Origin of the sequence: Leptolyngbya subtilissima AS-A7 (assembly GCF_039962255.1) — a bacterium.
In the GTDB taxonomy this organism is placed as follows: Bacteria; Cyanobacteriota; Cyanobacteriia; order Phormidesmidales; family Phormidesmidaceae; genus Nodosilinea.
The window spans coordinates 169319-226989 of the sequence record NZ_JAMPKY010000006.1; the positions used below are offsets into that span (position 1 = coordinate 169319).

The 57671-nt window shown below is 56.9% G+C and carries 52 protein-coding genes (2 of these 52 running past the window's edge); 29 read left to right on the forward strand and 23 right to left on the reverse strand.

The window, feature by feature from the left end:
- Positions 1 to 1002, forward strand: partial view of a homocysteine biosynthesis protein gene (locus tag NC979_RS14530; protein ID WP_190515161.1) — the 3' portion only. The gene continues 183 nt to the left of window position 1, outside the view; 1002 of the gene's 1185 nt are visible here — the last part of the coding sequence; its start codon lies beyond the left edge, outside the window; its stop codon occupies positions 1000 to 1002.
- Between the two features lie 6 nt (positions 1003 to 1008).
- On the opposite strand, the gene NC979_RS14535 is transcribed toward NC979_RS14530, so the two are convergent.
- Complete coding sequence (locus NC979_RS14535; RefSeq protein ID WP_190515163.1) at positions 1009 to 2094, reverse strand: hypothetical protein; 1086 nt, start codon at positions 2092 to 2094, stop codon at positions 1009 to 1011.
- A gap of 451 nt (positions 2095 to 2545) precedes the next feature.
- On the opposite strand from NC979_RS14535, the gene NC979_RS14540 reads away from it, so the two are divergent.
- Positions 2546 to 3424, forward strand: a complete 879-nt coding sequence (locus NC979_RS14540) for a tetratricopeptide repeat protein (RefSeq protein ID WP_190515166.1) — start codon at positions 2546 to 2548, stop codon at positions 3422 to 3424.
- Here NC979_RS14540 and NC979_RS14545 read toward each other — a convergent pair.
- Positions 3421 to 3735 carry a hypothetical protein gene (locus NC979_RS14545; protein ID WP_073607132.1) on the reverse strand — a complete coding sequence of 105 codons (315 nt, stop codon included), beginning with the start codon at positions 3733 to 3735 and terminating at the stop codon, positions 3421 to 3423. The genes NC979_RS14540 and NC979_RS14545 overlap by 4 nt on opposite strands.
- Positions 3736 to 3868: 133 nt before the next feature.
- Between NC979_RS14545 and NC979_RS14550 the strand changes: the two genes are divergently transcribed.
- Positions 3869 to 4465, forward strand: a complete 597-nt coding sequence (locus NC979_RS14550) for a pseudouridine synthase (protein ID WP_190515168.1) — start codon at positions 3869 to 3871, stop codon at positions 4463 to 4465.
- A 378-nt stretch (positions 4466 to 4843) separates the two neighbouring features.
- Positions 4844 to 6601, forward strand: coding sequence for a serine/threonine phosphatase (locus tag NC979_RS14555; protein ID WP_190515171.1), 1758 nt, complete (start codon positions 4844 to 4846; stop codon positions 6599 to 6601).
- Positions 6602 to 6628: 27 nt separating this feature from the next.
- On the opposite strand, the gene NC979_RS14560 is transcribed toward NC979_RS14555, so the two are convergent.
- Positions 6629 to 6865, reverse strand: coding sequence for a DUF4327 family protein (locus NC979_RS14560; protein WP_190515173.1), 237 nt, complete (start codon positions 6863 to 6865; stop codon positions 6629 to 6631).
- Positions 6866 to 7208: 343 nt separating this feature from the next.
- On the opposite strand from NC979_RS14560, the gene thrS reads away from it, so the two are divergent.
- On the forward strand, positions 7209 to 9032 hold the full coding sequence (thrS, locus tag NC979_RS14565; RefSeq protein WP_199308661.1) for a threonine--tRNA ligase: 1824 nt from the start codon (positions 7209 to 7211) through the stop codon (positions 9030 to 9032).
- A gap of 2 nt (positions 9033 to 9034) precedes the next feature.
- Here the strand turns inward: thrS and NC979_RS14570 are convergent, their stop codons facing one another.
- Positions 9035 to 9475 (reverse strand): S-layer homology domain-containing protein, encoded by a 441-nt coding sequence (locus tag NC979_RS14570; RefSeq protein WP_190515178.1) that lies wholly within the window; start codon positions 9473 to 9475, stop codon positions 9035 to 9037.
- 131 nt (positions 9476 to 9606) lie between these two features.
- Here NC979_RS14570 and thrB point away from each other — a divergent pair, with 131 nt between their 5' ends.
- From thrB to NC979_RS14590, 4 genes are all read left to right on the forward strand, one after another.
- Complete coding sequence (gene thrB / locus NC979_RS14575) at positions 9607 to 10530, forward strand: homoserine kinase (protein WP_347403887.1); 924 nt, start codon at positions 9607 to 9609, stop codon at positions 10528 to 10530.
- A gap of 578 nt (positions 10531 to 11108) precedes the next feature.
- Entirely contained in the window at positions 11109 to 12719 is a 1611-nt protein-coding gene (locus NC979_RS14580; protein ID WP_190515183.1) for an NAD(P)H-quinone oxidoreductase subunit 4, read from the forward strand.
- A 257-nt stretch (positions 12720 to 12976) separates the two neighbouring features.
- Positions 12977 to 13129: a transposase gene (locus tag NC979_RS14585; RefSeq protein ID WP_190515185.1), complete on the forward strand. Its 153-nt coding sequence runs from the start codon at positions 12977 to 12979 to the stop codon at positions 13127 to 13129.
- A 48-nt stretch (positions 13130 to 13177) separates the two neighbouring features.
- Entirely contained in the window at positions 13178 to 13774 is a 597-nt protein-coding gene (locus NC979_RS14590; protein ID WP_190515188.1) for a sulfite oxidase-like oxidoreductase, read from the forward strand.
- Positions 13775 to 13776: 2 nt separating this feature from the next.
- Here the strand turns inward: NC979_RS14590 and NC979_RS14595 are convergent, their stop codons facing one another.
- Together NC979_RS14595 and NC979_RS14600 are read right to left on the reverse strand one after the other, a co-directional pair.
- Positions 13777 to 14079, reverse strand: coding sequence for a hypothetical protein (locus tag NC979_RS14595; protein WP_190515190.1), 303 nt, complete (start codon positions 14077 to 14079; stop codon positions 13777 to 13779).
- Between the two features lie 106 nt (positions 14080 to 14185).
- Positions 14186 to 15634, reverse strand: a complete 1449-nt coding sequence (locus NC979_RS14600; protein ID WP_347403888.1) for a LuxR C-terminal-related transcriptional regulator — start codon at positions 15632 to 15634, stop codon at positions 14186 to 14188.
- 769 nt (positions 15635 to 16403) lie between these two features.
- Between NC979_RS14600 and NC979_RS14605 the strand changes: the two genes are divergently transcribed.
- A complete protein-coding gene (locus NC979_RS14605; protein ID WP_190515195.1) occupies positions 16404 to 16637 on the forward strand; it encodes a PTPA-CTERM sorting domain-containing protein in 234 nt (77 codons plus the stop codon).
- Here NC979_RS14605 and NC979_RS14610 read toward each other — a convergent pair.
- The 4 genes from NC979_RS14610 to purE all read right to left on the reverse strand — a co-directional run bounded on the left by NC979_RS14610 (position 16634) and on the right by purE (position 22834).
- Positions 16634 to 17938, reverse strand: coding sequence for a GTPase family protein (locus tag NC979_RS14610; RefSeq protein WP_190515203.1), 1305 nt, complete (start codon positions 17936 to 17938; stop codon positions 16634 to 16636). The genes NC979_RS14605 and NC979_RS14610 overlap by 4 nt on opposite strands.
- Before the next feature lie 106 nt (positions 17939 to 18044).
- Complete coding sequence (locus tag NC979_RS14615) at positions 18045 to 20069, reverse strand: DICT sensory domain-containing protein (RefSeq protein WP_190515206.1); 2025 nt, start codon at positions 20067 to 20069, stop codon at positions 18045 to 18047.
- A 284-nt stretch (positions 20070 to 20353) separates the two neighbouring features.
- Positions 20354 to 21781: an ammonium transporter gene (locus NC979_RS14620; protein ID WP_431191069.1), complete on the reverse strand. Its 1428-nt coding sequence runs from the start codon at positions 21779 to 21781 to the stop codon at positions 20354 to 20356.
- A gap of 507 nt (positions 21782 to 22288) precedes the next feature.
- Positions 22289 to 22834: a 5-(carboxyamino)imidazole ribonucleotide mutase gene (gene purE / locus NC979_RS14625; protein ID WP_190515211.1), complete on the reverse strand. Its 546-nt coding sequence runs from the start codon at positions 22832 to 22834 to the stop codon at positions 22289 to 22291.
- A gap of 163 nt (positions 22835 to 22997) precedes the next feature.
- On the opposite strand from purE, the gene bchM reads away from it, so the two are divergent.
- The 3 genes from bchM (at position 22998) to NC979_RS14640 (ending at position 24467) form a co-directional block, all read left to right on the forward strand.
- The gene (gene bchM / locus NC979_RS14630; protein ID WP_190515213.1) at positions 22998 to 23684 is read left to right on the forward strand and encodes a magnesium protoporphyrin IX methyltransferase; all 687 of its coding nucleotides are present in this window, start codon (positions 22998 to 23000) and stop codon (positions 23682 to 23684) included.
- A gap of 30 nt (positions 23685 to 23714) precedes the next feature.
- A complete protein-coding gene (locus tag NC979_RS14635) occupies positions 23715 to 24107 on the forward strand; it encodes a DUF423 domain-containing protein (RefSeq protein WP_190515215.1) in 393 nt (130 codons plus the stop codon).
- A gap of 114 nt (positions 24108 to 24221) precedes the next feature.
- Positions 24222 to 24467 (forward strand): hypothetical protein, encoded by a 246-nt coding sequence (locus NC979_RS14640; protein WP_190515218.1) that lies wholly within the window; start codon positions 24222 to 24224, stop codon positions 24465 to 24467.
- Between the two features lie 52 nt (positions 24468 to 24519).
- Here the strand turns inward: NC979_RS14640 and NC979_RS14645 are convergent, their stop codons facing one another.
- Positions 24520 to 24756, reverse strand: a complete 237-nt coding sequence (locus NC979_RS14645; RefSeq protein ID WP_190515220.1) for a ferredoxin-thioredoxin reductase variable chain — start codon at positions 24754 to 24756, stop codon at positions 24520 to 24522.
- A 117-nt stretch (positions 24757 to 24873) separates the two neighbouring features.
- A complete protein-coding gene (locus NC979_RS14650) occupies positions 24874 to 25428 on the reverse strand; it encodes a hypothetical protein (protein ID WP_190515223.1) in 555 nt (184 codons plus the stop codon).
- A 28-nt stretch (positions 25429 to 25456) separates the two neighbouring features.
- Between NC979_RS14650 and NC979_RS14655 the strand changes: the two genes are divergently transcribed.
- Entirely contained in the window at positions 25457 to 26164 is a 708-nt protein-coding gene (locus NC979_RS14655; RefSeq protein ID WP_190515226.1) for a substrate-binding periplasmic protein, read from the forward strand.
- Here NC979_RS14655 and NC979_RS14660 read toward each other — a convergent pair.
- On the reverse strand, positions 26118 to 29933 hold the full coding sequence (locus tag NC979_RS14660; RefSeq protein WP_190515229.1) for a bifunctional diguanylate cyclase/phosphodiesterase: 3816 nt from the start codon (positions 29931 to 29933) through the stop codon (positions 26118 to 26120). The two genes, NC979_RS14655 and NC979_RS14660, sit on opposite strands and share 47 nt — an antisense overlap.
- A 262-nt stretch (positions 29934 to 30195) precedes the next feature.
- Positions 30196 to 30915 carry a lysozyme gene (locus tag NC979_RS14665; protein ID WP_190515231.1) on the reverse strand — a complete coding sequence of 240 codons (720 nt, stop codon included), beginning with the start codon at positions 30913 to 30915 and terminating at the stop codon, positions 30196 to 30198.
- 402 nt (positions 30916 to 31317) lie between these two features.
- Here NC979_RS14665 and NC979_RS14670 point away from each other — a divergent pair, with 402 nt between their 5' ends.
- Both NC979_RS14670 and NC979_RS14675 read left to right on the forward strand, forming a co-directional pair.
- Positions 31318 to 32637, forward strand: coding sequence for a M16 family metallopeptidase (locus NC979_RS14670; RefSeq protein ID WP_190515234.1), 1320 nt, complete (start codon positions 31318 to 31320; stop codon positions 32635 to 32637).
- Positions 32638 to 32648: 11 nt separating this feature from the next.
- Positions 32649 to 33512 (forward strand): fructosamine kinase family protein, encoded by an 864-nt coding sequence (locus tag NC979_RS14675; RefSeq protein WP_190515236.1) that lies wholly within the window; start codon positions 32649 to 32651, stop codon positions 33510 to 33512.
- A 41-nt stretch (positions 33513 to 33553) separates the two neighbouring features.
- Here the strand turns inward: NC979_RS14675 and NC979_RS14680 are convergent, their stop codons facing one another.
- From NC979_RS14680 to NC979_RS14690, 3 genes are all read right to left on the reverse strand, one after another.
- Complete coding sequence (locus NC979_RS14680) at positions 33554 to 33982, reverse strand: aspartyl protease family protein (RefSeq protein ID WP_190515239.1); 429 nt, start codon at positions 33980 to 33982, stop codon at positions 33554 to 33556.
- Complete coding sequence (locus NC979_RS14685; protein WP_190515242.1) at positions 33975 to 34193, reverse strand: hypothetical protein; 219 nt, start codon at positions 34191 to 34193, stop codon at positions 33975 to 33977. The genes NC979_RS14680 and NC979_RS14685 overlap by 8 nt, the downstream gene beginning before the upstream one ends.
- A 413-nt stretch (positions 34194 to 34606) precedes the next feature.
- Positions 34607 to 36991, reverse strand: coding sequence for a heavy metal translocating P-type ATPase (locus NC979_RS14690; RefSeq protein WP_190515244.1), 2385 nt, complete (start codon positions 36989 to 36991; stop codon positions 34607 to 34609).
- A 457-nt stretch (positions 36992 to 37448) separates the two neighbouring features.
- Here NC979_RS14690 and NC979_RS14695 point away from each other — a divergent pair, with 457 nt between their 5' ends.
- Positions 37449 to 39119 carry a glycerol-3-phosphate dehydrogenase/oxidase gene (locus NC979_RS14695; RefSeq protein ID WP_190515246.1) on the forward strand — a complete coding sequence of 557 codons (1671 nt, stop codon included), beginning with the start codon at positions 37449 to 37451 and terminating at the stop codon, positions 39117 to 39119.
- A gap of 107 nt (positions 39120 to 39226) precedes the next feature.
- Positions 39227 to 40216: an NAD(P)H-dependent glycerol-3-phosphate dehydrogenase gene (locus NC979_RS14700; protein WP_190515249.1), complete on the forward strand. Its 990-nt coding sequence runs from the start codon at positions 39227 to 39229 to the stop codon at positions 40214 to 40216.
- A gap of 166 nt (positions 40217 to 40382) precedes the next feature.
- Here NC979_RS14700 and NC979_RS14705 read toward each other — a convergent pair whose 3' ends face one another.
- A complete protein-coding gene (locus NC979_RS14705; protein ID WP_190515251.1) occupies positions 40383 to 41405 on the reverse strand; it encodes a hypothetical protein in 1023 nt (340 codons plus the stop codon).
- 986 nt (positions 41406 to 42391) lie between these two features.
- On the opposite strand from NC979_RS14705, the gene NC979_RS14710 reads away from it, so the two are divergent.
- The 3 genes from NC979_RS14710 to NC979_RS14720 all read left to right on the forward strand — a co-directional run bounded on the left by NC979_RS14710 (position 42392) and on the right by NC979_RS14720 (position 44773).
- Positions 42392 to 42949, forward strand: a complete 558-nt coding sequence (locus NC979_RS14710) for a rhodanese-like domain-containing protein (RefSeq protein ID WP_242023857.1) — start codon at positions 42392 to 42394, stop codon at positions 42947 to 42949.
- 321 nt (positions 42950 to 43270) lie between these two features.
- Entirely contained in the window at positions 43271 to 43762 is a 492-nt protein-coding gene (locus tag NC979_RS14715; protein WP_190515254.1) for an HAD-IA family hydrolase, read from the forward strand.
- Between the two features lie 291 nt (positions 43763 to 44053).
- Positions 44054 to 44773 carry a hypothetical protein gene (locus tag NC979_RS14720; protein ID WP_190515257.1) on the forward strand — a complete coding sequence of 240 codons (720 nt, stop codon included), beginning with the start codon at positions 44054 to 44056 and terminating at the stop codon, positions 44771 to 44773.
- Between the two features lie 316 nt (positions 44774 to 45089).
- Here NC979_RS14720 and NC979_RS14725 read toward each other — a convergent pair whose 3' ends face one another.
- Positions 45090 to 45647, reverse strand: a complete 558-nt coding sequence (locus NC979_RS14725; RefSeq protein ID WP_190515260.1) for a DUF2267 domain-containing protein — start codon at positions 45645 to 45647, stop codon at positions 45090 to 45092.
- Positions 45648 to 46030: 383 nt separating this feature from the next.
- Between NC979_RS14725 and NC979_RS14730 the strand changes: the two genes are divergently transcribed.
- Positions 46031 to 47350, forward strand: coding sequence for a hypothetical protein (locus NC979_RS14730; protein WP_242023858.1), 1320 nt, complete (start codon positions 46031 to 46033; stop codon positions 47348 to 47350).
- Here NC979_RS14730 and prmC read toward each other — a convergent pair.
- Positions 47347 to 48267 (reverse strand): peptide chain release factor N(5)-glutamine methyltransferase, encoded by a 921-nt coding sequence (gene prmC / locus NC979_RS14735; RefSeq protein WP_190515265.1) that lies wholly within the window; start codon positions 48265 to 48267, stop codon positions 47347 to 47349. The genes NC979_RS14730 and prmC overlap by 4 nt on opposite strands.
- Positions 48268 to 48438: 171 nt before the next feature.
- Entirely contained in the window at positions 48439 to 50100 is a 1662-nt protein-coding gene (locus tag NC979_RS14740) for a D-Ala-D-Ala carboxypeptidase family metallohydrolase (RefSeq protein WP_190515267.1), read from the reverse strand.
- A 54-nt stretch (positions 50101 to 50154) separates the two neighbouring features.
- On the opposite strand from NC979_RS14740, the gene NC979_RS14745 reads away from it, so the two are divergent.
- From NC979_RS14745 to NC979_RS14775, 7 genes are all read left to right on the forward strand, one after another.
- Positions 50155 to 50922 (forward strand): HAD family hydrolase, encoded by a 768-nt coding sequence (locus tag NC979_RS14745; RefSeq protein WP_190515271.1) that lies wholly within the window; start codon positions 50155 to 50157, stop codon positions 50920 to 50922.
- 623 nt (positions 50923 to 51545) lie between these two features.
- Complete coding sequence (pntA, locus tag NC979_RS14750; protein ID WP_190515273.1) at positions 51546 to 53159, forward strand: Re/Si-specific NAD(P)(+) transhydrogenase subunit alpha; 1614 nt, start codon at positions 51546 to 51548, stop codon at positions 53157 to 53159.
- A 142-nt stretch (positions 53160 to 53301) separates the two neighbouring features.
- Entirely contained in the window at positions 53302 to 54720 is a 1419-nt protein-coding gene (locus tag NC979_RS14755; RefSeq protein ID WP_190515276.1) for an NAD(P)(+) transhydrogenase (Re/Si-specific) subunit beta, read from the forward strand.
- Positions 54721 to 54873: 153 nt separating this feature from the next.
- Positions 54874 to 55629, forward strand: a complete 756-nt coding sequence (locus NC979_RS14760) for a hypothetical protein (RefSeq protein ID WP_190515278.1) — start codon at positions 54874 to 54876, stop codon at positions 55627 to 55629.
- A 196-nt stretch (positions 55630 to 55825) separates the two neighbouring features.
- Positions 55826 to 56680, forward strand: coding sequence for a formyltetrahydrofolate deformylase (gene purU, locus NC979_RS14765; RefSeq protein WP_190515281.1), 855 nt, complete (start codon positions 55826 to 55828; stop codon positions 56678 to 56680).
- Positions 56681 to 56855: 175 nt separating this feature from the next.
- Positions 56856 to 56966, forward strand: a complete 111-nt coding sequence (locus NC979_RS25375; protein ID WP_431191072.1) for a DUF4160 domain-containing protein — start codon at positions 56856 to 56858, stop codon at positions 56964 to 56966.
- A gap of 9 nt (positions 56967 to 56975) precedes the next feature.
- Entirely contained in the window at positions 56976 to 57272 is a 297-nt protein-coding gene (locus tag NC979_RS14775; protein ID WP_190515284.1) for a DUF2442 domain-containing protein, read from the forward strand.
- A 19-nt stretch (positions 57273 to 57291) separates the two neighbouring features.
- Here NC979_RS14775 and NC979_RS14780 read toward each other — a convergent pair whose 3' ends face one another.
- Both NC979_RS14780 and dxr read right to left on the reverse strand, forming a co-directional pair.
- Entirely contained in the window at positions 57292 to 57492 is a 201-nt protein-coding gene (locus NC979_RS14780) for a hypothetical protein (protein WP_190515287.1), read from the reverse strand.
- 10 nt (positions 57493 to 57502) lie between these two features.
- On the reverse strand, positions 57503 to 57671 hold the end of the coding sequence (gene dxr / locus NC979_RS14785) for a 1-deoxy-D-xylulose-5-phosphate reductoisomerase (RefSeq protein ID WP_190515289.1). 1025 nt of this gene lie beyond the right edge of the window; only the last 169 of its 1194 coding nucleotides appear in the window; its start codon lies off the right edge, out of view — the gene reads right to left on this strand; its stop codon occupies positions 57503 to 57505.

The window sequence follows — 57671 nt, forward strand, 5'->3', positions numbered from 1 at the left end:
CACACCGATCCGCCCATCAAGCTGCTGGAGTGTTACTTGGATGGAGTACCCGCCTACGCCGGCTTTGGTGCGGTAGATGTCTGCCTGGGAGCGAGCCAGCCAGCCGTGGCTGGGCGCGGGGCCGACCTGGGCGAGGCCGAAACCGTGCGAGAGCACGGCGGCGGCCATGTGATTGCCGATCTAATCGCTGGACGCAGTGTGCCGCTTCAGGCCACGGGCCACGGCACCGACTGCTACCCTCGCACCTCCCTCGAAACCACCATTACCCGCGACAGCATCAACCAGTTCTACCTGTTTAGCCCCAGGGGGCTCTACCAAAATTTTATTGTGGGGGTGAACGGGGGCGATCGCACCCTTTCCACCTACCTGGGTCCCCTTCAGCCCCGCCTCGGCAATGCAGTGTATGCCAACTCAGGAGCGCTATCGCCATTGCTGAATGATCCGGACCTGGAGGCCATTGGCATCGGTACCCGCATCTTTTTCGGCGGCGGTATTGGCTATCTCGCTTGGGAGGGCACCCAGCACTTTCCGCTGCAGCGCCGGTTGCCCAACCGCACCCCCATCGGCCCCGCCGCCACCCTGGCCCTGATTGGCGATGCCAAACAGATGCAGCCCTACTGGGTGAGGGGCTGCTACTTTAAGGGCTACGGCCCTTCGCTGATGCTCGGGGTTGGGGTACCGATTCCCATTCTCAACGAGCAGGTGGCGGCCCACTGTGCTGTCCAGGACGCTGACATTGTCGCCCCTGTGATGGACTTTTCCATTCCCCGACGGGTGCGGCCTACCTTTGGCTTGGTCAGCTATGCCCAGCTCAAGTCGGGCAGCATTACCATCGAAGGTCAGCCGGTGCGCACGGCACCGCTAGCCAGCATTTACATGGCCCGCCAGGTGGCCAACGAGCTCAAGACCTGGATTGAAGCTGGACAGTTTGAGCTCACGTCCCCAGTGGCGGCGGCACCTCAAGACCGCGCCTTTTTGCCCCAGGATGCCCTGGGCAGTTAACCAACGCTATTCAGCACTGCTTTCGAGATTTTCATCCCGCTTTTTGGGGCGATCCATTCCGGAATCGCTACCCTTGACGCCGGTAGGTCGACGGCTAGGCATGGGCGGACGGCTACCACCGGGCCCGCTGCGACCAGCACCGGGTCTGCCGCGCCGAGGCGGGCCACCACCACTGCCCTTAGCCCGCTTCTTAGGCGGCACGATGCCTACCGCTGAGGCTTCGCTGAGCACCAGCACCTTGGCTTCGCGCTTGACTTTAAAGTCCCAAAAATAGCCCACAGTACGGCCCTCAATGGTGCCGTGGAGCAGCAGTTTGAATGGTTTAGACGCGCCGGGAGTGCGCTTGGCCCCCTGCAAAATCTTGACGGCAATACATTTGTCTTCGGGCGTGTACTTGATAACCTCGCCGCGAATCGAGAAAAAGTTGTCGTCTACCGGCGGCAGGTCAGCCAAATCTGGTTTTTCAGAGGCAGCTTCATCAGGGCCGTCCTCGTCTTCGTTGGCAGGGGATTCTCCAGGTAATCCAAGAGTTTCAGGCTCCCAAACTCCAACGATCTGCAAGTGTAGGTCTTGGTCATCATTATCAAGCTCGCGCCGGGTGCGGGGGTAAACCACCCACAAGTGGGACACCGTTAAGTCAATGTGCTTTTTTACTAAACTAGTAATGCGACCAAGCAGCACCGAGTCGATGACGTGGCCATCGTCAGTGATCAAGTTGCCCCGGTTGAGCTGGTCGGCTTCGCTCGGTTCGTAAGTGCCCCGCACCAGGCCAATGGCCCGGTACTGCATCGGTTCGCTGGGGGGAGCAATGGGCTGATAGCGATAGGCCGCAGGATCTATTTCAGTGGCGGGCTCTGGGGTTTTCTCTGTTACGGTTGCCTTAGGCGCCACTACAGCATGGTCAACCGCCTTAGTCAACGGCTTGACAGCCACAGAAGTGTCTGGAGTGACGGCGGGGCGCACCGGACGCACCGGGCGCTGGGGCGGCGACAGTAGCGATGGCCGATCCGCAGTGGGTGCCGTCCCCTTGTCGTGACTATCCTTAGCGTTAATGTCGCTCTTATTAGAAGCGTCTTGCTCTGCAGAACCCATAACACCCACCGATCTCCCTCTCAACATAAACTAGCCACCCGGCGCAACAGCAACTCTGCGCATGACTTAGCCTGTAAGCCTAGCGTAACATTCACCCTTTAATGTGCATTGTCAGGGCAAATATTTAAGCGGTTAACACGATTCGCTCAAGGCTTTACAAACAAGTCAAAAAGCTACCTTAAAGGTATTCTCTACTGCCAAGGCAGCCTGCACTGCCGCAGCTGTGTCCTTCAATAAGTAACTCTCTTAAGTTTCCATCGGTAACGGTTAGCAATCCGTATTGTTTCTGAGCTTTTTGACAACTTCTTTGCTACTGTAGCCCTGTCTATGGCCTTGCCAAGCTAGGGCGCAGATTCAGCCCTAGGCTAAAACGCTAAGATCATTTACTTAAACGATTGATTGCGATCGCACTTCGGCTGCGATCGCGCCGCTCCTTTGATGAGGTACACCCGTGACCGCAAACCGCAACCGTTGGCTCGTTGGCACTGTCTTAACCCTGGCGTTAGCAGCCTTTTTATCGCTGTCGCTGCTGCCAATTTTGGGCAGCAATAGCGGCCGTAAAGCCAGCAGCACCCCCGCCGCTGACCCCGCCGCTGACCCCGTGGCTATGCAGGCCGAGCTGGAGGCCCAGGCCAAAGGCTATGAACTGGTGCTAGAGCGCGAGCCCGACAATCAAACCGCTCTCCAGGGGCTAGTTGACGCTCGCATTCAGCTCGGCGACATCAACGGAGTGGTAGCTCCTCTCGAAAAGCTCGTCGAGCTTAACCCCAGTGTGCCTGACTACGCGGTGCTCCTGGCTCAAACCAAGCAGCAGATGGGCGATCTCGAAGGCGCGGCCCAGATCTACCGCCAGGTGCTCGACCAGCAGCCCGGCAACATGAATGCCCTGCAAGGATTAACGGTGCTCCTAGTGCAGCAGGAGCGGCCCCAAGCAGCGATCGGGCTGCTGCAAGATACGCTTAAAACCGCCAACCAGCTGCAATCAGAGGGCGGTGCCGCCGGTTTCGACACGACATCAGTGAAACTGCTGCTGGCCCAGGTGCATGTTGAGAACAAGAACCCAGACCAGGCGATCGCCCTCTACGACGAAACCATTGCCGCTGCCCCCGAAGACTTCCGCCCGGTCTTGGCCAAGGCGCTGGTGCTGCGAGATCAGGGCGACACTGAAACGGCCCAGGCTCTTTTTGCCCAGGCCACAACCCTAGCTCCAGCACAGTACAAAGACCAAATTGGTCAAATGGCGACCCAGGGACAGACAGCACCGGAGGCTAGCGGCGGCATTGTCGAGCCCGCTCCCACTGAACCTGAGCCCGCCAAGTCAACGCCCTAGCTCATTGCCCTAGCCGGAGTCGAAGAGGCAACCCCTCGATCGGGACGGCTGGAGGCGGCGGCGCTGGCGTCGACGGGCTCAAACTCAATGTGGTTGAGCAGGGTGGTCACAAAGGCAAACAGCAAAAACGGCAGCGACAACACCAGAATCAGCCCTACGGTAGCCAGCGCAAAAATCGGCTGACGCGCCCCCATCAGCGCTAGGGAAGCCGCTAAACTCACGAACAAAATCACCAGCCAGGCAATAACTTGCCCGTAAATATCTCCAAAGGTAAGCGTGCAAGCGAAGCGATACTTATTGCCGGTATCCATGGTGTTGTCCTGCCAGAATCAGTCCTATTAAAGTTCAGCATATCGGCCTCGCCTAGACCGCTGTAGTTTCTCAACATTTCCACAAAAGTTGCAATGAAATGTTGCAGCCCATTACATAGATATAAGCGGGACCATGGGGTATCAGTACATTCTGTTTTACAAGCCCTATAACGTGCTCAGTCAGTTCAGCTCGGGGAGCACCCCGCCCGCCTCTGACTCGGCCCCCCGCCTCACGCTGAAAGACTTCATTCCCATTGCCGACGTTTACCCGGTTGGCCGGCTCGATCGCGATAGCGAAGGCCTGATGCTGCTGACTGACCACGGCCGAGTCCAGCATCGGCTGAGCGAGCCCCGCTTTGGCCACCTTCGCACTTACTGGGTACAGGTCGAGCAGGTGCCTGCTCCAAACGCCCTCGCCCAGCTACGGCAGGGGGTCACCATTAAGGGCTACCGCACCCAGCCCTGCCAGGTCGAATTGCTCACGACCGAACCCCTCCTGCCGGAACGAGATCCGCCCATTCGCTTTCGTCAAAGCATCCCCACCGCCTGGCTAGCCATGACCCTACAGGAGGGCAAAAACCGTCAGGTGCGCCGCATGACCGCCGCCGTGGGTCACCCCACCCTGCGGCTGGTGCGCCAGGCGATCGCCCATCTCCACCTGGGCAATCTACAGCCTGGCCAGTGGCGGCATGCTACCCCTGCTGAGCAGCGAGGGCTGCTGCAAATCTAAATTCTAGCGATCGCCAACCTTACGCAACTTGGCTGAGGCTGGGTCAAGAAACGATGGGTCAAACAGGTCAGGACAAGGGCATTAAGTTACCATGAGCTTGCAATAGGGGCGACCTGGAGGTGACCCGTGCGATACTTAACGTGCAACGGTGAGGCCGTTTTACTTCGAAGGTGCATTGAGCGGTTGCTAAGAGTCTGCTGATTCACCCAGAGCCGCGCACAACTTAAACGCCTGGCGATAGGGCATGCCCTACTTGCTGGCTGGCTAGCCTAACTTTGGATCATTGCTAGGATGCTAACCTGCCCCTTTTGTGAGTTTGACAATATCAATTCACAGCGGTCCTGCAAACGGTGTGGCCAGCCACTCCAGCTTTGGCGAGTGATCGATATTCCTCGGGCAGGGGCAGGGGCGATCGCCCCTGGCGATCTCGACCCAGATGGCTATCTCGATAGCGATCGCCGCTACCGGCTCATGTCGCCGTCAGACAGCAAAGCATCGTTTGGTGCTACCCCCCTCGTTGTCATTGACTGCCAGCCCGAGGCCGACGCGCCCCTGCAAGCCCTGCAAGCAGACTGGCTCGAAACACCGACTCTCAATCCCGTAGACCATCCTCTAGCTGTTACAGTTCCCCCCGAGGCCTACCCATACCTAGCCCTCCAGGCCGACTACTTTCCGGCCGTTCCCGAGTTGCACCACGCTTGGCAAACGCCTCAGCGTGCCCTTTTACTGATTGAAGATCGCAGCGTTTGGCTATCGCTAACAGCCGGCTGGGCGGCCATAAACGACCCCCTTCAGCACCTCCAGTGGTTGTTTGAGACTACGCTGCTGTGGGAGGCATTAGCACCATGGCAGGGGCAGGCTACTCTTCTAACTCCCCAGCGGCTGGCCCTCAACGAAAATAATCTGCTCTGCCTGACTCAAGTCGACCAGGTGCCCAACCTGCCTCTCTTGCGCTTAGAAGCGCTAGGTCAGATGTGGCTGACCATGCTTAATGGCGGACAATGCTGTTTGCCTTCTAAGGTAAAAACTTTAATCAGCAATCTGGCTGAGGGGCAGCTAGGTGACCTCGAGCAGGTGCAAACCACCTTGGCCGAAGCTGCCCAAGCCTATTCGCCGGTTGAGGTCTACTCGACCCCCAAACCAGAGCTTGAGGAAGCGATTACAGCTTCAGACCTGGAATCTGACATCGAGCTACCAACCGCCGGTTGCGATCTCGATGCCGATGGGGTTTTTGACACCCAAGAACTGTCTGATGACGACGATGGCGGTGGGCCCATAGAAACGCCAACCATGGTCTTACCCATGAAGCTGGCTCACCTCGATGATGCCGGCCAGAGCCACGTCGGCCAGCAGCGCCACCACAACGAAGACTGGTTCTTTACCCAAACACAGTTACAAAAGGTCAGCGGTCCCCAAGGCACGGTTCTGCGGTCTAAAGGCCTCTACATTCTCTGTGATGGCATGGGTGGACATGCCTCGGGCGAAGTAGCGAGTCAGCTAGCCGTGCGCACGCTACGCGATTACTTGACTCAGCACTGGAGCAGCGATCGCCTGCCCGACCAAAACACCCTGGCGCAGGCCGTGATCACCGCCAACCAAACTATCTTCGACATCAATCAAGCCAATGCCACATCTGGGGTAGGGCGCATGGGCACCACCCTCGTCATGGTGCTGCTGCACAACCTCGATATCGCCGTCGTCCATGTGGGCGACAGCCGCCTATACAGCTACAACAAGCGCCTAGGACTGCGACAGCTCACCCTCGATCATGAGGTCGGTCAACGCGAAATTAATCGAGGCGTAGAGCGAGCTCTAGCCTATGCCCGCCCTGATGCTTACCAACTGACCCAGGCCTTAGGCCCTAGGGGTCAAGAAGACCTTGTCCCCGGCATTGCTTACCACGAACTTACAGAAGACACGCTGCTGATTCTGTGCTCTGACGGTCTCAGCGACAATGACTTACTGGAGCGCCACGCTGATACTCATATTGCTAACCTGCTAAGCTCAAGGACTAACTTAGACAATGGTGCCGTCCAGCTTATCGATTTAGCCAACGAAAAAAATGGCCATGACAACATCACGGCCATTCTTGTACGTATTAAGTTACAGCCCGATATGCTGTCGATGACGAGTTAACCAACCCATCATCGACCGGCTATTTGATTAATCCTCTTCCCAAGATTGCACCGACAGCAAATCCTCAATCGGGTCTTGGGTAGAAAAGTCGAATTCTTCCAGTTCTTGCTTCCAGTGGGTCCAGTCATCCCCAAACAAAAAAGCAATTTTCCAAATCGGATCGCTGGGGCGAACAACTTTGGACTTCTTAACTAAAGACTCAACTTGGCGCTGAAATTTCACCATGGGGTGAGCGACAACTAAGTCGGCAATTGCTTCAGTCATATTTTCGATTTAAAAAGCTCTTCAGAACGTTGAACCGGGGAAATCTGCACACCCTTGAAACTTGCGCAGGCATTAACCCGAGATTCAGGAACACAGCATAACACAAGACTGCAAGAACGCAATTCCGTTTAAGCTTGATCTCTCTTGGGGAGTCACAGAACCTTGCCCATGCCCCAGAGTTGGTGTCCTTACCACCTCATCATAAACCCCAAGCACATGAATGGTGACGCCAGCTGGTCTCTCGGTGGGGTGAGATAACCGTACCTCAGTGGCCATAGCTTTGGGTTTACCCAATAGTCGCTAAACTAGAGGCTACATTCTTTTTTGCCTTCAGCGTTGACCAATGGCTCAAACTGATTTGTCTGCACCCGAGTCTACTGTACCCATGCTTCTGCCCCGTACCAGCGAGTCAGAGACGCTTCAGCGCATCCGCCACACCTTTTCCCATGTTATGGCCATGGCAGTACAGACGTTGTTTCCCAAGACGCAGGTGACCATTGGCCCCTCGATCGACTACGGCTTCTACTATGACTTTGACAGCCCTGAGCCCTTCACTGACCAAGACCTGAAGGCGATCAAGAAAGAGATGATCAAGATCATCAACAAAGGACTGCCAGTAACTCAGGAAACCGTCAGCCGCGAAGAAGCTCAGCGCCGCATTGAGGCTATAGGCGAACCCTACAAGCTCGAAATTCTACAAGATCTAAAAGATCCGATTACGCTTTACCATCTGGGTGACCAGTGGTGGGATCTCTGCGCGGGGCCCCACGTGGCTAACACTACCGACTTGAACCCCAAGGCTTTTGAGTTAGAAAGTGTGGCGGGAGCCTACTGGCGCGGCGATGAAAACCGAGCCCAGCTTCAGCGTATCTACGGCACCGCTTGGGAAACCCCTGAGCAGCTGCAAGAGTACAAGCGCCGCCGGGAAGAGGCTAAGCGCCGCGACCATCGCAAATTGGGCAAAGAGCTGGGGCTGTTTATTTTTGCTGACGATGTTGGGCCAGGCCTGCCCCTGTGGACACCCAAGGGCACAGTGCTGCGCTCTACGCTAGAAACCTTCCTTAAAGAAGAGCAAACCAAGCGGGGATATTTGGGCGTAGTTACCCCCCACATTGCCCGGGTAGACCTATTCAAAACCTCGGGGCACTGGCAGAACTACCGGGAAGACATGTTCCCGCTGATGGCGGACGATGATGCGGCTCGCCTAGCGGAGGAGGGCTTCGTGATGAAGCCTATGAACTGCCCCTTCCATATTCAGATTTATAAGAGTGAATTGCGATCGTACCGAGAGCTGCCCCTGCGTCTAGCGGAGTTTGGCACAGTGTATCGCTATGAGCAATCGGGAGAATTGGGCGGGCTCACTCGGGTGCGGGGCTTTACGGTAGACGACTCTCACCTGTTTGTGCGCCCCGAGCAGCTCGACGACGAGTTTCTCAAGGTGGTAGATCTAATTCTCTCAGTGTTTCGCAGCCTGAAGCTGAAAAACTTCAAAGCGCGACTCAGCTTCCGTGACCCTGAGTCAACCAAATACATCGGGGGTGACGAGGTGTGGGAAACCTCTCAAAATGCCATTCGCCGGGCTGTTCAGACGCTTGGTATGGACTATTTTGAGGCGCCGGGAGAGGCAGCTTTCTACGGCCCTAAGCTCGATTTCATCTTTCGAGATGCCTTAGAGCGGGAGTGGCAATTGGGCACAGTGCAGGTTGACTACAACCTACCCGAGCGCTTTGATCTGGAGTATGTAGCCGAAGACGGCTCACGCCAGCGCCCGGTGATGATTCACCGCGCTCCCTTTGGTTCGCTAGAACGCCTGATCGGCATTTTGATTGAGGAATATGCGGGCGACTTCCCGCTGTGGTTGGCTCCGGTGCAGATGCGCCTGCTGCCCGTCACCGAGGAACAGCTGGGTTTTGCTCAATCCGTTGCAGATCAGCTCTTAGCTAGGGGTGTTCGGGTGGAGGTTGATGCCAGCGGCGATCGCCTCGGCAAGATGGTGCGCAATGCCGAAAAGGCCAAGATCCCGATCATGGCCGTAGTCGGTGCCAAAGAGCTAGAAGCCAATGCCCTCAACATTCGCACCCGTGCCCAGGGAGAGCTAGGCGCGCTGCCCGTGGCTGAGGTGATCGATCGGGTGGCGGGGGCGATCGGCGCCCGCGAAGACTTCTAGCCCTAGGGTGCTTCAGGCAGGTCAGACTCCAGCTCGCGCAAGTCGCTGAGCGATTGCTCCATGGCGTCAATCAGCGATCGTACCTCTTGGTCTCGGGTCTGCTGCTGTTGCTGCGCTAGATCGCTCAGCACACTTAGGCAGGAGTCCATACCGGCAGCGAACTCGTAGCGGGTGACGGTATCTTCACCCCGAAAGGTGCCGTCGGGGTAGCCGCTGACGCAGCCATAGGTCCCAGCCAGATTCAGCAGAGCCTCATAGGCCCAGTGGTCGGGCGACACATCGGTAAAGGGTAGAACGAGCTGCTGTTCAGTGCCCTGGGCAACAGGCTCAACAACTGTATCCACAGAAGCGGATTCTGCCTGGGCCGGAGCGATCGCCACCAAAATCCCAAGACCAATCCCTAGAGCCAGTACACCACTTCGAATGACTGAGTTTGCGTTCATAACAAAAATCTTGGATTTCCCATATTCAGGACCTATTCGCCCCCCGGCCTTACTTTCAGTCTGACAGAGGCTTCCCAAAAAGTGATAGTATCCTTGGCCTAAATGTTCCACGCCCGCCGGAGGCTTTTGTGGTGTCAACGCCCATCTCTGTTACTGTGCCCGCCACCACTGCCAACATTGGCCCTGGCTTCGACTGTTTGGGAGCCGCGCTGACGCTCTATAACCGCTTTCGCTTTACGGCCCTCGACCAGGCAGCAGGAACGGTGGTGATCGCAGTGAGCGGACTAGAGGCCGACCGGGTGGCGACGGATGAGTCTAACTTGGTTTACAAAGCCTTTGCCCACTTTTATCAGCAGCAGGGGTTGGCAGTGCCAGCGGTGGAAATTGAGATCGAGCTAGCCGTTCCTCTAGCACGCGGGCTGGGCAGCTCGTCCACCGCCATTGTGGCCGGGCTGCTGGGGGCGAATGCGCTGTGCGAACAGCCCCTCGATCAGTCGACCGTAGTAGAGATGGCGATCGCCCTAGAGGGCCATCCCGACAATGTCGTACCTGCCCTAGTGGGAGGCTGCCAGTTAGCGGTCAGCAACGCTGACGGTACCGCTACCCTATGCCCTATTCCTTGGCACTCTGACGTGGTGCCAGTGGTGATCGTGCCCGATTTTGAGCTCTCAACCGCTGCCGCCCGCCAGGTCTTGCCGGCCAGCTACAGCCGGGCCGACGCTATTTTCAATACTGCTCACCTCGGATTACTGCTGCGGGGGTTAGAGAGCGGTCGGGGCGACTGGCTGCGGGTGGCCTTGGGCGATCGCATTCACCAGCCCTATCGACAGTCTCTGATTCCCGGCTATGAGGCTGTCTCAACCGCCGCTGCCGAGGCCGGAGCCTACGGCCTTGTCATTAGTGGTGCTGGCCCCACGCTGCTAGCCCTCACACCTGTCGACCAAAGCGCTGCGGTGGGCGACGCTATGACTGCAGCATGGGCCAATGCTGGGCAGTCAACCACAACCCATGTGCTTAGCCTAGAAATTACTGGAGCCCAGGTAAGCCCTATCTAGCTACATTGGACTGCCAGCTCCCCAACACATTGCAAAGTGCTGAGTCGCGTCCCGACCGACGGCTCAATAAATCAAGACTTCTTGATGCCACAAGAATCCCGGCCATCAGGAAACACCAATCCATCTGCGATTTAGATAAGCGCGGGCAAATGTAACGTTTTAGGTATTGACGTATCTAAATGTGAGTGCTCGCTCTAATTAATTCAAGTGCGAAAAGCGCCTGAGATGCTTGCGTAGCCTTCATAGCTGGCCCTCAGACATCAATATTTTGCGATTTTGGGCGGAAATTACTTATCAAATGTTTATTAAGTTTCCTATACTAGGGACGGGCGCAAAGATAGGTATATCTCTCTATCGATCTTGCAGTCCGGTTTGTTACTTCGTCGTGCCTTTTAGGCTACGGCTCGCTCGCTGAAGTCCTCCGACCTCCTGCCTAGGGTAGGCCGCCGCGAACAGCATTTGTAGCTCGTCTTATCTAGATGACTACGCCCAAGGGGGTGTGTCCGCCTCGAATCAGACACTAAAACCGGAATCTGAATGCGCTGGCTGTTTCTGTAGTACTACTCACGCGAATTGTCATGCTAACCGAGCAATTTCCGTGGCTAACGACCCTAGTTTTATTGCCTTTACTGGCGATTTTGCCGATACCGGTCCTGCCCAATCGCAATGGGCAAACTCTCCGCTGGTACGCCCTGGGCATTGGCTTCATCGAGTTTTCGCTAATTCTCTACACGTTTATTAACTTCTACAATCTCAACCAGCCCGGTCTACAGCTGGTAGAAAGCTATGACTGGGTACCTCAGGTGGGCATCACCTGGTCACTTGGAGCCGATGGCCTAGCAATGCCGCTGGTGGTGCTGAGTGGTCTGGTGACGACCCTGGCTATTTTGGCTTCGTGGAATATTACCCACCGTCCTCGCCTCTACTTCAGCCTGCTGCTGGTGATGTATAGCGCCCAGGTTGGGGTCTTTTTGGCCCAGGACTTGGTGATGTTCTTCTTAATGTGGGAATTAGAGCTGGTGCCGGTTTACCTGCTAATTTCCATCTGGGGCGGTAAAAAGCGCCTCTACGCCGCCACTAAATTTATTCTCTACACTGCCATCGGTTCTGTCTTCATTCTGGTAGCAGCCCTAGCCATGGCGTTCTACGGCGATACCGTTACCTTTAACCTGACGGAACTGGCCCAGAAAGACTACAGCCTCACATTCCAACTCCTAGTCTACGCAGCTTTCTTAGTAGCCTTTGCAGTTAAGTTACCGATTTTTCCGCTGCACACCTGGCTACCCGACGCCCACAGCGAAGCCCCCGCCGCCGTGTCAATGATCTTGGCCGGGGTCCTGCTCAAGATGGCGGGCTATGGCCTGATTCGCATGAACATTGAGATGCTGCCCGATGCCCATCTCTATTTCGCGCCTTTCCTGGCGATTCTCGGCGTGGTCAACGTCATCTATGCGTCGATGACCGCCTTTGGCCAAGACAACCTCAAGCGCCGCATGGCCTACTCATCAGTGGCCCACATGGGCTTTGTGCTGATTGGCTGCTCGGCCTTCACCACCCTGGGTATGAGCGGCGCTATGCTGCAAATGATTTCCCACGGGCTGATCGCGGCGGTGATGTTCTTTTTGTCTGGGGTGACCTACGAGCGCACCCACACCCTCGATATGGATGAGATGGGTGGCATCGCTCGCAAGATGCCCACCAGCTTCGCCTTCTTTACCGCTGCTTCTATGGCATCGCTGGCCCTGCCCGGCATGAGCGGGTTTGTCAGCGAGATCGCGGTGTTCCTCGGTATGGCCACTAGCGATGTCTACAGCACGACCTTCAAGACCGTAATTATTATTGGTGCTGCTGTTGGGGTGGTGCTGTCGCCCATTTATCTACTCTCTATGCTGCGCCGCATTTTCTACGGTGACGCGGGTAAGGTAGTGGCTAAGGTACCCAACATCATTGATATTCGCCCCCGGGAGGCCTTTGTAGCGGCCTGTCTGCTGGTACCGATCATTGGGATTGGCCTCTATCCAAAGCTGGCCACTCAGGTTTACGACGCCAAAACTGTTGAGGTGGCTAGTCGCGTACAGCATACCCTGCTAGCATCTGCTCCAACTTCGCCGCTCTACGCCCATGTGCTGGTGGCTCCTCAGGTGACAGTGGCTGAATTGCCCACTGTTCTGTCCTCTCAAATCGACTAGCCCCAGACGGGTTATTGAGTCAATTAGTCGCTGCACTCTGGTCTTATGACTGGGGTGCAGCATTTTTTTGTGGCAATGCGGTTGTAAAGGTAGACCCATAGACAATTTAGGCTCTGTCTCTGGGCACTCTGAGACACAAGGGCAAACCATCACAATAACGATAGGGCGATCGGGCCGGTCTGTGACCAGAGCACCTCTCCTAGCCAACGTCAGTGACCCAACAAACCAACTTTGGTGCAGTTCTTCCTAAATAAGTTATGGCTCAACAACACCCCTGTCCTCACTGCAACAATCGACATCTGCTGCGCATTGGGGTGCGCGGTATTCGCCAGTGCTCTAGCTGTAAAGCTTACGTTGATGTGCGATCGCGCCACTGGTTGAAGCGCCTAATTCGCGATCGCGCTGCCTAGGAACTCAGATCTGGGTAACAATAGAGGTGCCCTAATTTGCGAGGCACCATGGCCGGCAAGTTTTTCCACAAACCAGGCGCGGAGCTAGCCGATCGCGTTCCCCCCGGTCAGCATTTGGCTAAGGGTTTTCCGGTGCTCACCTACGGCGAGACGCCCCACATTGCTCAAGCCGACTGGACCTTGAGCATTACAGGCCTGGCCCAGGCTAAAACCTTTACCTGGGACGAGATGATGGCACTGCCCCAGGCGGAGTTCACCGCTGACTTTCACTGTGTGACGACCTGGTCAAAGCTGGATGTAACCTGGCGGGGCGTGCGCGTCACTGACTTGATGGAGCAGTTGGCGGTCGAGCCCGAGGCAACCCACGTCATGCTGCACTGCTACGGCGGCTATACCACCAACCTAACCCTGGCCGACTTTGTTCTACCCGAAAACTTTTTTGCCCACACCCTAGAAGGTGAGCCTTTGCCTGCCGAACATGGCGGTCCCATGCGCCTAGTGGTGCCCCACCTCTATGCCTGGAAAAGCGCCAAATGGATCAACGGCGTAGAGTTTCTTGCGGTCCCGGCCCTTGGTTTTTGGGAGCGTAACGGCTACCATGAGCGGGGCGAACCTTGGGCGGAAGAGCGCTACAGCGATCGCTAGCCCTACCGATTACCGTAGCGACCCCAGCTTAAAAACGCTGTGACTATATAGAGCACAATGGTCGAACCGATGATAGACGGCACCAGCGGTACGCCCTGAAAGTTCCAGGTCAGCCAGGGCAGGCTAAAGCTGTATCGCTGAAGCAGATAGTCGGCAACCCACTGCCCCACAAACACGCCGATCAGGCCAATTAGCACTAGGCCTAATAGTTTGCCGGGTACTTGTCTAGGCACCAGGATGTTGGCGGCAAAAGCGCAAGCCATGGCAATGAGAACTTGAACGAGCAGGCTAATCAGATCATCCATCGGGGTCTTGCTCCTAAAGCTAGGTATCTCGCTCGCGTGTAGAGTTACTGTACCCATTTCGCAGTCGCTGAAATCCTTGAGGCGTAAGCTTCAGAGCACCTTGTGGTTAAATCCACCCCTGAATCGCGGCTTGGTAGACGGCCTGGTAGCGGTTTTTAGCCTGTAGCTTGGTGAGGCTATTGTTGATGTGGAATTTTACCGTACTCTCGCTGATGTAGAGGCGGGCGGCAATGTCGCGATCGCGCAGCCCCTGTGCCAGCAGCGCCATAATCTCTCGCTCTCGCTCAGACGGGCGCGGGTAGCTAGGGTCGCTGGAGGTTGCTTCCACTAGTTGCCCCTGGCTAACTCGCTGGACAACCTGTCGCAGTTGCTCAACATCTATTGTCCAATCGATCACGGCCTGAGCCGACGGTGGTGGCAACGCCTTAACTCGCACCCAAATAGTGCAGGTTGCCCCCTGAGCAGTAGGTTCGCTGTCGGTAATCACGACGGCCTCTGGATCAAAGGGGTCGCACACCGTCAGCCGAGCCTTGTAGGCCATGCAGGTAAGGGCTACCTGTACCAGGGCCGTGGAGCACTGAATACTGACCTTCGCCCCTAGCCGCCCGCTGGCGTAGGGAGTTTGCAGCGTAATTTGCACCATCTGCTGCTGGGGGCCAGGCTGGGTTTGTAGGCTGCCCCCCAGGCAGGTAGCCATAAACCGCAGTTGGTGACAGCGCGATCGCCACTGAGCCACCGCATCGGCAGCAGCTTGGGCTCCATCGGCAATCGGTATCGCTACGATCGCTTCTAGCGCTACGTCGGTCGCACCGTAGACCAGCCGAGCATAATCACAGTTAAATTCGTCTAGTAGCTCAGCTAGCTGTACAAATAGGTGGCCCGTAGAAGCTGGCAGTGCCATTTCGGTACCCACCAGCGCCATTGTGGTGGTCTTCAAAATTGTTGCCAGCTGGTCAGATAAAGCCGAGCGCTGGGCCAAGACAGCCGCTGAGCCCATTCGTTTGGTCTCAACGCTCAGCGCTGCGTCGAGGGCAATGGTGGCGGTCATGCAGAGCACCTGCAAGACCTCTAAAAACTCTGCGGCCATGGGGCTACGGCTAAAGGTGGCCAGCACCCCAATGACGCGATCGCCGGTCATCAGCGGATAGCCTGCAAACCCCTGAATATTGTTGGCGATCGCCCAGTCTCGATCCTTAACCCAGGCTTCTTCGGCCAGGCGATTGCTGAGAAAGGGAACCCGGTTTTGGGCAATTTTGCCGACTTTGTAGGCCCCCATGGGCACCCGCGCAAAGGAGCCGTTGGTATGGGTATATAGTCCCGAAGATGCCACCAGTCGGAGGGCGGTTTGCTCCGGTTCTACCACCCAGATCCGAGCAAAGGCACAGCCAAACTGATCGACCAACCCATTGGTAATGAATCGGGCAATGGTTTTTACCTCAAGGCACCCCGACAACCGTTGGGCAATTTTATTGACCCGCTGCAAATCGAGCAGCAGCCGAGTTTGGTTGGGTAAATCAACGCTAGGGCTTTTCACACCTGCGGGAGCAGCACTCACGGGCCTTCCTGACATTTTCTGTCTATAGGTTGAAGGCAACTCGGTTGATACACTGTATCGGTTGACACGACTGAGAGATTTTGTGTCAAATTGCCCAGCTAAGTTTTTGAAAAGTTGGGTTTACCGCCATGGTTTCAACCTGAGGGCGATTCCACCCAAACACTGATGGTTTGTCATGACTCAGTAAACTTTCTGACTTGATCTGAGCCCTATCTCCGTATTTTTTGCTAGAACGTGAGCGGAGTATGAACCGCGCTAAAGCCGCAAGTTTGCCCGCGAGTCACCCGGATTGTGCATCTGCCTCTCGTAGTTGTTTAAAGCCCCCGTTCTGGAGAAGCAGATGAAGGAAAGACTCACAGGCATTGGCCTGATACTGGGTACTGCCCTGACGCTGGGTGTAGTTTGGGCTGACTCGGCTCATGCATTCTCGCTGAATAGCGAAGTTACTGTCGAGAACTTTCTCGTATTCCCTGGGACATCAACAAAGATTCCCTACGGAGGAAGTGTGCCTATTGAGCAGGGGCCTATCGATGTAGTAGTTAGCTCAGATACCACTAACCCTGAATTAAGCCGATTTGGTGGCATTTGGGATATTAATTTAGGTAACAACTCGATCTCGTTTACCCTAAATTCTCTATTTAGCAATGTCACTTCTGGGGATGACATCTATAGATTCAAGGCACCCAGCTTTGGTTTGCCAGGCCAGAACAGAGTGACTGGCTTTACGGTTACGCCTCTCGCAGGCAGCTTGGCTTTTGGTAACAAACCGGTGATTACACGAGTGGCAGGCAACTGGATCGATGTGGTTTTTCCAGTGGGCTTTGCCCCAGGAAATCAGCCCAACCTCACCCTAATTCCTGGACAGCTTGGCTTTAAAGTCAATTTGGAGGTAGAACCAACCCCTGTACCGACCCCGGCGCTGCTGCCTGGACTAGTGGGCATGGGTTTGGCAGCTCTGCGCCAGCGCCGTGAGGACGGTCGAGCAGATAAAACCCAGCCCTAAACTTCCTTAGGGTCAGATGGGCTGATTTCTGAAGCGCTGTCTTTGAAGCGATCTTTGGCCGCGGTGAAGGCCTCTTTCATAGCAGCCTGAATCTTTTTAGGGTCGGGCTTTTTCCCCCCCATTAGGTCGCCGAAGTAGACGCAGGCTCCTTCGCCCAGCGCCCAGGTGTAAGCGGCGGCCCAGGATGCTGCAACCACACTGCCAAAGCCGGGGATAAATTTGACCAGCTCGCGCCCGACAGCTTGGGCAAAAAAACCGCCCGCGATCGCGCTAATTAGCCCACCCGCTTGAGAAGGGCTCAGGGTTTGACCGTAGAGCTTACCCAACAGCACCACCATAGAAACCTGAAGCGCCGTCAGCACCGGCATAGTGGCAAAGGGTAGAGGTACCGCCGCCAGGGTGGCCGCCATAACGGCAAAGGCTGACATGTAGTGCCGCCCCACATCGCGGTAGAGGTTACCCAGCTGGTTGGTGGCCTCAGCCTGCTCGTCCAGCAGTTGGTAAAGCGCCTGGGCCTCGGCCTCAGGGAGCAGGTCAGCCAGGGCATCGCGCATCGCGTCAAGGCCATAGAACACGGGGTCGAAGCCGTCTTCGTCAAGGGTGAAGTCGATCAGCACGGTGCGATCAACCAATCCCTCAAAATTAGCTTGCACGGCCTGAAAGGGACGCTGTACGGACTCCATCTTGGGTGGGTAGGGCGGGTGATTGTCCTGGTTGGGAGGATAGACCTCATGGCTGGAGGTGACCACCAGCAGGCAGGGCACGGTGGGAAACTGCTGACGTAGGCGGACGGCAATTTGGCGCAGGGTGTCGGTGGCAAAATCGTTGATTTTGACTGTCAAAACCAAAATGCGGGCCGTGCGGGTCTCACTGTTGAGATCGTTAACCAGCTCAGCAATGATAGCTTCGGTGGCCTGGGTTACATCCCCTAGCCCTACGGTATCGGTAAAAATCAGCAGGGGCAGATCTTCGGAGGGGTAGGCGTAGCGCTGGGTGTTTTGGGTATGGGGCTTGAAACCCTGACCGATAATATCGGCTGAAACTCCGGTTAACCCTCGCACGATGGAGCTTTTGCCGGCTTGGGGTTTGCCAATCAGCAGAGCCTCGGTGGTGGGCAACTGCTCGCGCACGGCCGCCAAAATTTCGACCACTTTGTCATCGTCAATATTGAACCAGCGGCTGAGCTGCTGATCAGGCCGGAGCTGACCGATGCGCTCGCGCAACAGATGCCAGGCCTCTAGCATCGGAGCGGCCCACGACGGGCTGCCATTGGAGGGATTAGGTTGTGGAGAGTCGCCCATACCCAGGCTCTAATTCTGCTGATCAGATACGGCCATCATGCCACGCCTTGCCCTTCCTCAGCTGCCTTAGTAGTGCAACAGCAGGGCACCGAGATGCCCCTCAGCCCTAGTCATCGAGCAGCACAGAGGGATTGCCCGGTAGGGTAGCGGGCTGTTTTTTGGCCGTTCCGGCGGAGCGGTTGCTGCGGCTGTCGAGCTTACCTTGGGCAATGGGGACAGTGAAGTGAAATTGGCTGCCCTTGTTTTTACCCTCTGATTCGGCCCAGATTATGCCCCCCAGCCCCTCCACAATCTGACGGCACATGGCTAGCCCTAGCCCGGTACCACCGGTAGTCCGCCGCAGCGCCCCTTCTTCTTGATAAAAACGATCGAACACCACATTCAGGCGGCTGGGCTCAATGCCGCGCCCAGTGTCGGCGACGGTGACTTGCAGGTGGGTAGGGCTAGAGCGGGTCACCTGAATAATGATTTTGCCGGTGGTAGGGGTAAATTTTTGGGCATTGTCGAGCAGTTTAGCCAGCACCTCGACCAGCCATTCGCCATCGGCGCGCACTAGGGGCACCTGCTTAGGAATTTTGACCTTAATGGTGGGGGTTGCGGCGCTGTCTTGGCTACCGTGGATGCTGCTGAGGGCCAAATCGACGCATTCCTGAATGGAGAGCGACTCTAGGTTCCACTCGACACGACCGCTCTCAAGCCGTGACAGGGTGAGAAAGTCTTGCACCAGCTTGCGCATGCGCTCGGCATCTTCAAGGGCCGATTGCAGCATAATCTGGCGCAGCTCGTTGGGCATGTCAGGCTCGGTGGCCAGACTTTCGAGACAGACCTGAATCGTCGAGAGCGGGGTGCGTAGCTCATGACCAGTAATGGCGATCAGATTGGCCCGAGTGCGATCGAGGGCTTCGAGCTGCTGGTTGAGGTCCTGTAGGTTAGCGTAGGCCTCAGCCTGAATGATGGCGACGCTGAGCTGGGTGGCGATCGCATCTACCAGGGCTGTATCGTCTTCGCTCCACTCGTAGGGCTGGGGTAGGCAGTGGTGCAGTTCGATCAGGCCCACCAGGCGGTCTTGGTACGTCAGGGGCACAATCAGCCATGATTGAATCTGCCACCGCTCAATCAGGGGCTGAATGGCCTCTAGCTCATAACGAAAAGGCGACTCGCGGTCTTGGGTGTTGGCAATGGCGACAATTTCTTTGGTGTCTTGAATGTAGTCAAATAGGGGATTGGTGGCCAGCGGCCAGGTCTCGCCCAGCAGCGACTCGACCTTGCTGTTGAGGTGCTGGTGCGCAATCACTACCGTGGCGTCGGTGGCGCTACAGGGATAGATTAGGCAGCGACACACGTGTAGCGCTTGGCCCAACTCCTGGGCCGCTTTGGCAAAAATTTCGTCGGCGTTAAGAGACTGCCGCACCACCGAGGTAATGGAGTTAACCAAGCGCTCCCGTCGCTCTTGAGCGGTAATAGCCTTGTAGGCTTTGAGCAGCTTGTACTGCCCTGCCTGGAGGTAGGTGACCAGTCGCTGGGTAAAAGGATCAGGCCCACCGCTGCCGTCGAGGCGTTCAGTAGGCATCAGGGATGGATTGATGTAGCGCTGGCGGGCGATCGCAATTTTGTCAGCCAAGTCAGGGCGGTATCCGGCAATGCGATCGAGCAGCATGTCTGCTGCCCGCTGACTGACGTAGCGGTCTTGGGTCCAAACTCCCTCAAACCGGCGAGTTTGGTCGAGGTGGGGGCCATCTATGGCCGGTACCGGCGATCGCTCTCGACAGATCAAGCAGGCACTGTAGTCAGCCCCCACCACAATCAGATGCCACTCCTGGGTAAGGGCATCGTCGGTGTCAAAGGCGATCGTTTCGTAGTTCTCAGAGCGACTGGCAAAACTAGTACCCAGGGCCGACAATACATAGACCTGATCGGTCAGCTCAGCAATGCGCAGATAGCGGTTAGCCTCCTGCAAATAAAACCGCTCCTGTTGAAAGCTAGCAATCACTAAAAACTTCGCCGTCCCCGCCAGCACGTGATCTTCCATCGCGTGGGACAACGCGGTTAAAGAGGTCTTGAAGTAGAGGCTAGGTCTCAGCTGGGGAATTGCGGTCAGCAATTCTTCCACTACAGAGGTGGAATGGCTCATGGTTCAGTTCAGGGAACCGTCGATTCAAAGGTTCTGCCCTGGCGCTCTCTAGAGAACCCCCAGGAGACCCGGTCGCATCGGCAGCAGTTACTCTCACCTAGCCTACCAGCTACCCCCTTTCCCGATAGATATATTGTAACCATTTGCCAAAAACGGCCCTTGTCAGGGCAGAATGCCTGTTCTATCCGGCGGATCAGCAATAAAAAAACACCTGCGCAAGCTTGCGCAGGTGGCCTAAATACTATGGTTCTAACCCACAGCAAGAACTAACGCTTTGGAGAAAGCTACATCACACCAGTCATATCGCTGGTGTCTTTGAGAAAGCCACTGTAGGCCTCCATGCCGTGCTCGCCAATGTCCAGCCCTTTCATCTCTTCTTCGGCGCTGACCCGCAGGCCCAGCACAGACTTAACCACCAGCCAGAATATGGTGGACAGCACGACCGTAAACAAACCAACGGTCAAGATGCCCAGAATTTGAAGCCCTAGCTGACCCAAGCCGCCACCGTAGAACAGCCCAGAAATACCCTCACCCCCTTGGGTAAAGTTGTTGGGGTTGGCAAACAAACCTACGGCTAGGGTGCCCCAGATGCCACAGACCAGGTGCACCGAGGTAGCACCCACGGGGTCGTCGATTTTAATGCTGTCAAAGAAGCCGACCGCGAACACCACCAGGATGCCGCCAATCAAACCGACCACGAAAGCACCTGCATAACCAAAGACAAAGCAGCCAGCGGTAACCGATACCAGACCAGCCAGAATGCCGTTGATAGTCATCGACAGGTCGGGCTTGCCGCTCATTGCCCAGGAGACAAACGTAGCGGCTACACCACCGGCAGCAGCACCCAGGTTGGTGGTAACCGCGATATAGGCTACGTTTGAATCGGCTGCGAGCTGAGAACCAGGGTTGAACCCAAACCAGCCTAACCAAAGGATGAGGCAGCCCAGGGTCGCAATGCTCAAATTGTGCCCAGGCAGAGCATTAACCTGCCCATCAGAGTTGTACTTACCCATGCGGGGGCCAAGAAAAGCGGCTCCCATGAGCGCCGCCCACCCACCAACAGAGTGCACAATCGTAGACCCGGCAAAGTCGTGGAAACCAAGATCAGCCAGCCAGCCGCCACCCCAGAGCCAGTGGCCTGTGATGGGGTAGGCAATAGCGGTCAGCAAAACGCTGAAGATGAGAAAGTCAACAAACTTGATGCGCTCGGCTACCGCCCCAGACACGATGGTGGCAGCAGTACCAGCGAAGGCAACCTGAAACAGGAAGAACGTATCCTTAGTGAGGTTTATGCCATCGGGACCTAAACCGTACAGTTCAGGGGCACCACCGAGGAAGAAGCTCCCCCAGCCTACCCAGCCGTTGCCATTGGCACCAAACATCAGCGAAAAGCCGATGAACCAAAAGGCTAGGGTGGCTAGAGCAAAAACAATCAGGTTTTTGGTCAACACGTTGACAGCATTCTTTTGCCGGCAAAAGCCAGTCTCCACCATGGCGAAGCCAGCGTTCATGAAAATGACCAAGAACGAACAGACCAGCACCCAAATGTTATTGAGGGTGACTTGCACATCGGCAGCAGTCAACTCTTCCTGAGCGTGAGCTGCGACTCCCCAGGTGGCCAGAATAATCAACGCCAATGGGATACAGGCTACCCAAGCCCAACCGCCAACCCGGGCGAATAGACGCTTAAACACCTGGTCAAAGGGCGGCACATTAGCATTCCAAAAGCTCGGCTTAGACCGCCTCCGGAACTTAGAACGATTACGCAACACTAGATTAGACATCTCAACAGACGTTCCTTCAACACAATCAGACAGTGAACACGGCCTACCGCTTTTCGGATCTGTGTCTCAGCCGCATAGCAGTGAGAAGATCCGCATGGGAGCTAAGGCCCACAGAATAGATGCATTCTGCGAACCACATACAAAGTTGCAAGTTTCTAACGGCAGCTACGTCAACCGAAAAATAACCTTTAGAAACCCACACCGATCTGCCTAAACATTTTTGAGATTAAGGGCAGAGGAATTTGCGTGTAAATAGAACAAGTTGATTCCATCAATTCTGAGGCAAGCAATCTGTATCAAGCGATACACAACACCACACAAGGCTGCTACATCCCTTATGTAATCCTTAAAACACGGGGTTAATTAACTGCAAATTAATTTGTTTGTCAAAGATGTTTTAAGGAACATTGCAGTCAAAAAAGGCGCTGGTGTCTTCTAAACTTGATTTGCCAAGTAGCTTTGGGGTCCAAGCTGCTCGAGTTTTTGCTGTTTGGCGAGCACTGAAGCTTCAAGAGCGCGGCGATATTGGGCGACCTGGTCGAGTAGGGTAGGACGATCGGTGGCCAAAATCTGCACTGCCAGCAGCCCAGCATTCGTGGCATTGCCAATGGCAACTGTGGCTACCGGAATGCCCGCTGGCATTTGCACAATGGAGTAGAGCGAATCGAGCCCTTGCATAGTGCGGCTGACTACGGGGACGCCGATTACTGGTAGTGGGGTGAGGGCAGCGACCATGCCGGGCAGGTGAGCGGCTCCTCCGGCCCCGGCAATGATCACCTTGAGGCCGCGATCGCGGGCAGTTTGAGCATAGGTAACCATGCGCTCGGGGGTACGGTGGGCCGACACAATGGCCACTTCGTGGGCGACCCCAAACTCAGTACAGATCTCAATAGCTGCCGCCATGGTGGGCAAGTCTGAATCGCTGCCCATGATGATGCCAATTTCAGGGCTGTTATCAGAGCCAATCTCAGGGTTAGTCATCGCCTTCGCTGCCGTCGAAAAGTGCCTACCCATCATGCCACTGGCGGGTTTCAGGCGATGGCCTTAGAGGCATAGGGGAAGGTTGAGTTTCGTTGCGGGCCGTTTTGGCGCAGCAAAACATCATAGAATTTTACAGAAATTAGCAAACTCCGAAGCCCTCCCTATGACTGCCACTGACGACAAAACCGTAGTTCGCGAATACTTCAATGCCACTGGCTTTGACCGCTGGCAGCGCATCTACGGCGATGGCGAAGTCAATAAAGTCCAGCTCGACATTCGCAAGGGTCATCAGCAGACCGTAGACACGCTGATGGGCTGGCTAGAGGCCGATGGCAATCTGGCTGGGCTCACCTGCTGCGATGCGGGCTGCGGCGTAGGCAGTCTAACGATTCCCCTAGCTCAGGCAGGTGCTCAGGTCTATGCCAGCGACATCTCCGCCAAAATGGTCGAGGAGGCTCGCCAACGAGCTGAGGTAGCTTTAGAGGGCAAAAATTTGCCTACCTTCGAGGTCAAAGACCTGGAGGAGTTGGCCGGTCGCTACCACACAGTGATTTGCTTAGACGTGCTGATTCACTATCCCCAAGACAAAGTGCAGGGCATGATCAGCCATCTTGGTTCCCTGGCCGAGTCGCGCCTGATTATGAGCTTTGCGCCCAAGACGCTGTTCTATAGCGCGCTGAAGAAGGTGGGCGAATTCTTCCCGGGGCCAAGCAAAACCACCCGCGCCTACCTGCACCGGGAGGCCGACATTGTGAAGGCGCTGGAGGCCGACGGCTGGCGCATTGAGCGCCGCACCTTGACCAAGACCCAGTTTTACTTCTCGCGCATGCTAGAAGCCGTCAAAGACTAGTAGCCCGCTATAGGCAGGAACGAGACAGCCATGACTGTAGAGCGGCTATGGATTGCGATCGCAGCGGTGCTGGGCGGCACCGCCGTAGCCGCGGGAGCCTTTGCCACCCACGCCCTTAAGCCTCAGCTCAGCGATCGGCTGCTGGCGGTGTTTGAGACCGCAGCCCGCTATCAGATGTATCACGCTCTGGCTCTGCTGCTGCTGGCCCTAGTGCGGCACCAAGGGCTAGCGGCCCCAGGATGGCTCGCCGCCTCGGGGTGGGCCTTGATCGCCGGTACTGTCGTATTTTCGGGCAGCCTCTATGCCCTGGCACTGACGGGTCGAACTATGCTGGGGGCCGTGGCCCCGATTGGCGGCGCGGCCTTGATGGTGGGCTGGGCCTGTCTGGCCATAGCCGGGCTGCGGGGGGCTGGAGAGAGTTAGGGAGGCAAAGGGTATCGGGATTGGGTGACTTGCTGACCATATTTTTCTCTCTGAAGCGCTATCTCTATCCAGAGTCCACCCACTCAGCCCAGGCGGGCAGGCTATGATGACCCTGTGTCACGCCGGGCCGCTATGTTTGAATACCTATCGCCGCGATCGCTGGCTACGCCCCAGGAGATCATCGAGTACCTGGAACTCCAGCAAGCCGCCCAAGATTTCCGCCTGGAGGTTGAGCACCGGACCAACCTGGAAGCTTACTACCAGTGGTATGACCAAGTAGCCACCGAAAACCGCCGCGATCTGGAGCAGATGCGGACGGAGGCCAACCTTCTGACCTGGTTCAGCCGTCGCTCTATCTAAGAGAGCAACAGAGCCTGATCCAATCAACTTTTTGAGCGATTTGCGCCCAAGACTAGAGCAGTTCTAACTCATCTTGCTTGAGGTGAGCGCGCATGGGCCGCTTGGCCCCCTCGACCTCAAACTCCACCTGAACCGGAAAATTAGGGCTGATGGGGCGACCCTTGTAGTCGGTGAGAATAGTCACAACGACTCCCTCTAAACCTTTAGCATCGAAGGCTTCGTTGCGGTGCAGCGGGTGGTGATAAAAAATAACCGATTCTTTGATTCGGACGCGTTCGCCAACATTCATAGCACACACTCGCTCTTACTCAATCCTCCCTAGCGCCTGGTGACCAGGTGGGAACTTGCTTTTTTGTAGCCCTATTATCTTTGCACAGGATGGGCGCTTGCACGTGGCTGCTGCCGATTAGGTCGAGCTATTCCCTGATTGAGGGCCGTAGGGCTGCATGAGTTCATCCAAACGCTGGGCCATGGCGGCCATTTCGGGGTCGCGGCGGGAGACTGATTGAGTGCGGTCCTGAAACGCCTGGCCAATTTCGGTGTCATAGAGCAGGTGACGGGCCTGGTTGAGCAACTCGGGAGCGCGCTCTAGGGGCTGGGGCTGCTTTGACATCAGCACCTCGTCGATTTGCACAATCAGCTGAGAGATAGGCCGCAGCCAGCTAAATTGCTCATGGTTGAGCACCAGACGCAGGTAGTCGCCCTTGTTGGCGATCGCACCGTGGTTGGCCTCGTAGCGGTCTTTCTCAGCGTCCATTAAAATTTTGTGGGCCTTCAGCAGCAGGGGTCGAAACTGGCGCAGGGATTCAAAGGCCGGATCAGAAGCAGGATTACCAACAGTCATGTAACTCTCGCGCAGGCGTGCAGTACTCCCTTCACCATTCCACGAATAGAGAGCGATTTCAAGCCGCCCGGTGCTGAGGGGCGATCGCCCCCATGGGGTGACTGGGTTTGGTGTCACAATAGCCCTACATTCCTTTTATCTGGTCATGGACTTTACCACCGTTCGCCCTGGGCAGCTTTCCATCATTGCTAACGATTTCGACGCCCGGCCGATGAGCTTTGTGCAAGATGGCGATCGCCAGGGCTACGAACCGGCTGTGGCGCGGGCGGTGAGCGAGGCCCTGGGGTTGGTACCGGTGTGGTTTGACTGCCCACCCGAAGAGTTTTACCCCACCCTTAGCACTGGCGATTACGACGTGGTGTGGTTTAGCCAAGCTATTACCCAAGATCGCCGCGCCTGGGCCGACTTTACCCGCCCCTACGGTCGCTTTGACGAAGCCGTGCTGGTGCGCGAAGATAGCCCTATCCAGACGTTGGAAGACCTAGCGGGCAAGCGGCTCGGCTCCCTGGCGGGCAGCAGTCCCCTAATTCTCACTGAGGCTTTGCCTGACCTAGAATGGGTGCCGTTTGAAGGGGCTGACCACACCCGGCCCGCCCTGCTGACAGCCTTGAGCCAAGGCGCGATCGATGCCCTGGTGGGCGATGCCCTGCTGCTACTTACCGCCGAGGCCGACACCACTAGCCTGCGAGTAGCTTTTCAAATTCCCACCCAGCACCCCTTTGGCGTTGGGGTGCTACCAGGCAACCGAGAACTGCTAGAGGCCCTCAATCAGGCGATCAATCAGCTAATTATGAACGGCACCCTGGCTAAGCTGTGGGCCCAGTGGATTCCCTACAAGCCGTTTCCGTTTTAGCAGGGTCGAGGTTGGGAGCGGGCAGTTGGGCAATGAATGCCGTTGCATCCTTCACTGAGAGGGGCGAAGAGAAGTAATAGCCCTGCCCCCCCTGACACTGGTGGGCCTGGAGGTAAGCCACCTGCTCGCCGGTTTCAATGCCCTCGGCCACCACCGTCAAATTGAGGTTGGTGGCCAAGCTGATAATGGCTTTGACAATTTCGTAGTCGTCCGTGCTGGGGCCAGAGTGGTGCAGGTGGGTAATAAACGACTTGTCAATTTTGAGCACGTCGATGGGAAATCGATGCAGGTAGCTGAGGGATGAGTAGCCGGTACCAAAGTCATCCATACAGATCTGGATGCGGCGCTGGCGCAGCTGTTTGAGCAGATCAATAGCCATCTGGGCGTTTTGAATCAGCACGCTTTCGGTGATTTCAACCTTCAGGTGCTGCCCCTGCAGGTGATTGCGGCTCAGGGCAGCGTCTATTTGCTGAATCAAGTCAGGGCGCACAAATTGCTTACCGGAGAGATTGACGCTGACGGTGAGAGGTCGACTGTGGGGCAGCTCTCGATGCCAATAGCTCAGCTGACGGCAGGCCTCGTTTAGGGTCCACAGGTCGAGGGCAGTAATCAGTCCAGTGTTTTCGGCAACGGGGATAAAGTCGAGGGGAGGCACCAGCCCCCGGCGGGGATGCTGCCACCGCACCAAAGCCTCAAACCCCTGCACCGTGCCGGTGGCCAAATTGACGATGGGCTGATAATACAGCCGCAGTTCACCCCGCTCTAGGGCGCGGCGCAGGTCGTTCTCAAGCTCCATCTGCTGCATCACCATGGTGTGCATAGGAGCGTCAAAAATGGCGTACTCGCGGTTGCTGCCCTTGGCTTTGTACATGGCGATATCGGCATCACGCAGCATTTGGTTGGGGTCGGTGTAGGTGGTGGCGCTGAGGGCGATGCCAATGCTGGCGTGGACAAAGACCTCATGCCCCTGGAGCAGCACCGGGCTTTCGAGAATGGCGTGAATGCGCTGGGCCATGGTGACGGCAACAGCGGCATCGCTGATATTAGACAGCAGCACCACAAATTCGTCGCCCCCCAAACGGGCGGCCACATCTGCCGGACGCAGGCAGGTTTGCAATCGCTGGGCCACCACCTGAAGCAGCTGATCGCCCATGGCATGACCCAGACTGTCGTTGATCACTTTGAAGCGATCGAGGTCGAGAAACAGCAGGGCAAACTGACGATTCGCGCAGCTTAAAGCCTGCGGCATCTCAGAAGCGGGCACCGACTCGAAACAAGTATCCGTCCCGGAATCGCAGCAGAGGTCGGGCGCACCATCAAAGGTAGCGCCCACTGGAGAACAATGGTTGGGGCAGTGGTGGTGCAGGTGCTCAAGCGCCTGAGCCAGCCGTTCTAAGAACAGCGTGCGGTTGGGCAGCCCGGTGAGGCGATCGTGGGAGGCATCGTAGCGCAGCTGGGCCTCCAGCCGCTTGCGCTCGGTCAGCTCGATCTGGGCCTGGGCATAGAGCTCGGCTTGGTGAATGGCGATCGCCAAATGGTCGGCTAACCGCTTAATGAGTTTGATTTCGGCCTCGCTCCAACAGCGGGGGCCAGGGCAATGATGAACGCTCAATATACCTTTGACCTCGCCCCGATAGCGAATTGAAACGGCTAGAATCGCCCCAATATTCAGCTCTTGAGCCAGGGCCAGGTTGGGCAGCAGCATCGGTTCAGCCCTGACATCGTCTACGACCACCGGCAGCTCCTCAGCCAACACTCGCTGGGCATGGGGGTTGCCTTCAATGGGAATCACCTGCCCCTGCAAACTATCAAAACCGGGCGTACTAGCCGTGTTGGTGTGCACCAACACCTGGTCGGTCGCCTGACAGAGAATCACTAGGCCGCGACTGGCTGCGAAGGTGTGGAGCATTTCGGTCGCCGCCCGCTGGAGCAGCGTCTCCAGCTCCAGACTGTCGCTAATGGCGCTGATGATGTTGTTGAGCAACTTTTCCTGCTGGGCCAGGGCGCTGGTCTGAGCCAGCAGCTGGCTCTGCTGGAGGGCGATCGCCACTTGGTCAGCCAGCTGAGATAATAGGGCACGCTCCTTGGGCTGCCACTGGCGCGGCCCGCGGCAGTGGTGAGCGCACAGCAGCCCCCACAGATGGCTGCCACAGTTAATCGGCACAACCAGATTGGCCTGCACCTGAAAGCGCTTCAGCAGCGCGCGGTAGCAGGGGTCAATGTTAGCCTCAGCCACGTTGTCGATGTGGTGGGTGCGGCCTCGGCGGTAGCGGTGGGCCAAGCCGGGCTTGGTTAAAAAACAAGTGTCTTCTACGGTGAGGCCGAAGGTTGCATCCCAAGGGGGCAGCACGGATTCAACCGCCATAGTGCCGCTGAGGTCAGCGTTAAAGCGATAGATGAGCACTCGGTCGGTCTGCAAAAACTGCCGCACCTCGGTGACCGTGGTCTGCAAGATCTGCTTGACCTCTAGAGATTGGTGAATGTGTTGAGTAATGGTGCGAATCAGATGCTCTTCTTCGGCCTGGCGGCGCAGAGCCTCCTGGGCCTTAACAAGGGGAGTGATATCGGTAGCCACTGACCCCAAAATGGGGGTGCCATCGGCCTCCAGGCTCACGGGAAACAGTACTGAGCTAAACACCCGCTGCTCCCCCTGAAGGTACAGCGTATCTTCTACGGTCAGGGAGGTTTGGGTGGTGACGATGTGCTGCACCCGCTCCATAAAAACGCTCAACACCGAGGGCGGCAGCAGATCGGCAAAGGAACGCCCCACCACATCCTCAGGATGCAGGCCAAACTGGGCAGCGGTGGCCTGATTGACTCGCCGATAACGTCCATTGGCGTCAAAGATGCTGACCAGAGCCGGAGAATTGTCGATAAACGCCTGCATCTGCTGGTTAGCGCTGACTAGGGCCTGCTCAGTATGCTTGCGATCGCTGATATCGAGCACAACAATATCCCAAGCAATGTCGCCGTTGGCCAAACATTCTGGGCAACCCATGCCCTGAAGCCAGGTCTGCCGCCCCGAGGGAGTGAGCAGACGCCATTCGCAAAACCAGGGGGTGAGGGTAGCGCCAGAACTCTGGAGCAGCCCCTGCACGGTGCTGCGATCCTCGGGGTGAATGGACAGCCAAAGCCGCTGGGGCTGGCCGAGCAGTTGCTCGGGCTCTAGCTCCCACATGTCGACACAGCCGGTGCTGACGTAGGTGATATCGTCGGCCCCAGAGGGATGCTGCACGTAGCGCAGCACGACCCCCGGCAGGTTAGCCAGCACCGGCTGTAGGCGGCTTTTGTGGCCTTGGCGAGGGGCAACCTGGCGCTGATGGGTTACGTCTGGCCCAACGCTGGTGAACCGCTGCACCAAGCCGGTGGCGCTGGTCAAAACAGTGGTGTTCCAAGCGATCAGGCGGCGATCGCCGCTGCGGGTGAGAATTTCAGTCTCATGGCGAACAGCCCCTTGGCTCTGGCCCACGGCGGCTCGTAATAGCTCACTCAGCGCCTGGCGATCGCTAGCGGGGATAAACAGCTCAAGCCAGTTGCCACCCACAACTTCGTGGCGTTGCCAGCCGGTGAGGGTGAGCAAGTAATCGTTACAGAGCAAAATGTGGCCATTGGCATCGACCACTAGCCCCGCCATAGCCATCGTTTCGATCACCGCCCAAAAATGCTGCTCCGATGCTTGTAAATCGCCGATTTGGTCATCGCCTGTCCGGGCATCGGGAGCACCCACTACAGGATCGAAATCAGGCAAAGAAGTCCAATCATCGGTCATACAAGACGTTTCTAGGGGCGAGGCAGCCTGTGAGGACTACGCAAACCAGAGGCATTCCCAACTCATTCTTCCCACCCTGCAACCGTATACAGGGTGACTGTTCATAGGTCTTAATGTGTTCTATGGTAATTACCCCCAGGTAATTCTGGTAGCTTCAGTGCTAAGCACCCACCAGCATAGCGAAGCCCTCAGCGCGATCGCACCGAGGGCTATAGCCTTGCCGTCTTTACCCTTAAGCTAGGGCGGGCCGCCTATAAACAGGCTAGAGAAACTGCTGCCAGTTTTCACTGCGAAACAGGGCTCGCTCAGCCTTGCGGCGGCGCTGTAGGCCAGGCATCACATTGCCCCCGGCATAAATCCACTTGGCGAACTCCTCAGACGCTCCAGCCATGTCTCCGGCGTTGAGCTTCTTTAGTAGGGTAGACGACTGCAAATTGCTGGGGCCGACGTTGAAGGTAAACGACACCAGCGCCGAGAACTGGTCGCTGGTCAGGGTGCGAGTCACAGCATCGGAGACGGCTTTTTCATACTTTTTGAGGTCGCGCTTGAGAATCTCTTCGGCCTCGGCCCGAGTGATGGTGAGCCCGCGGTAGACCTGCGGTGCCCCTGCAGAGGAGGTATGGCCATAGCCAATGGTCCAGGGTTCACCACCGGTGCCGGGGTCGGGGTAGGCGCTGAGGCTCAGGCCCTCAAACCCCTTAATAATCGCTAGCCCAGCGGCGTTGATGGTGTTGCCTGGGGGCGGGGGTGGCGGGGGAGGTGGCGCGGGCGGCATGGGCTGAGGCTCAGGTCCTCCAGTGCCGATAGACACCGTCATGGCGCGGGGATAATCATCCCGCTGAAACCATGTCTTGACGCTGCCAACGTTGACTACCTGCTCCTTGGGATTATTGCTCGACGGATATTTCGTGATGCGAGAGATCCAGTAGCCTCCCTGCATCAGGTAGATTGCAATGTCTGTTTCTTTAATCCAGGTTCCCATATGACCTCCCCGGAGCAGTCCGCATACCAGGAATTTACAATACTTTCGGAATAATGGGCCATTGAGTTTTGGCCAGGTTCTACCATTTTGCCCACCGTGGAGCATAGATTTAACCCCTATAGCCCGGCCAATCGCCATAGCCAGCCGCGCGATCGGCGAGAGCTACGCCCTAGCAGTTCGGTTTGGCACGGCCAAAGTTCGTCCCTAACCAAGGTTTCACCTGCTACCGCCGCGGGCTGACCAGTAATTTTTTGTCTACTCTAAGCTGAGGTTGCACTTTGCCCCTGGCAAGGCTAAGTCAACACCGCCCTGACAAACCCAGCAGAAGGTTTTTTCCAGGCAGACGATTCAGTCGTTAAGATATTCAAAGCTTAGTGTCTTTTCTGGTGGCTTATTATCTCCATGGCTTTGCTCTCAGCAACCGCAGATTTGCCCTCCCGCCTGGTTTCACCCACCATTCGTCGCTTACCCAACGGCCTTACAGTCATTGCTGAGCAAATGCCCTTAGAGGTTGTCAACCTGAGCCTATGGCTGCGGGTAGGCTCAGCGGTAGAAAGCGACGCCATCAACGGCATGGCCCACTTTCTAGAGCACATGATCTTTAAGGGCACTCAGCAGCTGCAATGCGGTGAGTTTGAGCGCCAAGTGGAAGAGCGCGGGGCCTTGACTAACGCTGCCACCAGCCAAGACTACACCAAGTACTACATCACCACAGCGCCCCAAGACTTCGCCACCCTGGCCCCGCTGCAAATTCAGATGGTGATGGCTCCGCGCCTCAGCGACCATGATTTTGAGCGCGAGCGCCCGGTGATTTTGGAAGAAATTCGTCGCGCAGACGACAACCCCCGCCGCCGTACCTATTCCCGCACCATGGAGCTGGTGTTTGACCGGCTGCCCTACCGTCGCCCGGTGCTGGGGCCGACCACCGTGGTCGAGGGGCTCACCCCGGCACAAATGCGAGAGTTCCACAGCACTTGGTACCAGCCCCAGAGCATGACGGCAGTGGCGGTGGGCAACCTGCCGGTAGAAACCCTGATTGCCACGGTAGCCGAGGGTTTTGAGCAAGCCATGGCCCAGCGCCCCACGCCGCCAGACACCGCCAGCACTATTGAACGGTTCAAGCCGCTGCTGCCCGACGACTTGGAGCCCCCCTTTACGGACGTGCGGCGGGCGACCCACACCGATCCGGCTATGGCCCAGGCGCGTCTGGTGATGGCCTGGCGAGTGCCAGGGGTGACTCACCTAGAGGATACCTACGGCCTCGACATCCTAGCCTCGATTTTGGGGCGGGGGCTAACCTCACGCCTGGTACGCGACCTGCGGGAAGAGCGCAAGCTGGTGACTAGCATTAGCTGTACCAACATGACCATGGCTCACCAGGGGGCGTTTATGGTGTCGGCCCAGCTGCCCGCCGAAGATTTAGATCAGGTGGAGGGAGCGATCGCCCAGCACATTGCCACCGTGATGGAGGAGCCTGTCAGCCCCACAGAACTGAGCCGCGTGCAAACCCAGGTGGCCAACCGGTTTATCTTTGCCAACGAAACACCGAGCGATCGCGCTGGGCTTTACGGTTACTATCAGACCCTGACGGGTGACATTACTGAAGGGCTCAACTACCCGGCCTATATTCAAAAGCTGGGCGTCAAGGATGTGTTGCAGTCGGCCCAGCGCTATCTCTCCAGCGAGGCCTACGGGGTGGTTGCCTTACAGCCAGCGGCTTAGGACAGGCAGCTATGTGGACTGCGATCGCCCAACACATCGGCGCTAAAACCGGCACTGCCTTTACCATTGTCGACCGGCGATCGGTGGGGGGCGGTTGCATCAACCAGGCCTACCAGGTGAGTGACGGCAGCCAATCCTATTTTCTCAAGCTCAACCAGGCGTCGCAGGTAGCGATGTTTGAGGCTGAGGCTTTGGGCCTGAAGGATATGTACGACAGCCAGACCATTCGGGTGCCCAAGCCAATCTGCTGGGGCACGGTGGATGGCTCGGCCTACATTGCCATGGAGTGGTTGGATTTGGGCAGCGGCGGCGGTAACGCCTGGAGCCGTATGGGCGAGGCCCTAGCGGCTATGCACCGGGTCACTAGCGAGCAAGGTTTTGGCTGGCACCAGAGCAACACCATTGGCGCCACACCTCAGCCCAACCCCTGGACGGCGACCTGGTTGGAGTTTTATCGCGAGCACCGGTTGCGCCACCAGTTTCGCCTAGCGGGTCGTCGCGGGGGGCGGTTTCCGCGTCAGCACGAGTTGCTGATGGCGTTGCCAGATTTGCTAGCGGGCCATGACCCGGCTCCAGCTCTGGTGCACGGCGATCTGTGGTCGGGCAATGCAGCAGTGACGAAAGATGGCGAGCCGGTGATTTTGGACCCGGCGACGTATTTTGGCGATCGCGAGGTAGACATCGCCATGACCGAGTTATTTAGCCGCTTTCCCAGCGCGTTCTATGACGCTTATAACGCGGCCTACCCACTCGGTGCAGGCTATAAAACCCGCAAAACGCTATACAACCTGTATCACGTTATCAATCATTTCACCTTGTTTGGCGGCAGCTACGAATCGCAGGCCAACCGCATGATCGACCAGCTATTGCGGTGAGGCAATTCAAATTCTTTTCATAGGGAACTTACGGAGTCTGTTTACTCCGGAGTACTGCCTTTGGGTCTAATGGCAAACTCTAGCTGTGAGCGGTAGAAACAAACATCGAACTCTATAAAAAAGTTAACTTGCCCTAGAATAAGCGGCACGTTTGTAGCTTGTGTCCATGCGAATACAAGCTGCACAGGTTCAAACTGTCCGACAATGGCTTGAGCTAACACAACGCGCGCTTCGTACTGGGCTAAATTTCCTGTCAAACTCAATGCTGTCGTTTGCTGTTCCCAGATATAGCCAAGCTCAACCCCAACAGGATAGGGCAGTACGTTTACACTGGCCCCAGTATCCAACAGGCCAGAAGTTGGGATAGAGGATTGCTGGTGTAGAAGGTTGAAGGACAAGTAGGGGCGGGCGCTGGCCTCGCCTAAAGCAGGATCACTAGGGATAAAAGGATAGCGTTCAGCATTACGCATGATGGTTTTGAGCTTTGGCAGCGTTGAGCACGTTTAACATCGTATCTGCTGCCTCAACTGCATCGTAGGGCGACCAAACAGGGTAAGCCTCCTCAGGTTTAATGAGACTAGTTTCTTGCTGAGCCAATTCTGAGATCAAAAGCTGCATGATATAGAATTTGTCTGAACGACTCAGTTCTCTCAGCGTCGAAATTAATTCAGAGGAAATCATTGGGAATACTCCAATAAAGGTCGTTTCATATAGATATACAACATACTCTTAGGCTACCTTATTGGCTCATCGGCACCTTGAACAGCCAGCATGGTATCTACGTGGATGAAGACGCGAATCTAGCTTCCTTGACAGGATTACAACCCCTCTACCGTCTTCAGATTGCTGTTTCTGCAAATCGCAGAAATAGCCGATAGATTACAGTTCAATGATTGAGAATACTTTTCACAAACTTTATGAATCCTTTCAACGTTTTATCCCTACATATGATGATTTAGCTTCCAAGTAGTTCGTAGGACATACAAAGAATTAGTACCTCGATCCACAGGTTATCCATTCTTTAATGTGTGTAAGGTTGGCTTCCAAAAATCTTGCTGTGCCAGATTGCTTTTATTCTTAAATTGGAAGTGCTTTTACTTCCCTCCGCGACGCAAAAGCAGCGAGTTAACTACTACGGCCACAGAGCTAAACGCCATCATGCCGCCGGCAGCAGCGGGGCTGAGGCTGACTCCGGCGGTGGGTAGTAGCACCCCAGCGGCTAGGGGGATCGCCACTAGATTGTAGGCAAAGGCCCAGGCTAGGTTTTCGCGAATTTTGTTGAAGGTAGCGCGGCTGAGGGTGAGGGTTTCGAGCAGACCCGAGAGGTGGTCGCCCATGAGAATTACGTCAGCGGTTTCCATGGCGATGTCGGTGCCGGAGTGGAGGCTGATGCCGACATCGGCCTGAACCAGGGCGGGGGCATCGTTGATGCCGTCACCCATTAGCGCTACAGTGTGACCCTCGGCTTGGAGCTGGCGGATCGCATCAACTTTGCCTTGGGGGGAGACTTCGGCGGTGACCTGGCTAGGGGCGAGGTTGAGCTGGGCGGCGATCGCCCCTGCCACTTCTTTTCTATCGCCCGTCAACACCCGAACCTGGAGACCCTGTTTTTGCAGCGTCTCAACTACCGTGGCGGCATCGGGGCGCAGCTGGTCTGCGATCGCCACTAGCCCCACCACGCGATCGCCCAGGGCTACGTAAACGACGGTCTGACCTGCTTCAGCCAACGCTTTCGCCCGGTCTTGCACATCGGCATGCAGCACCAGCTCTCGCTGGGTCATCCACTGCTGGTTGCCTAGAGCGCAGGGTTGCACGGTATCTTGCCAGGTGATCTGGGCGGTGACGCCGAGGCCGGGGTGGGTATCAAACCCGTCAGCTTGCAGCAGGTCTAATCCTTGTTCTGTCGCCGCCTGGTGGATAGCCTTGGCTAAGGGGTGACGGGTGCCGCTTTCGACGGTGGCGGCAAGTTGCAGAATATCGGCTTCGTTCAGGCCATCCGCCAGCACATGAATCGCTGTCACCTGGGGCTGACCCAGGGTGAGAGTGCCGGTTTTGTCAAAGACCACCGTGTCAAGGTGGTGGATGGTTTCGAGGCTGTCGCCGCCGCGAATGAGCAGGCCGCGCTCAGCCCCTAAGCCCGAGCCGACCAGAATGGCGGTGGGGGTGGCCAGGCCCAGAGCGCAGGGGCAAGCGACAACCATAACCGCGATCGCCAGCTTCAGACTTACCAGCAGGGTCGAGGAGGTGTAGGTCATGGTGTGACCCATGTGGGCCATGCCCAGTGCCGAGTGCATCACCTGGGGCCAGTGGTGCAGCCCAATGAAGTACCAAAACAGGAACGTGAGCGTAGCCAGAGATATCACCCCGTAGGTGAAGTAGCCCGAGATCAGGTCAGCTAGCCGCTGGATGGGGGCCTTGCGGCTCTGGGCTGTTTCTACCAAGCGAATCATTTGGGCCAGCACGGTGTCTTGGCCGGTGCTGGTGACTTGCAGGGCGATCGCGCCGCTCTGGTTCACCGTGCCCGCCGTCACGTTATCGCCGGGCTGCTTTAGCACCGGCATCGATTCGCCGGTCAGCATCGACTCGTCCACGGTGGTTTGGCCAGAGACTACCGTGCCATCGGCGGAGATTTTTTCGCCGGGCAGCACCTGCACCCACTCGCCTACCTGCACGCAGCGGGCGGGCACCTCGACGCCGGTTTGAGCGACGCCAGCGGTGGCGGGGTTGGAGATCAGTCGGGCCACAGCGGGCTGGAGTTCGACCAGCGATCGCAGCGCATCTGCCGCCCGATACCGGGCCCGCTGCTCCAGGGTGCGGCCCAGCAAAATAAACGCCAGCAGCATCACCGGCTCTTCAAAAAAGCACTCCCAGCCCAGCCTAGGGAACACCAACGCCACCACGCTGGCCAGGTAGGCGCTGACGCTGCCCAGGGCCACCAGCGTATTCATGTTGGGGGCCAGCCGCCGCAGCCCGGCCCAGCCATCAACAAGAATTTCTCGCGCCGGAAAGGCCAGCGTCACCGTAGCCAAGATGGCGTGAAACCACAGGTCGCTGAGCACAGGAATGGTCAGCCAGCCGAAGTGATTGAGGTGGCCAATGGTGGAGAGAATGAGCAGGGCGATCGCCACCCCTAGCCGCTGCCCCTGCTGCTGCTGCTCGGCTCGCTTGGCCTCTACCCAGGCGGTGAGGTCGTCACCGTCGCCATCGGTGGCGCGGGGCGTCGCCGCAAAGCCCGCCTGAGTCACCTGGTCGGCCAGCTGATCGGCGCTCACTACGCCAGCCTCAGTTTCGACCACCGCCACCTCGGTCACCAGGTTCACCGTGGCCGATCGCACCCCATCCACTTGGGCCAGGCGATTTTCAACGGCACGCACGCAGCCGGCGCATTTCATGCCACTGACGTTGAGCACTACGGTCTGTCGATTAGACGGCTCTAAACCCGGTTCTGAGGCAGAGGTCTGAGGAGAAAGAACTTGCATGGGCGAAAAGCTAGGAGCGGTAGTGGATCTAGCCTACCAAGCCCCTTCTCTTCTGCGTATCTCCCCGCTTGGCGAAAAATCGCATCTTTGCTCTCCATCTGCTCAAGCTTTGGGAGGGCCAGAACCCCGCTAGCCCCTATTCGATAGGGGTTAAGGGAATTAATTGATCAAGGGTGCTAATCCGTAAGCCGCTGCTGATTGACCAATTGGCGTCTTCAAACGTCAGAGCAATACTCACAAAGATCATAGAATCCCACCCTGCATCTTTCCCTAGATATAGGCCTATGCCCCTGGGCGGTTGCTGGCTTATAGCCAAATACCTAGACTGGCTACAGACATAGCCAGCCTGTTTGAGCGGCTATCTAGCCGATGCAAAAATCCTCTACCGCCAAAAGCTCAAGCTAGAAGAATAGTTAGTCAGTTAGCCGCGATCGCAACCCCCCACGCCCCACCATTCATGCGCGACCTGCAAACCCTCACTCAGCCCTTCGACTTAATTGTGATTGGTGGCGGCATCAACGGTGCAGCTACGGCACGCGACGCCGCCCTGCGCGGGTTGCGCACCATCCTGCTTGAGAAAGGCGACTTCGGCGGCGGCACCACCAGCTGGTCGAGCCGCCTCATCCACGGCGGGCTGCGATATTTGGAATACTTTGAGTTCAACCTGGTACGTGAGTCGCTCCACGAGCGCGAGGTGCTGCTGCGCAATGCCCCTCACTTGGTCAAACCGTTGCCGTTGACGATTCCCATCTATCGCAGCGGCTCGCGCAGCTACCGTGTTGTTCAAGCGGGAATGGTGCTCTACGACCTACTCAGCTACGACAAGTCGCTGCCCAACCACCGCATGCTGTCGCGTAGCAGCACCCGGCAGCTATTTCGCGCCATCGATGCAGATGGGCTGGCGGGGGCGGCCCAGTACTACGACGGCCAGGCCGAGCATGCCGAGCGACTGTGCTTAGAAAATATTCTCGACGCCGAGCAGGCCGGGGCCACGGTGCTCAACTATGCCCAGGTCGAAGACATTCACCTCAGCGAACAGCGAATTACTAGGCTGACCTGCCGCGATCTGCTCAGCAATCAACCCTTTGAGGTGACGACCCACGATCGCACGGTGATAGTCAATACCTCTGGCCCCTGGGTTGACGAGGTCTGTGGGCTCAGCCAGTCGCCAGTCAGCCAAAATCGTAAGATCGGCGGCACCAAGGGCAGCCACATAATTGTCGATGCCTTCCCCGGCGCGCCCGACTCAGCCCTGTATGTAGAGGCCAAGTCTGACGGGCGGCCCTTTTTCATTTTGCCCTGGCTGGGCCAGTACCTGATTGGCACCACCGACGAACACTACGCAGGCTCCCTCGAAACGGTCAAGGCCGACGATGCCGAAATCGACTACCTGCTGAAGGAAACTAACGCCGTGCTGCCCGCCGCCCATCTAACTCGGGAAGATGTGCGCTTCACCTACGCCGGGGTGCGGCCCTTGCCCTACGCCGAGGGCAAAAAGACCGGCAGCATTACCCGCGCCCACATTCTGCACGACCACAGTCGAGAGGGGGCTAAGAACCTGATTTCGCTAATTGGTGGCAAGCTCACCACCCACCGCCAAGTGGGCGAAGAGTTAGTAAATGCCGTCTTTCGTCAGCGAGGAGAGGAAGTGCCCGCCTGCCCAACTCACACCCGACCTCTACCCGGAGCCATGCTGCTTGACGACCCCAGGGTGGGGGACTGGCGCGATCGCTACCGCCACCGCATTGGCCCCATTAGCTTCGATCACCTCCTCGGCATCTACGGCGCTCGCACAGGCGACCTGCTAGCTTTAGCCGATCGCTACCCAGCCCTAGCCCAGCCCATTGTCAGCTACGCCAAAGACATTCAAGCCCAGATTGTGTTTGCGGTGCAGGCCGAGATGGCTCACACCTTCATGGATGTTTTGCGCCGTCGCACTACCGTAGCCATGCACCACAACTATGGCTTCGAGGCTCTAGCCGTAGTAGCCCAGGTGCTACAGGAGTATTGTGGATGGAGTGAGGACATGTGCGATCGCAACATTCGCGCCTACCACCAGTTCATGGCCGCCAACTGCATCCCCGACTATGCGCTAGGTGAGGAGAAGGCGTCGCTGCAAACCGCATAATCAGAGTTGGGGAGTGATGGGGTAGGGGAGCGAGGGAGTGCATCTATTCCACCCACCTCATTACTCCACCACTCCATCACCCCGCCACTCCATCACCCCCACTCCCCATGCTCGTCGCCCTAGCCTCTCAGCAAATTATTGCTACCTACAAAAACCGCCCGGTCACCCTCGCCATTTTGGGATCTGGGGCCTGGGGCAGTGCGTTGGCCCACATTGCCGCCACCAACCACCACACCGTGCGCCTTTGGTCGCGATCGGGCAGCGTTTCTCTGAAAAATGCTGTTGTTGGGGCAGATGTAATTCTGTCGGCCATCTCCATGAAAGGAGTGCTAGACCTGGTCACTCAGCTCAAGTCGTTGGCTATTCCTGAAACCACGGTGCTGATGACGGCCACCAAGGGCTTTGACCCAGAAACCACCCTGACGCCATCAGTAATTTTTCAGCAGGCGTTTCCCAACCACGCGGTGGCCGTGCTCTCTGGCCCCAATCTCTCTAAGGAAATTGAGGCCGGGCTGCCTGCTGCCACGGTGATTGCCTGTGTCAACGAAACCGCCGCCGAGGCCGTGCAGCATGTGTTTGCCTCAGACCACTTTCGCACCTACACCAGCACCGACCCTCTGGGAGCTGAATTGGGCGGCACGCTAAAGAATGTGGTGGCGATCGCAGTCGGTGTCTGCGAAGGGCTCAATCTGGGCTCTAACGCGCGATCGGCCCTGATCACCCGCGCCCTGCCCGAGGTCATGCGTATTGGCACCCACCTGGGCGGACATCCAGAAACCTTCTTGGGTCTCTCGGGCTTGGGGGACATGCTGGCCACCTGCACCAGCGCCCTCAGCCGCAACTACCGGGTGGGCTACGGCCTTGCCCAGGGGAAATCTTTAGAGCAAGTTTTAGAAGAACTGGGCAGCACCGCCGAGGGCGTCAACACCGCCTACGTGCTCCACGACATTGCCCAGCGAGAGCAGCTCTCAGCGCCGATCTCTCAGCAGGTGTATCTGCTGCTCAAGGGTGACATCTCAGCCACAGAAGCCGTCGCCGCCCTAATGGAACGCAAGCTTAAAGCTGAGGATTACCAAGAGGTCTTGCAGTGCGAATGACTTGCAAGCATTACTGAAGGACAGTATGAACCCTGTAGGAACGCACGCTGTACGCCCCTACAGAGTCATCCCCTAGCCGGTGGAGTCTAGGTTAGGCGGCTCAAAACGCCAGAATCCAGTCCGGCCTTCTATCTTTGTTCTTTAGCTATATTTCCGCTGCGTTCCCCTAGGCGGGTTCCGGAAAAGTTGAGGGCGAAAACATCTTGAGCATAGCGGTGTAGTGGGGTTCATAGTATTTGACATTGATCGACCCCACACAGGCCGAAAGCTCTTGGTCAAGCAGGTTGACCATCAGCCGCACCAGGCCCCAATTCACCTTTAGCCTGGGATACAGCATGACGCAGAGCGGGAAAAGCTCTTGGGCGATCGCCGAGATGTTGTTCTCTAGCATGCAGGTCCAGAGATAAATCTGAAACATCTCCACATCGCGAATGCTGGAAGTGCGCACTGCGGCCGCGCTGAGGGGGCCGGTATAGGTCGCATAATCGGGGCACAGCGTAATCACTTGATTTACAATGCTCTTGGCAATGCGGTTGGTGGCCGGCAACGCCAGCCGCACCGTCTCTAAACGCGGGTCATGGTAGTCGTAGTTGGCGGCAGCGGTGTAGGCCCGGTGCAGCGGCATATACAACAGATCGTCAACCACTTTGAAGTAGCTTTGCAGGGTCGACTGCTCGGCCTCGGGGGCTTCCGCCGAAAGCATTTGACCGCAGTAGTGAAACTGCATGCTGACAAACCCAATCACCCTAGGGTCTACCGCCGTATGGGTTTGGCGAATAGCGCCCAACTGCTTAGAGGCCGTAACCGAAAATCGCTGGGGCGTCACGCCCTTGGCGTAGGCCGCCAGAGCCTCTTCGTAGACCGAATGCACATCTTTGGAAATGGTCCAGGGGTCAATTAAGCTAGGGCTAATTTGGTGGCGACGAACTTCGCGAGATAGCAGCGTTTCCGTTTTGTTCCAGGCTCGGGCACTGACAGAGCGCAGGATATCGACGAGTTTTTGAGCGACATCCGGTCTAGATTGGGACTTATCTAAGTTCAGGAGCACCTGATCCTGACGATGCAGGTCTTTGACATACTTCTTTGCCCAAACCTCAGACAGGGAGGGCACTTCGGCCTTATCGGGAGCGCCAATTTTGTCTAGACGGCCAACTTTCAGGCTGGTCAATACCGAGCAGTCTGTCACCATAGGAACACAACCACGCTTTAGGGAAACTGGAACGACGGAAAGAAAGATTTAAAAGCCATAGTAAGCCCAGGCTGGTCAGCAGAGTTAAGAAGATCCCGGAAAGCGGTAAGCCAAATTTATTAAACTTTATTCTTCGTAATGGTTCGCAAAGATAAATAATTTTTCGATGGGATTTTACAGGATTTTGGCGGCTTTAAAGGTTGCGGCAGCCTCGACCGGGCGACAATTCACCGGAATGTGAGGACACCCAGTTCACAAAATAGCGACGCAGACCGTGGATCTCCTTGTATCCCCGCGTCCTTCTAAGGGAGGTAAGAAGGAGCACTTGAGAACATCCCTATGTAGCTCGCTTTTTGGCGAATTGGTATAAACAGGCTGAACCTCGTCCAATTAAACCTGGAGTTTCCCTCGCCCTCTGTCGACCCTACAAGTAGTTTACGAAGGGTTTAGGGAAGTGACTAGTTTCTTGGATACCCACCTTGGGCGATGGCGATCGCCTCAGCGCGTCATTAAAACGATGGCATAGCCTGCAATCAATTCTTGGAGAGCACCCACCTTTCGCTCCTAACCTATAGGAAACAACAGGCCCATGCCAAGCGGCACCAGACGTTACCCATTCACTCCAGAAAACAACCTCTTCCACAGTTCAAGATCACAGCCCTATGGCGCTTCAAAACTCTCTCCTAAGCAAGATATCGAAGCAAGTCCTCTACTTCGTTAGGCACAGAAAATCTACTAGCGTCTAGAGCAAGAGCACAAGTAATTTTAGATTTATTGCGGTAGTTGGAATATACACAACAGCCTCTCTGACAACGAATCCAAGAGAGCTATTCCGACCATAATTTTGCCTTGATCTGATTTTTTATTTAGAAAAGAATAGACATCTATCGGTAGTTATGGCCCTTTGCTGGATTATGCCCGCTGATGGATGAGATTTTGGTGCCCAGCTAGTAAATTGAGGCCATTGATGCTGATAGAGGTAATCTATGACTAATTTTCCTGAGCAAGTCGATAATGTCACTAATCAGGCCGCCGAGCAGGCTCAAAACTTGACTGAGCCAGCGGGAAATGTTGCTAGCCAAGTTCCTGAGCGAACCGAAGAATTTGCTCGCAAAGCTGATGATGCGTCCCACGAAGTTTCTGACCAAGTTGAATCGGCCAAGGCTACAGTAACCAAGCCTTTGCCCAAGCCCCCTGCCATGTCGGCCAACCAAGCACCTGCCGAAGAACTGCTTAAGCGTCTACAGTGGGGCGAGCCAGCGCTGACTATTATTGACGTGCGCAGTCGCGAAGACTTCAACAACGAGCGGATTACTGGCGCTGTGCCCATGCCCATCGACCATGTTTTGGATAACGCTGAAAATGCCCTAGAGCATAAGCGCGATATCTATGTCTATGGCGATAGCGCTGACGATGCTGCTAGCCAGCTCCGTCAGGCAGGCTATGCCAGTGTAGCTGTGCTACAGGGTGGACTTTCGGCATGGAAGGCCGTTGGTGGCCCTACCGAAGGCGTCTATGCTTTTTCGTCACCGCTCAAGGATTAAGCACCTTTAGCATCAACATTGAACAGTAGAAACCTGATTTAAGAAAGCTGAAAGGGTGCTCTTAGGAGACTCCGCGATCGCCCTCACACTCAAGCTTACAAATCAGGAATGTTCAAATCAGTTCTGATATGGAACAGAACTAGATCAGCCAATAGCCATAGTTAATCGGTTCCCCTCGTACTTTCCTTAATAGAGAAAAGTGCGAGGGGAAATCGGTGTTTGTTGTAGGCAGTTTAGCTAATGCCAAGATGCGTTCCCTCGACCACCCAAGGCTTAACTTTGGGAAACTACAATGGCCTATAGCGTTTATGCCACCCGACGATGGACTTTCTCTGCCAGGCGATTATCTTTGACGTCGATGGGGTGCTGATTAACTCAGACCCAGTAGCAGAGCGCCATTGGCGGATCTGGGCCGATCGCCACGGGGTTGATTTCGAAGCGATCCTTCGCATTCACCACGGCCGCCCTACGATAGAAACCATTCGCCAGGTCGCGCCCCACGTGGATGCTGCTAAGGAAGCTCATATCAAAGAAACCGCTGAGGCGGACGACACCAATGGGCTGATACTCTACCCAGGCGCAAAAGAGCTTCTGGCTGGGCTGCCGCGCGATCGCTGGGGAGTCGCCACCAGCGGCACCCGCCGCACCGTCTCCCTGCGCTTTCCCCATCTTGGACTACCAGAACCCTTGGTGATGGTAACCGCCGACGATGTACAGCGGGGAAAGCCTGCACCCGATCCCTATTTATTAGCGGCTGAGCAATTGGGCGTTGCCCCCACAGATTGCCGATTGAAGATGCCCCCGCTGGGGTAGAGGCGGCCAGAGCGGCCGGGATTAGAGTAATTGCGGTGACGACAACAAACCGAGCCGAAGATTTGGGGTTGGCCGATGCAATCGCCCCTGCGATCGCGGCCCTACAGATTGAGGTAGGGGCAAGCGGACTGGTGGTTCGGCAGTAGCATGGGGGAGTGACCGAGGCTTAGATAGTTGCTCGAGTTGCCCCATTAAGTATGTCTTTTGTTTAAACTTTTCTCCCAATCTCCGGGCCATTCAAGGTCTAAATGAAAACTTGAGTGCTGTTGATGTCGGGAACTATTGAGCGCTATGAATGGGTTAGCACGCTATGCCGTCGGTGTAACAGGCTTATTTCTGCCCACCCTGTTCTCAAATATTGCCCCTGCTGAGGCTGTCACTTTAACAGACAACAGATTTGGAGAAACAGTCGGGTTTGTGGGGGCCGACTTTGACAATAACGACAGCGGCACTTCAGCGACAGAGTTTGGGTCAGGGTTTGATATCAGCCAGGCGGCCCATATCACTGAGATTCTTTGGAGCGGAACCTACGGACCCAGCCGTACCCGAACTCCCTTTACAGACAATTTCTCTGTGCGCCTGTTTACCCTCAATGGCGTTGATGACTTTGGTAGAGTGTTAACTTCTCCTCTGGCTACCCTAATAGGCGATATTAGCTACGTTATAGAGCCCGTTCAAATTTATAATTCCACTGACGTAGTGGATGTATATTTCTACACGCTGTCGCTGTCTACACCGTTTAGCCTGGGCTCGGGGGGCTACCTGCTGTCAATTATGAACGACACCAGTGCTGACCTCGACGACAACTGGGGTTGGACTCGAACCGACCAAGGCGGAGCACTATTTACATACGATCCTACAGAACCCTGGGAAATGCTGTCTGGAGGACTATATTTTGCAATTCAGGGTGAGACCAAAGACGACCCTCAGGCGGTGCCAACGCCAATGCTACTGCTAGGTCTGTTGGGTTTTGGGGTGACCGCTTGGCGTCAGCGCAAGCGTAGGGCCTGAGCAACTGCGGGCAAGCGTCAATAGTTGCCCGCAGATTTTGGTGGGCGATCGCCTCGATGAGACGCTGCTGAAGCTGGTCGATGAGCATTGACCGCTGGCAATGGTAGGCGATCGCCAGCCGCTACCCAAACGGAAACGGCTGCCAGGGAATTTATTCAGCCCAGAGGTTTATCATCGGGCCATCGGGTCGGCGGCGAGGGCGGCGATTGCAGCATCCAACGCCTGGCCAGGCTTGCCTGTTGGAGAAGTGATCGCAAGAAAGGTGCGCTATTGCCTCTGCAACACCGCACCTCAAGGTCATATTTCGAATGAATTTTTATGCTTGTTCCCAGAGTTCTCTAACGCCATTTTCAGGTAGCCAGGTGGCAATTTCCTGAATGCGCTCTTCGGATAGCTCTCTCTTAGTGGCGGTGAAAACGGCTTTTACAGCCTTCTTACGCTCGGCGTCTTTGTTGGTGGGGTCGCGTCGTAAACCACCCTCATTCGCTACCCGGAAGAAGAAGCGATCGGAGTCAATTTTGAAAATTCCCGGCCCCTGCCAAGGCGGACGCACCCGGCTCAAAAATCCAACGAGAGGGTTGCTGTCTTTCCACAGGTCAGTTACCTCCATTTGCAGGGCTTTTTCGTCGGTTGGCATGGCTTCTTCATGCAGTTCGTTAGCAACCCGATCGGCTGCTTCGGTAGTCATCAAGTCGCGCATGACGCGAAAAACAACTTCAGTAAAGTCTCTGGCATCGTAGGGCTCAGCGAAGCCCCCTTCAACCATCACATACTCTAAAAAAGACCGATCTTTATCGGCGATCGCCAACCTAGAATCTTCTGTTTCGGTCGGGTCAAGCCCTTGAATTTCTCTCTCTGTAGTTTTATCTACCATGCTTACTTCCTCTATTGATTTACATCAATCTTTCTTTCAGTAAAGGTTAAGCAACTTAAAACTATTGCACTTCCCTCAGGGGTTCAAGTTTGATTGGGTCATCAGATAGATATCGTGAGCAATGTTGGGCGATCGCCACCGGAGTCTCCCTGTTGGAAGACAAAGGGAGGACAGTAGGATGGTTGGAGAAAGATCCTCTCGCTTTGGAATAGCGTTTGGCGAGGGTGAATGAGTCGCAGCAGGTGACAGTTTCAGTTTTTGTAACCATCCTGAGCTAACTACCCCCGTCGCGTAGGTTAGGGGCATAGCTTTGCGAGGGCCTGAGGATGGAACACCGCTGGAATGTTTGGTTACTGGGCGCAATTGCGGCAGGAGCTCTGCCCATGGCCCTTGCCGCCCCAACTCAGGCCTGGGATCCGATCGCCCCTAACCCCAACGCCAATTCCGACGCTAACGCCAACCCTACAGAAAGTTCTATGCCACCGATCGTGCAGCGCCAGGCCTATGACCGCTACCTCCAGGTAATCGAGCGCACCCAGGCGATGGTAAGCGACCCCGTCGCTCGCCGGCTGGCCGAAGCGCTCAATCTCAATGTCCTTAATGTCACCTGGGAAGACACCGGGCGCTTTTACGGCTCCTCCGTTGGCTCCAATATCAGCGACATGACCATTCAGGTGCAGCAGCAGGATCCCGTTAGCGGGCAGCACCAGCTGCACCTGATGCCGGTGATTCGCCATCCCAACTTTGAAGATATCAGCGCCGACATTCCCCTAGAGAGCTTCTTTCTTCAAGTGGGCAACGAGAACGGCGAAGACCTGCGCCGAGTGGCGCTGAGCGAAGTGCTGGGCGATCTGCGGAGCTATCTCAGCACTCCAGATTCTTGGAGCGGGCGAGGGCGATCGCTCCTTGCCCCTAGGCGTGATAGCCATGTGCTGGTCAGTGCTCAGGCCTGCTTTTTGCCGATTCCTCAAGAGGGTATGGCCACATTCAACCCGGTGCTGTTTAACTATCAGTCGCGACCCGGTGATCCGGCAGTGCTGACCATTCTCGCCACCCGCGAAGGCACCAGCGTCACCGTGATCGACAACCAGCGCGATGGCTTTGAGGCAGGGCAAACCTGGGGTCAGCGCCTGTTTTTCAACAAAAATGGCGAACGGGCCAGCTTTACAGGTCAGCGCCTCAGCGATTTTCAGGCGGTGGAGAACCCTGGCGGGCGGCCTGAAGCCGCTGAGGATGACACCGAGGGGCTAAATATGGTGCTGCTGATTCAGGTACCCCTCAAACAGCGGGCACCCATGCGCGAGTCATCCTTTGACAGTATGGCCCCCGCCGCCCCCATGGCCGCCGCCCCCCTGATGGAATCTCGTGGCCCCAGCGATGTAGAAGCCGCCGTCATCGGCCACGGCGCGGTGGAAGGGCCGTTTACTGAAATTGACAACCTCGCCATTGAGCGCGACCCAGACTATCCCATTCGGGTCACGGTGCAGTTCTACAAAGCCACAAGCAACGGCGTGGTGTCAGAGGCCGACATGGCCGAAATTCGCGAGCAGATCGATCGCGTCTATGCCGAAGCCGACTACGTAGGCAGCCTGGTGGTGGATGGCCCCAGCGATCGCCCCACCGAGCACGACGGCCCTAAAGATGAGCCTGCCGACTGGTGGCAGCGCTTTTGGGAATACCAGCGCAACTTCCTCAATCGCTAGAGTTTGGGGGCGTAGACCGCTTGCACAAAGCGATCGCGCCCTGCCAAGTCCAAACAAATCTCAATGTCGCGATAGCACCCCTGCGCTTCAAGCAGGGCTTTAACCGCCTCCCCCTGCCCCGCCATCATCTCCACAAGCCAAAGACCACCCGGCACCAGATATTCGGGAGCCTGAGCTGCAAGCACCCTGAGATCACTTAAGCCATCGTCGCCGCCATCCAAAGCGCTGGCAGGTTCGTGGTTAATCACCTCGGGTTGAAGCGTTGGCAGCAGCGCCGAGGGAATGTAGGGCGGGTTCGACACCATAGCGCTGAGCTGGCCTCGGTAGGACGTTAACGGTTCAAACCAAGATCCGTTGTAGAACGTGATCCGATTCTGTAAGCCTGCGCGGTCTGCATTGTCTCGGGCGATCGCCAGCGCCTCAGCACTAAAATCTACCGCCAAGATGCGAGCCGACGGAAAGGTTTGGGCGAGACCCAAAGCAATCGCGCCACTGCCCGTTCCCATATCGACCCAAATGCCCTGGGCCAGCTGATCTCCGAGGGGGCTGCGGGCGATCGCAGCCTCGGCTAGATCAATTATTAGCTCTGTCTCAGGGCGGGGAATCAGCACCGCCGGAGACACGGTCAACATCAGGTCGCGCCAGGGAGTTTCGCCTACCAAATATTGCACGGGGGTGCGTTGCGTAAGGCGCTGCTGCCAGCGACGCTCCAATTTGGCTAGAGAATAGCGGAGAGTGATCTGCGATCGCTGGTGCACCGTGCCCAACCGTAGAGACAGCCGCTCCACATCCGCCACCGCCATCAGCAGCCAGTCCACTTCGTCAGCATCAACTCCCGCCGCCTGGGCCTCTGCCAACGCCTTTTCGCGCCAGACCCACAATTCCGCCCCCGTCACGGCGCGATCGCTAGCTGTCATAGCCGCCAATCTTCCCTAAACCGTGGGTCACACAAATCTCCTTGCACTAGCCCAGGTAAATTTTGAAGCCCCACGCTACCTTGCCAAAATCGCCAATCCAAAATTCTTGAACGCAAAGCGAGTCTGCCCCTACAATCCATCCACCCCCTACCCCCTCACCCATCCACTCCCCTAACGCGTCCACCGCACCTTAGACCCGCGCGCATCCAAATGCACCAGCGCTGGGAACTGGCTGTAGCGCCCCAATCCCCCCGGCCACCAAGGGTCCAGCGCCCAATAAACTTGGTTTCCAGTTAGCCCCATGCAGTAAAAGTCGATGGCGTCGCCCACAATATGGCGACTCTCGGAGGCACCACCGACCCGACTGTCGATCTCAGCGGGGCGGTACCAGCTAGTGATTAGGAAAGGGCGACCGATGCGATCGCGAGCCTGCTGGGCCAGAACGGCAATACGCACAATGGCATCTACCGTGGCCTGGTTAGAAGGCATGCGGACACCGCCACGGGTGGCTTCCGACCAGGTAAAGTTGCCGTTAGGCACAATGCTGGCGTCGAGCTGAATATTGTTGGGGGTCCACTGAGCGGGACGCGGTGGCAGTGGGGCAGGCACCGGGGCGGGCATGGCCTCGGGCGACGAGGGGGCAGCCCGCTCCAGCCGCCGCAGATCCTCGAATAGCGACTGAATCGCGGGAATCCGCCCCTCTAGTCGCCGCCACAGCTGCACCAGGCGAATCAATGCCTCCCGCTGGTCTTCGGTGGGGGTGTAGGTGGTGGGGATGTTGGCCGCAAAGTCGAGCAGGGCGCGATCGAGGGTGCGGGCGGTCGTGACTAGGGCAGCCGGGTCGTCGGCGTTTTGCGCCAGGTCGTCGGGGTTGACACCCAGCTGCTGAATGGCGGTGGTGCGCGAGTCGAGGCCGAACCAGCGGCGGTAGCTCTCGGTTAGCGCAAAACGCAGATCGCCCTGACCGTTGTAGAGACTAGGTATTTTTTGCACAAAGGCGAGCAGCGCCGAGTCAAGGGTCTCCAGGTTCGTTTCATGGGCAAAGGGATCGTTGGTGAGCAGCCAGGCGATCGCCTCCTCCCGCGCATCCATCGCCCGCCACAGCTGCACCAGGCGAATCAGCGCCTCGCGCTGGTTGGGGTAACCCGCGTAGTAGCGACCCACCGACTGCATAAAGGCCACCAGCGCGTTGTCCAAAGCCGCTTCATCGGGCACCTGGTCAACCACCGGCACGTTCAAAATTTCGTACACCGCCGCCGCCGTGTTGAGCTGTCGCCACAGCCTCACCGCCTCAACCATGGCCTGCCGTTGAAAGTCGAGCCGTCCATAGTTGGGTGGCACCCGCTCAGCAAAGGCCAACAGGGCCGAGTCGAGCTGACCTACAGTTTGGGGCAGCTGCGCCTCGCTGTAGTCGATACTGATATCCGCGAGGTAAGCCTGGAGCAGGGCGGCAGCATCGCAGGGCTCAAGCTGGGCGGCATCGCGATCGCCCTCCGTTGGCGTAAAACCGTTCGCTACCGCTTGCAGAAAGCGATCGCTGTAGCGGCCCACGCTGACATCCCAAATGTCGGCCCCGTTCCAGCCCTGCTCAATGAGGCCAGTGGTGAGGCTGCGCAGGGTATTAGCGGCGTACTGCACCTGGGCCGCGAAGGTATCGACCTCACCCATATCTACCTGGTTCACCGGAGCAATGCCTAGGCCCGTTTCGCCGTCGGTGAGCTGGGGCTGGTTATGCACTGCGTAGAGGGCGGCCAAAATGGGCTTGTGCACCCCCGCTCGCCCCCCTTCCAATAGATAGTAATAGTTGCGCTGATCGGGTGCTAACGTGCTCATAGCGTGCATTAAGCCACAATGACCTGTCCACAGTAACCACAAAGTGTAAACTCGATGGGCGAAGTTCAACCATTACCCAGCCACGGGTTTTCACCCCGACCCCAGCTGCTAGCCACCGACATGGATGGCACCCTCACCCGCCAGGGCAAGTTTACCCCCGCCCTACTGCAAGGGCTAGAACAGCTCCAGGGTTTAGGTCTGCCGGTGATGATTGTCACCGGGCGATCGGCAGGATGGGTGAATGGCCTCGCCCACTATCTCCCCGTAGTTGGGGCCATGGCCGAAAACGGCGGCATCTACTTTCCCCACAACGGGCCGCCAGAGCCATTAGTTGAAATTCCCAACTTGGTCGCCCACCGTCAGCTGCTGCAAAAGGCCTTTACCCAACTTCAGTGGCGGTGGCCTAAGCTGCGCGAGTCAGACGACAATCGCTTTCGTCTCACCGACTGGACGTTTGACATTGAGGGCCTAACCCAGGCCGATCTAGATGAAATGGCAGAGCTGTGCCAATCGCTGGCCTGGGGGTTTACCTACAGCACCGTGCAGTGCCACCTATTTACGCTGGGTCAGTCTAAGGCAGCGGGCTTGCAGCGGGTGGTCAAGCGCTACTTTGCGCCGATCGCCGCCGCTGAGGTCTTGACCGTGGGCGACAGCCCCAACGATGAGAGCATGTTTAACCCAGCCCTGTTTCCCCAATCGGTGGGGGTGGCCAACGTGGTCGATTACTGGCCCCGGCTTACCCATCACCCCACCTACATCACCAAGTCCACCGAAGTGGCAGGATTTTTAGAACTCGTAGAAGCCCTAGTGCAGAATTCTTAGAATTAGCTTGGGAGTGACCAGTTTTGTAACAAAAAAAGACGTTGTTTCCTATCGCTGACAACCAAATCCCATAACGTTGTTAGACATAAAACATTGTTGAAGTTTTGACCCTATGGGTGGGCAGTACTTTTACCATGCCAGACAAGGGGCAAGGCTTTTCTGCCGACTACTCTGCTCTACTCGGTCGAGGTGTCGTGCTCTGAAGTGTTTCATTTTGTTGAAATCAAAAAACAATCTGAATATCTAGACCATCTAGGTCAGTAGGGGAGATTGTAGTAGTCGGCAAGGTGGGGCAATTTTGTAGAAAATACATGTAAAACCAGGCCATTTAGACTGATTGACCATCCTTGTAATTCTCTTTAAACCGGGGGTTATGCCGACGGACCAGCCCCTTCGCCCCTGTCTAGAACCTATTACACGACTTTGCGATTCCCTTTGGGACGGCAAGCCGATCGCCCCTCCGACAAACCACTTCACTGCCTCGCGCTCGCTGAGCCTGACGCAAAATTTGACTCCCTTTGATCCTGTTTCCCTGACGCTAAGGTTGGGATCTTTTTTATCGCTATTCTCCCGTTTACTGCCTGCGTTTTTGTTGTTTAAGGCCATTTCCTGCGTAATACCCTATGACCATTGCAGCACCCAAAGACAATTCTGTAGCCGCTCCCCTAGATGCCGCCCCCTCCGGGCTGAAGGTTGGCATTCCGAAGGAGGTGTTTGCGGGCGAACAGCGGGTCGCCGCTACCCCCGATACCGCCAAGAAATTGCAAAAACTAGGCTTTGAGGTCTTGGTCGAAACCCAGGCCGGGGCCGGGGCCAGCTTTACCGACAGCGCCTATGAGGCCGCTGGCTGCACGGTGGTGGCCGATGCCGCCAGCCTGTGGGAAGCCGCCGATGTGGTGCTCAAGGTGCGATCGCCCCAGCACCACCCCACCCTCGATCGCCATGAGGCCACTCTGCTCAAGCCCGAGCAAACCCTGGTCAGCTTTATCTGGCCCGCCCAAAATCCTGAGCTGCTAGAGCAGCTAGCCGGCCAGGGTGGCACTGTCCTAGCGATGGATTCTGTCCCCCGCATTTCTCGCGCTCAAAAGCTGGATGCCCTCAGCTCGATGGCCAACATCGGTGGCTACCGAGCGGTGATCGAAGCCGCCAGCCACTTTGGTCGCTGCTTCACCGGACAAATTACCGCTGCGGGCAAAATGCCCCCCGCTAAGGTGATGGTGATTGGGGTTGGCGTGGCCGGGCTGGCTGCGATCGGGGCTGCCAAGAGTTTGGGGGCGATCGTTAAAGCCTTTGACACCCGCCTAGTGGTCAAAGAGCAGGTGCAGAGCCTAGGCGCAGAATTTCTAGAGCTGCACTTTGAAGAAGACGGCAGCGGCGAAGGGGGCTACGCCAAGGTGATGAGCCCAGCCTTTATCGCCGCCGAAATGGCCCTGTTTGCCCAGCAGGCCAAAGACGTTGACATCATCATCACCACAGCACTGATCCCCGGCAAACCAGCGCCGCTGCTGATCACCCAGGAAATGGTCGAGAGCATGAAGCCCGGCTCGGTAGTTGTCGATCTGGCCGCTGAGCAGGGGGGCAACTGCGAAGTCACCGAGCCCGGTCAGGTAACTTCTCACAACGGCGTCACTATTATTGGCCTGACCGACCTGCCCAGCCGCATGGCCTCCCAGGCCAGCCAGCTCTACGGCAACAACCTGGTGCACCTGCTCAGCGACCTGGGCGGAGCCGAAAACTTCACCATCGACATGGAAGACCAGGTAATTCGCGCCACCACGGTGATTCACAACGGCCAAGTGACCTGGCCGCCGCCAAAAGTGGAAGCTCCCGCCCCCACCCCCAGCAACCAACCGGCGATCGCCACCACCACCGCAGATGCTCCAGCAGCAAAATCCTGGTTTAGTCAGCTGCTCTGGCCCATGCTAATTGGCTTGGCCTGCGTTGCCATTGGCCTCTGGGCCCCCGCCTCGTTTATGACCCACCTGACCGTCTTCGTCCTGGCCAGCTTCCTCGGCTGGAAGGTGATTTGGGACGTATCGCCCAGCCTGCACACACCCCTGATGAGCGTCACCAACGCTATCAGCGGCATCATTATCATCGGCGGCATGCTGCAAATTTCTAACAACATCGCCTCACCGATGACGATTTTAGGGGCGATCGCCCTATTCCTCGGCACCGTCAACATTGCCGGCGGCTTTATGGTCTCCCAGCGCATGCTGAACATGTTCCACAAGTAACCCCTGGAGTGTAAGGGGTCAGAGGTAGGGGGTCTTGAACCCAAACCCCAAGCGTCCAGCAGAATCCCCTACGCCTCACTCCCCACCCATCCACCCCCTACTCCCCACCCATCCATTCCCTCGTCCCTTCATCTCCCCAGAAATGGAAAATAACCTCGTAACCGCGGCCTACATCGTCGCCAGCGCCCTCTTCATCCTCAGTCTGGCGGGGCTGTCGCAGCCAGAGACCGCTAAGCGGGGCAACCTGCTGGGCATTCTCGGCATGGCGATCGCATTTGGGGCCACGGCGCTCATTTGCCAAGGCTACCCCGTTCAGATCGGCTCTATCGGCCTCGGCGTGCTGGTGGGCGTGCTGGCCGCCGCCCGCGTGGCGATGACCGACATGCCCGAAATGGTGGCGCTGCTCAACAGCTTTGTGGGCCTGGCCGCTGTCCTCGTCGGCTTTGCTGAATACCTTCAGCCCAGTGCCGCCCTCACAGGCACGGATATTACCGTTCACCGGGTGGAAATCTATATCGGCGTGTTCATTGGCATTGTCACCTTCACCGGGTCGATGATTGCGGTGGCCAAGCTGCGGGGTTGGGTACCTAGCCGAGCGGTGCTGCTGCCCGCCCGCCACATATTTACGCTAGGAATGCTGGGGGCGATCGCATTCCTTGTCGCGCCCTTTCTCACCGCTACCGGCAGCCCGGGGATGTGGATTTTGGCGGCGATGACTGCGATCGCAGGCATCTTTGGCATTGTGATCGTAATGGCGATCGGCGGGGCCGACATGGCGGTGGTGATTTCGCTGCTCAACAGCTATTCGGGTCTGGCCTCAGCGGCAGCCGGCTTCATGCTCAACAATGACCTGCTGATCATCACTGGGGCGCTAGTCGGCAGCAGCGGTGCCATTCTCAGCTACATCATGTGCAAAGGCATGAACCGCTCCTTCGTCAACGTGCTGCTGGGCGGCTTTGGAGAAACCGCTAGCTCCGGCAAGGCAGCCGCCCTGGAGGGCAGCGCCACTAGCACCACCACAGGCGAAGTCGTCGAGCTGCTGGCCAACGCCCAAAGTGTCGTAATCGTCCCCGGCTACGGCATGGCTGTGGCCCAGGCCCAGCACCCCGTGGCGGAAATCACCCGCCTGCTCCGTGCCCAGGGCAAGCAGGTGCGCTTTGGCATTCACCCCGTGGCAGGTCGCATGCCCGGCCACATGAACGTGCTGCTGGCCGAGGCCAACGTGCCCTACGACATCGTGCTTGAGATGGACGAAATCAACGACGACCTGTCCCACACCGATGTGGTGCTGGTGGTCGGTGCCAACGACACCGTTAACCCCAGCGCCAAAAATGACCCCAACAGCCCAATCGCTGGAATGCCCGTGATGGAAGTCTGGGAAGCCGATACCGTAGTGGTGCTCAAGCGCGGCATGTCGTCGGGCTATGCCGGAGTCGAGAATCCGCTGTTCTTCAACGACAACACGCTGATGCTGTTTGGTGATGCCAAAACCAACGTCAACGGCATTTTGGCTCAGCTCTCCACCTCAACAGCTCCCGCCCCCGCCCTCGCCGCAGTCTAGTCCATCTCGGATGCGCTCTGACGATCCGAGTGCATCGAGATGAACAACGTGGGCTAGCAACAGATAAACCTCGATACAACCAGCACCCCAGGTCGTAGGATGGATCAGCACAGCAGGATCTATCCTATGACCTGGGAGTTTTGGTGAGCGGGTATGAAGTTTAAGCGCAGTACGGTAATACTGGTAGGGGTGGCCTTTCTGCTGGGGGCAGGGGTGCTGATTGCTGAGTCTCAGCGATCGCAGTCCCCCGACTCCACCGCCCAAACCGAGTCTACCGCGCCCATTCTCACCTTTGAAGAAACCGACGTCGCCACCCTCACCGTCGATCGCGGCAACGAAACCCTGGTCTTTGAGCAGGGCGACGACGAAACCTGGCAAATGACAGCACCCGACCAAGCTCTGGCTGAACCGGGGGCGATCGCCTTCCTCCTCAGTCGCCTCAATACCGACTCGCCCCTGCAAACCGTTACTATGCGAGCCGACCAGGCTAACGACTTTGGCTTCAACGCCCCCCTCGGCATTGTCACCGTCGCCCTTAAAGACGGCACCGAGCACGAGCTGATTTTGGGTGGCCCAGACTTCAGCGGCAGCGCCAACTACGCGGTGGTAGACCCCGATCCCTGGCCCCCAGCCGGGGAGTCAGAATACTCCGTGCTCGTCGTCACTCGCGATGTGTCTAACGGCATCAACCGCCCTCTGGCGGAGTGGAAGATGCCGGTGGAAACCCCAACTCCAGCAAATCCGGAGGCTAGTTCAACCCCAGAGAGCAGCACACCAGCGGCAGCCCCGACGCCCACTTCGACGCCCGCTCCGGCACCCGCTCCAGCCCCTACTTCAGCACCCCCAGCAAACGAGACTGCGCCTGCGCCTGCGCCAACTGGCAACCCTGCGCCTGAAGCTACTAATTGATTGGCATTACGGGTGCTAGGCTAAGCCCACCGTTGCTTTCGCGCGGTCGATCAAGCGTTGAATCGCGTTGACTTAATGCTGCTGGGCACCGGCCCACCCTACGCCTGCCCCACAAACTCCCCAAAGCAACACACCCACTGACCTTGGGCTTCCATAACCCAACTACCCATCCACCTGCCCACTCATCCACCCCTCAATGTCTTCTCCCACCGCTATTTTGCTGTTTTCTTGCCCAGACCAAAAGGGTTTGGTGGCCAAGATCGCCAACTTTATCTACGCCAACGGCGGTAACATTCTCCACGCCGACCAGCACCGTGATCCTGAGGCGGGGTTGTTTTTGTCGCGCCTAGAGTGGGAGCTAGAGGGCTTTAACCTGCCGAGGGAGATCATTGGGCCGGCGTTTGCGGCGATCGCCCAACCCCTCGGAGCCACCTGGCAGCTTCACTTCTCCGACGCCGTGCCCCGCCTGTCGATCTGGGTCAGCCACCAAGACCACTGCCTGCTCGACCTGCTCTGGCGACACAAAGCTGGCGAGTTCAAGGCCGAAATTCCGCTGATTATCAGCAACCATCCCCACCTCAAACCCGTTGCCGATCAGTTTGGCATTGCTTTTGAGCACCTGCCGATGACCAAAGACACCAAGGCTGAGCAAGAACAGCGGCAGCTAGAACTGCTCAAGGAATACAACATTGACCTGGTGGTGCTGGCTAAATACATGCAGGTGCTCAGCTCCGATTTCCTCAACCAGTACGATCGCGTCATCAACATTCACCACTCGTTTTTGCCCGCCTTTATGGGAGCAAACCCTTACCAGCGCGCCTTTCAGCGGGGGGTCAAAATTATCGGGGCCACCGCCCACTATGTCACCTCCGACCTTGACGAAGGCCCGATCATCGAGCAAGATGTGGTGCGCATCAGCCACCGCGACGACGTGAAGGAACTGATCCGCAAGGGCAAAGATGTAGAGCGCATTGTGCTGGCCCGCGCCGTGCGACTGCACCTGCAAAACCGCACCCTTGTCTATGGCAACCGCACCGTGGTGTTTGCTTAATCGCGCCCTGTTAACTACTCAGACTTCCTAAACTAGGGTTTTGCCCACTTTAGAAATCTCTCTCAGCCAAAGTATTGCCGATGCCTACCGTTCTTCAGGTCGGGCCTTATAGCTTTATCTTTTTCAGTTCTGATCGAGGTGAACCCGCTCATATCCACGTGAGCGCGATTGCCAAATCGCCAAGTTTTGGCTAAGCCCAGTTACATTCGAGAAAAATCGTGGTTTCAAAGACTACGAACTCAACAAGATTGCCGAAATTGTCGAGGAAAACCAAGACATTCTCTAGAGGCATGGCATGACTACTTTAGTCCCTGAAACTGAACCACTGGCTACTGCCGTAGTCATAGACTATGAAAAACTGGTGGTTGAGTTGGCCGATGGTCGCAGCCTAGCGATTCCCCTAGACTGGTACCCTCGGTTGATGCATGGATCTTCCCAAGAAAGAAACGACTGGCAACTGCTGAGCGATGGCTATGCCATTGAATGGCCGCAGCTAGATGAACATATTGGTACTAAGGGATTGCTGGCTGGAAGGCCCAGTAGCGAAAGTCAGCGATCGCTGGCTCAGTGGTTAGCAGCTCGCCAAGCTTAAATTGCTTGACTGGCCTGTCCTATCGATCTTGGCCGCCACTGAGCCAGAGTTGAATTTGATTCCAAATGGCGTCGGGGCCGATGCCAAAGAGGAAGTAGAGAGCCAGCAGCAAAAAAGCCACCAGCAGCACCGTTTGAATGGTGTTTTTGATCAGCTTAAACACCCAGCCAAACACCACGATCGCAATCACGATCGCCCCGAGTACAATCAGCAGTTCCACGGGTGCCCTCCTATCCCATCGAAACGACAGTGGCTGAGGTCAGCGATTCGCTAACGCTGGTGGCCTCGGCTCTGGCCCACTGGTCGGCGGCGAGAATGTCGGCCAGCACCGGCTGGGTGACATTATGGGAACGGTGGCGATCGCACACACCCTCAATCACCTTGGGAATTTCTAAGAAG

Coding starts and splice junctions, on each gene's coding strand:
- NC979_RS14535 (WP_190515163.1), bottom strand. CDS start 2,094: ATGGGTTCTGCAGAGCAAGACGCTTCTAATAAGAGCGACATTAACGCT.
- NC979_RS14545 (WP_073607132.1), bottom strand. CDS start 3,735: ATGGATACCGGCAATAAGTATCGCTTCGCTTGCACGCTTACCTTTGGA.
- NC979_RS14550 (WP_190515168.1), top strand. CDS start 3,869: ATGGGGTATCAGTACATTCTGTTTTACAAGCCCTATAACGTGCTCAGT.
- NC979_RS14560 (WP_190515173.1), bottom strand. CDS start 6,865: ATGACTGAAGCAATTGCCGACTTAGTTGTCGCTCACCCCATGGTGAAA.
- thrS (WP_199308661.1), top strand. CDS start 7,209: ATGGCTCAAACTGATTTGTCTGCACCCGAGTCTACTGTACCCATGCTT.
- NC979_RS14570 (WP_190515178.1), bottom strand. CDS start 9,475: ATGAACGCAAACTCAGTCATTCGAAGTGGTGTACTGGCTCTAGGGATT.
- NC979_RS14580 (WP_190515183.1), top strand. CDS start 11,109: ATGCTAACCGAGCAATTTCCGTGGCTAACGACCCTAGTTTTATTGCCT.
- NC979_RS14585 (WP_190515185.1), top strand. CDS start 12,977: ATGGCTCAACAACACCCCTGTCCTCACTGCAACAATCGACATCTGCTG.
- NC979_RS14590 (WP_190515188.1), top strand. CDS start 13,178: ATGGCCGGCAAGTTTTTCCACAAACCAGGCGCGGAGCTAGCCGATCGC.
- NC979_RS14595 (WP_190515190.1), bottom strand. CDS start 14,079: ATGGATGATCTGATTAGCCTGCTCGTTCAAGTTCTCATTGCCATGGCT.
- NC979_RS14610 (WP_190515203.1), bottom strand. CDS start 17,938: ATGGGCGACTCTCCACAACCTAATCCCTCCAATGGCAGCCCGTCGTGG.
- NC979_RS14615 (WP_190515206.1), bottom strand. CDS start 20,069: ATGAGCCATTCCACCTCTGTAGTGGAAGAATTGCTGACCGCAATTCCC.
- purE (WP_190515211.1), bottom strand. CDS start 22,834: ATGACTAACCCTGAGATTGGCTCTGATAACAGCCCTGAAATTGGCATC.
- bchM (WP_190515213.1), top strand. CDS start 22,998: ATGACTGCCACTGACGACAAAACCGTAGTTCGCGAATACTTCAATGCC.
- NC979_RS14635 (WP_190515215.1), top strand. CDS start 23,715: ATGACTGTAGAGCGGCTATGGATTGCGATCGCAGCGGTGCTGGGCGGC.
- NC979_RS14645 (WP_190515220.1), bottom strand. CDS start 24,756: ATGAATGTTGGCGAACGCGTCCGAATCAAAGAATCGGTTATTTTTTAT.
- NC979_RS14655 (WP_190515226.1), top strand. CDS start 25,457: ATGGACTTTACCACCGTTCGCCCTGGGCAGCTTTCCATCATTGCTAAC.
- NC979_RS14660 (WP_190515229.1), bottom strand. CDS start 29,933: ATGACCGATGATTGGACTTCTTTGCCTGATTTCGATCCTGTAGTGGGT.
- NC979_RS14665 (WP_190515231.1), bottom strand. CDS start 30,915: ATGGGAACCTGGATTAAAGAAACAGACATTGCAATCTACCTGATGCAG.
- NC979_RS14670 (WP_190515234.1), top strand. CDS start 31,318: ATGGCTTTGCTCTCAGCAACCGCAGATTTGCCCTCCCGCCTGGTTTCA.
- NC979_RS14675 (WP_190515236.1), top strand. CDS start 32,649: ATGTGGACTGCGATCGCCCAACACATCGGCGCTAAAACCGGCACTGCC.
- NC979_RS14680 (WP_190515239.1), bottom strand. CDS start 33,982: ATGCGTAATGCTGAACGCTATCCTTTTATCCCTAGTGATCCTGCTTTA.
- NC979_RS14685 (WP_190515242.1), bottom strand. CDS start 34,193: ATGATTTCCTCTGAATTAATTTCGACGCTGAGAGAACTGAGTCGTTCA.
- NC979_RS14690 (WP_190515244.1), bottom strand. CDS start 36,991: ATGCAAGTTCTTTCTCCTCAGACCTCTGCCTCAGAACCGGGTTTAGAG.
- NC979_RS14695 (WP_190515246.1), top strand. CDS start 37,449: ATGCGCGACCTGCAAACCCTCACTCAGCCCTTCGACTTAATTGTGATT.
- NC979_RS14700 (WP_190515249.1), top strand. CDS start 39,227: ATGCTCGTCGCCCTAGCCTCTCAGCAAATTATTGCTACCTACAAAAAC.
- NC979_RS14705 (WP_190515251.1), bottom strand. CDS start 41,405: ATGGTGACAGACTGCTCGGTATTGACCAGCCTGAAAGTTGGCCGTCTA.
- NC979_RS14710 (WP_242023857.1), top strand. CDS start 42,392: ATGACTAATTTTCCTGAGCAAGTCGATAATGTCACTAATCAGGCCGCC.
- NC979_RS14715 (WP_190515254.1), top strand. CDS start 43,271: ATGGACTTTCTCTGCCAGGCGATTATCTTTGACGTCGATGGGGTGCTG.
- NC979_RS14720 (WP_190515257.1), top strand. CDS start 44,054: ATGAATGGGTTAGCACGCTATGCCGTCGGTGTAACAGGCTTATTTCTG.
- NC979_RS14725 (WP_190515260.1), bottom strand. CDS start 45,647: ATGGTAGATAAAACTACAGAGAGAGAAATTCAAGGGCTTGACCCGACC.
- NC979_RS14730 (WP_242023858.1), top strand. CDS start 46,031: ATGGCCCTTGCCGCCCCAACTCAGGCCTGGGATCCGATCGCCCCTAAC.
- prmC (WP_190515265.1), bottom strand. CDS start 48,267: ATGACAGCTAGCGATCGCGCCGTGACGGGGGCGGAATTGTGGGTCTGG.
- NC979_RS14740 (WP_190515267.1), bottom strand. CDS start 50,100: ATGAGCACGTTAGCACCCGATCAGCGCAACTATTACTATCTATTGGAA.
- NC979_RS14745 (WP_190515271.1), top strand. CDS start 50,155: ATGGGCGAAGTTCAACCATTACCCAGCCACGGGTTTTCACCCCGACCC.
- pntA (WP_190515273.1), top strand. CDS start 51,546: ATGACCATTGCAGCACCCAAAGACAATTCTGTAGCCGCTCCCCTAGAT.
- NC979_RS14755 (WP_190515276.1), top strand. CDS start 53,302: ATGGAAAATAACCTCGTAACCGCGGCCTACATCGTCGCCAGCGCCCTC.
- NC979_RS14760 (WP_190515278.1), top strand. CDS start 54,874: ATGAAGTTTAAGCGCAGTACGGTAATACTGGTAGGGGTGGCCTTTCTG.
- purU (WP_190515281.1), top strand. CDS start 55,826: ATGTCTTCTCCCACCGCTATTTTGCTGTTTTCTTGCCCAGACCAAAAG.
- NC979_RS14775 (WP_190515284.1), top strand. CDS start 56,976: ATGACTACTTTAGTCCCTGAAACTGAACCACTGGCTACTGCCGTAGTC.